This is a genomic window from Celeribacter persicus, from assembly GCF_003050785.1.
Taxonomy (GTDB): domain Bacteria; phylum Pseudomonadota; class Alphaproteobacteria; order Rhodobacterales; family Rhodobacteraceae; genus Celeribacter; species Celeribacter persicus.
On sequence record NZ_QAOH01000021.1, the window covers coordinates 1 to 50,283 of the forward strand.

Sequence of the window (50,283 nt, forward strand, 5' to 3'; positions counted from 1 at the left end):
GAAAAATGCTCGCCAACTTGCTTCATTTCTATGATCTATATCCGAATATTCTGCTCCATTTAAAAAGCATTGATCGGGCTTCACTCGCTCCCGATTTACTCGAATCCCTTGAATTTCATGGGCAGAGACAACGTGAGATATTCGATATTGCGCAGGTCTACCAGATTGATGAAAGCGCCGAGATGATGCTGGGCAACCTTTCGGCTCAAATGCAAAGGGACGGTCTCGACAGCATGTTCAGCTCCGTCCGCCTGCCGTTTCCTGCGATGTTGCTGACCGTGCCAGAACCGAAAGTGGGCGATTGGCCTGCCGCGCTGATCACCCAAGATGAGGATACGCTTTATACTCAAATTTATCATGTAAACAAAGATGGCTTGTTTCCAAACCTGCTGATCTTCAGATCACGAGGAGCGTCGGTAGATATCTTGCATTCGCCGACATTTGCTCTGGCTCAGGCGAATGGGGATGGCGTTACCGAAGAAGCTGCCATTAAACAGGAAAAGCGTCTCTGCTTCGGTTTCCTGGCAATGGCTGTTGGCATGTCAATCCTGTTCGAGCACAAGGCCATGCTGGAAAAAGAGGAAGTGCCAGCCTATCCGCGCGCAGAGAGGCGAAGGGCACAAAAGTCAGGTCGAGCACTACCCAATAAATCCATTATCAAGGTCAGTCTAGGCGAGCTTGGAAAACGTCAGCTTGAAGCGACTTACAGTGAGAGCAAAGCAAACGAAGGGGAACGCTCCAAACGCAGAGCACATTGGGTACAGGGACATTTTATGCGCAACCGGGCGGGTGGCATCAGTTGGCGAAACCCACATATCCGGGGCGTAGGCCCGCTTCTTGAGCAAGAACGGCATATTTCCGTTGAAGAGGAGTGATGCAGACAGGTCTGAATGTCTCCCTGTGGACGCGAGGCATTGAGGCGCTAACGATCCATAGCCAGCGCCTCATTGATATGTTTCTTAAGTATCTGAATCTTCCCCTGTCGAGGACAACGCGTCCTGCAAGCCCTGCTCCAAGAGCTGGAGAATGTGCAGCGGCATTTCATCAACGCTCCACGCTCTGCGCGGATCGGGCCAGAGTTGGTCGAAGATGTCTTCTGTCATGACGACATAGGCAATCCTGCCATGATGACGCAAAAACGTCGGCCCCTTGTCGGCCTGTCGCGCCAATTTCAACGCGTCGTATTGCAGTGTCTCAACGTCGAAACGACGGCCTTGGAGTGGCGGAAGTTTAGAACGATCCATAGATTTTCCTTTCATCGGCGCACGACACTGGTCACGGAGAAGTCCGTGTTGGCGTGCGAGCGAGATGGAAAATCTAAGTCATGTGTCTGCGTACCATGTGTGCCGGAATGTGTCATCCCTGTTTGACGCTGAGCGTCATGCCGGACATCGCCTCCCAACTTAGGCCCAATTGCCGAATGCAGATGTTCCCATTACGTTCCATTCATGCGAGTCGATATTCACACCATCTTCCCCCTGCGCCGCGCGCGGGTGCATGAGGTCTATGGTCCCAGTTCCATGAGCTTCGCCGCCATGGCTGCGGCAGGCGCGTGCCTCTGGATCAGAGAAAGCTGGCACTCTGACACGATCACGCCTCAGGGGCTTTTGCCGATCTTCGATCCAGCGCGCCTGTTGCTGGCCCGCCCCAAGGATCAAACCGATGCGCTCGCCGTCGCCGAAGAGGTGCTAAAAGACGGTGCGCTCCCCTTTGTCGTCATCGAAATCACCCGTCCGCTAAACCTACGCGAGGGGCGGCGGTTGCAACTCGCGGCCAAGGCAGGCGGCTCCACGGGGCTTTGCATCATTCCCGAAGGCATGGGGTCGAACGCCGCCGAGACCCGTTGGCATGCCGCGCCGATCTTTGACACACAAAGCGAGGACTCGACTCTGATGCGATGGGAAATTAAAAAGAACAAATCGGGAACATGTGGTGCCTGGAATGTTCGATGGGATCAAAAAACGCGTCGTGTGCATGTGGTTTCCCCGGTTGGCGAGCGACCGGGTTCTGCGCGCACGTCTGGTTGATGGCCCCTTCGCGATCACGCTCAAGTCGAACAACACCGAACGGATTTATTGTCTGAACGAGACCGCCGAAGGCTTGGGCCTGACGCGCGGCATGAGCTTTGCCGACGCCCGCGCCTTTTGTCCCGACCTGATCAGCCAACCCGCGCGCCCCGATCTCGATGCCCGGTTCCTCGCCATGCTGCGCCGTTGGGCGACGCGCTATTGCCCTTGGGTGGGGCGTGATGGCGAAGATGGCTTGGTGCTGGATGTCACCGGATCGACGCATCTTTGGGGCGGGGAAGCGGAGATGCTGGCGGATATTCAAGATCGCGCGATGCGGGCGGGACTGACGCTCCGTTTGGGATGCGCGGGGACCCGTGGCGCGGCTTGGGCCTTTGCGCACTTTGGAACGAGAGAGGAAGCCCTCACCGATCTTCCAGTAACCGCGCTGCGTCTTGATGAAACGATGGTGACTGCCTTGCAACGCCTCGGCCTGCGCAGCATTGGCGATCTGGCGGACGTCGCCCGTGCGCCGCTGACCCGTCGCTTCGGCCCTGACCTGCTACTGCGCCTCGATCAAGCCATGGGTCACATCCCCGAACCCGTCACGCCCGAAAGCGAACCGCCAAGCTTTGCGACCCGCATGAGTCTACCGGAGCCCGTCGGCCTGACCGAAGATGTGATGGGCCTCACCGCCCGGCTTCTCTCCCCGCTCTGTGACACGCTCAACCGCCATGAAATGGGCGCGCGTCGCCTCACTCTGACCCTGCGCCGAGTCGATCAGGGCAGTCAACAGGTCGAGCTGCGCCTTGCCGCGCCGATGCGCGATCCGCAGCGGATTTTGCCTTTGTTCGAGCGCGGGGTGAGCGAGGTGGATGCGGGCTTTGGCATCGATCAGATTCGGCTGGAAGCCACACAGGTCGAACCGCTCCCCGTGCAGCAGATCGGCAATGCACAAACCTCCCCCGATCAGCTCAACGACCTGATCACCCGGATCGGCACGCGCATCGGGCTGGAAAACATTCAACGTTTCCTCCCCGCCGACAGCCACATCCCGGAGCGCAGCTTTGCCATCGCGCCCGCCGCCTTCAGTACGCCCGACAGCGCATGGTCCTGCCTGCGCCCGCGTCCCCTGCGCCTGTTTTCGCCCGAACCGATTGCCGGTCATAGCGCCGAGCCTCCCGCGCGGTTTCGTTGGCGCCGCATGTCGCTTACCACCGGGCGCGCCACCGGCCCCGAACGCATCGCGCCGGAATGGTGGCTGCCGAATGACGCATGGCGCTCGGGGGTACGCGACTATTGGCGGATCGAAACTCGCGAGGGACGCCGCCTTTGGCTTTATCACACGCCGCAAAACCCCGGCTGGTTCGTACAAGGAGAATTCGCATGAGTTTCCTTTGTGCCGAAAATACTCCACCCCAGCCCACCTCCTACGCCGAGCTGTGCGTCACCTCGAACTTTACCTTCCTTACAGGCGCTTCGCATCCCGAGGAGCTGATGCTGCGTGCCGCAGAGCTGGGGTTAGAGGCCATCGCGATCACCGACCGCAACACGCTTGCGGGCGTTGTGCGGGCTTATTCGGCGCTCAAGACACTCCGCGAAGAGGTCGCCGCACAGCTTCGCGTGCGCTCCTCGCATCAGGTCGATCCTTGTTCGCGACAAGAGATTGGGGCGCCGCAAGACTTCCCTGTTCCGCTGACTCCAAAGCTGCCGAAGCTCATCGTCGGCAGCCGCCTCGTCCTGCGCGATTGCCCTGTCGAATGGCTCGCACTGCCTACCGACCGTGCGGCCTATCACCGGCTGTCGCGGCTTTTGACCTTGGGCAAGCGGCGGGCGGAAAAAGCCGAATGCCATCTTGATCTGAGCGATCTTGAGACAGACTGTCAGGGGATGATCCTCATTGCCTTGCCCCCGAAGGACCTAACGCGTGCTCAACCCGCCCTTCAGCGCTTACAACGCCGTTACCCCGGCTACGTCTTTCTCGGCGCCGCCCCGCGCTATGATGGCTCCGATCAGAGATGGTTCGACGCCTGTGCCGCACTGGCGCTGCGGTGCTCGACCCCGATGGTCGCGGTGGGCGATGTGCTCATGCATCACGGACGGCGGCGCAGGCTCGCGGACGTGCTGACCTGTCTGCGCGAGGGGCTGACCATCGACCGGATCGGCACCAAGGCCCTGCCCAATGCCGAACGCCGTCTGAAGGGCGCCGCCGACATGGCGCGGCTCTATCGCAACCACCCGGCGGCGCTCAAACGCACCTTGGAGATCGCCGCGCGCTGTGGCTTTGATCTCTCGGAACTCAGTTACGAATACCCCGATGAGATGTCGGAGGGCGAAGCGCCGCAGGACCGGTTGGACCGGCTGGCGCGCGAGGGGCTGCGCCGCCGTTATCCGGAGGGCGCGACCGAGCGCGTACATCAGTTGATGCACAAGGAGCTGTCCCTGATCGGCGAACTCAACTACGCGCCCTATTTCCTCACCGTGCATGACATCGTGCAAGAAGCGCGGTCGCGCGGCATTCTTTGCCAGGGGCGCGGTTCGGCGGCCAATTCCATCCTCTGCTACCTTCTCGGTATCACCGATGTGTCGCCCGACATGATCGGCATGGTGTTCGAACGCTTCATCTCCCGGCACCGCGGCGAGCCGCCCGACATCGACGTGGATTTCGAACACGAGCGCCGCGAGGAAGTGATCCAGTGGATCTATGAGAAATACGGTCGCCACCGCGCCGGGCTTTGTGCGACCGTGATCCATTTCCGCACCCGCGCCGCGATCCGCGAGGTGGGCAAGGTTATGGGATTGTCCCAAGACCTCACCGCGCGACTGTCGGGCGACATCTGGGGGCTGACCAATTCCGGCGCGGATATGGAGCGGGCGATAGAACTGGGCCTCAATCCCAAGGACCGGCGGCTGGCGCAGACCATAGACCTCATCGGCGAGATCATTGGATTTCCGCGCCACCTCTCACAACATGTCGGCGGCTTCATCATCACGCGCGGGCGTCTCGACGAGCTTTGCCCCATCGAGAATGCGGCGATGGAAAACCGCACGGTGATCGAATGGGACAAGGACGACATCGACGCTTTGGGCATTCTCAAGGTCGATATTCTGAGCCTCGGGATGCTGACCTGCCTGCGCAAAAGCTTCGATCTTTTGGATGCGCATGAGAAGACGCGCCTCACCCTCGACACCGTGCCGCAAGAGGACCGCACAACCTATGAGATGTTGCAACGCGCCGATGCGGTGGGGGTGTTTCAGGTCGAAAGCCGGGCGCAGATGAACTTTCTGCCGCGCATGAAACCCGCCACGTTTTACGATCTGGTGATCGAGGTCGCAATCGTCCGCCCCGGTCCCATTCAGGGCGGCATGGTCAAACCCTACATTCGACGGCGGCAGGGATTGGAGGCCCCCGAACCCTTTGGTCCTGCGCTCGAAGAGGTCACGCGCAAAACGCTTGGCGTGCCGCTATTTCAGGAACAAGCCATGCAGATCGCCGTCGTCGGCGCGGGCTATTCGGCGGAAGAGGCCGACAAGCTACGGCGCTCGCTGGCCTCCTTCCGGCGCATGGGCACCATCGGCGAGCACCGCGACCGGTTTGTGCGCGGCATGATGGGGAATGGCTACAGCCAAGAGATCGCGGAGGCCTGTTTCGGCCAGATCGAAGGCTTCGCGGATTACGGCTTTCCCGAAAGCCACGCGGCGGCCTTTGCCATGCTGACCTATGTGTCGTCCTGGCTCAAATGCCATCACCCAGCTGTGTTCGCCTGCGCTTTGCTGAATTCCCAGCCAATGGGGTTCTACGCCCCGGCGCAGATCGTGCGGGATGTCCGCGAACATGGCGTCGAGGTGCGCCCCGTCTGCGTGAACCATTCCGAGTGGGACAACCTGTTGGAGCGTCGGGCCGACGGGGCGCTGGCGCTGCGCCTCGGGTTTCGCCAAATCAAAGGCTTTCGCGAAGAGGACGCCGGTTGGATCACAGCAGCGCGTGGCAACGGCTACCAAGACCCGGAAAGTGTTTGGCTCCGCGCAGGCGTCGCACCGCATGTGCTCGAACGGCTGGCAGAAGCCGACGCCTTTATGGGCATGGGACTAACGCGCCGCGATGCCCTGTGGCAGGTCCGCGCGATCCGGGCCCCGAAGCCGCTGCCGTTGTTTTCTGATCCGCTCGATGGTGAGGGCATTCGTGAACCCGAAGTCATCCTGCCCAACATGCATCTGGGCGAGGAAGTCGTGGAGGATTACGTCGCCTTGCGCCTGACGCTTCGCGCCCATCCGATGGAGCTTTTGCGCCCCTCGCTCCCAAACCTGACGCCGCACGACCGCCTGCCAACAGCGCCCCTCATCCGCACCACCGTCTGCGGTCTCGTCATCACCCGGCAACGCCCCGGCACGGCGTCGGGCGTGATCTTCCTGACGCTCGAAGACGAAACCGGCGTCTCCAACGTGGTGGTCTGGCCCAAGGTCTACGAGCGTTTCCGCCGCATCGTCATGGGCGGGCGTCTCTTGCGTGTCACCGGTCGGCTGGAGCGCGAAGGCATCGTCGTCCACCTCATCGCCGATCACATCGAAGACCTGTCGCACAAGCTCTCAGAGCTGGGCCATCCGCTCGACGACGCCATCGGCATCACCCAGCCACAAGCCGACGACGCCCCCCGCCCCCCACGCTACCCATCCCGTGCGCGTCACCCCAGGGAGCAGGCCAAGCGGTTGTTTCCAAGCCGGGATTTCCATTGAGAGTGGATGGGGAAGCGGCCCAAACCTGACATCATCCAGCATCACTCGGTTGACCAAGGACCGCGCCACTGATTTCCTTACCGTTCGCCGTAAGTGCTCATTCTACGCCGCAGACATTAGAACTTCTGAAAGGGCGGAGAGCGGCCGTTCGCAGCACTCGCAAGCTATCGAACTGCCTCGAACGTTAGCTGACATCGGCGTCGCGCATACATCCGCACGCAAAGGCTTCTTGCGCCTTTGACATTTTCAACAGCTAACTAAGGAATAGGCTTCCGTCATTGACACGGCACTTGTAGCCTTCTGATTTTGATAAGTATGTTTTGCGAGAGAGGGCAATACGGTGATGTCGGACAGTGCAAGTATTGAGAAAAGCGACGATACTGTCCCTCAACGAATTCTGGCGTGGTCGAAGAGCCGCCCGCTATGGCAACGCGATGCGCTGCGCCGCATTGTCCTGAACGGCTATCCGGACGAAGAGGCGTTCGAGGAATTATTGGCACTTTGCAAGAAAGAGCATGGCGATCAGACCGTGACGCTGGCAGCCAAGCCACTCTCGAAGGACCATTTGCCGGTTGATCCTGGTGCCGGCGAGTCGATTTCCCTGTCCGGCATCGCAAATGTATCTGGTGTCAACCAGCTCGCAACCGGCCAGACCCTGAACTTCGAAGAGTCCGGACTGACCATAGTTTACGGGCAGAACGGCACCGGAAAATCTGGCTATACGCGGATTCTCAAAAAGGCTTGTCGCTCACGACATGCTGGCGAGATCATACCTGATGTTTACAGCGTTTCACCGACGCGCACAGCAAAGGCCGATCTGAAAATAACCCGTACCAGCGGCGCAGCGGAAACGGTCGCATGGGAAGATGAGGGCGAGGCCGCAGAGATGCTTTCCGCCATCACGGTCTTCGACCGGGATGCGGCTTCGGTACATGTTCAGAAGAAGAACGAGGTTTGGTTTCGCCCCTTCGGCCTTGATATTCCGGATGACCTCGCCGGTGTCTGTCAGGAAATTAAGGCACGCCTGACAACCGAGAAAGAAACACTAGAGCAAAAGCGTAACTCTGTTTTCGTCAATCCGATCTGGTCAAGCCGCTCTGCCCTCGGCAAAGCCCTGTCTTCGCTTCGTCATGATACCGACATCGCTGCCCTAACGCCCAAGACAGCCTTTTCGGATGCGGACGAAGCGCGCCTTATCAAGCTTCAGGCCGATCTCGCTCAAGACCCCGCCGTGGCGGCGCAAGCGCAGCGCGACTACGCGGCTCAGCTCGATCAACTGGAATCCTATTTGAAGCGGATCGAGCAGGCGTTGAATAGCGAGGCCATTCAGGCGCTTCATGCGACGAAAAAAGGTGCTGACGACATGCGCATGGCCGCCAACACGGCAGCGCATGATGCATTTTCCGGATTGGCGCTTGAGGGCGTTGGTGAAACCGTCTGGCGGACTCTCTGGGAATCCGCCAGAGCATATTCGCAAGTGGCGAAGAGCGCCGGTACAGCGTTTCCACCATCGTCAGGAGATATCTGCGTTCTGTGCCATCAGGAGATCGACGAGCCCACTGCCGCGCGGATGCTTGGCTTTGAGGACTTCATCAAGGAGGACACTGAAACCAAAGCGGCAGAGGCCGAGCGTGTCTTCAAGGAAGCAGAGCAAAAATTCCGCGCTGTGGTCGTTCACGTAAACAAAGTCTCTGCGGCCTATCGGAGTTTGAAAGCCGGCAACTTCGCGCTCGCAAGGCAAGTACTGCGCTTCATCGCGCTTACGCGGCGTGTGCAGGTGCAAACGCTTGCGCGGCTCTCCGGCGAAGATGTTCCGACTCCGTTGGCTTTGCCTGAATCCGTCGCGGAGCCCGTAAACACGGAAGCCGCGCATACCCGCGCCTATGCGGCTTCTCTCAATGACGCATCCGGGGGCGAAGCACGAGAAGCCGTACTCAACGAACAGGCCAATCTGCAGGATCGGAAACAAAGTCACGAGCTTCTGGATATCGCAAAAACAGAGATCGCGAGGCTCTCAGAGCTAAAGCGCATTGAAGACTGCTTGCGCGACACTGCCACCACGGCGATCACGCGGCTCGGGAACGAAATCGCCGACAACTTGATCACGCCGCGTATGCGCGATCGGTTCCAACAAGAGATCGTCGCGCTGGCTGGCAATCGCGTACGGGTTGAGGTCGTGCGCTCGGGAGGCAAATTCGGTTCACCGCAATACGAGGTAAAGCTCTATGCCAACCCCAAGGCCAAGGTCCATGATGTGCTCAGTGAGGGCGAGCAGACCTGTGTGGCGTTGGCCTCATACCTCACCGAACTAGCCAATGCATCGCATACATCGGCGCTTGTGTTCGATGATCCGGTCTCATCACTCGATCATCGCTGGCGCTCAAAAGTCGCCAAGCGCCTGGCAAAGGAAGCCGGCGTGCGGCAGGTTATCGTGTTCACGCATGACATGATATTCGTAAACGATCTGGCGCAATTGGCTTCGGAGCGAAATACGCCGACTGCGCTGGCGCATCTCTCGCGCGGACAGGATGTCGTTGGCATCGTGAACAAGGATTTGCCGTGGACGGCCTCTAGTATTCCAGATCGGATTGACAAAATTGAAAAAGAAGCCCGCGCTGCAAAGCGCTTGTTCGAGGAGAACAACGACGAGGGCTACAAAACGGCAGTATCTTCGCTCTACAGTCGATTGCGGGCGACTTGGGAACGGGCGCTAGAAGACATCGTATTTGCCAATGTCGTGGTGCGTCACCGAGATTACATAAACACCAAGGATTTGAAGCGTGTAACAGCCCTGGAAGAGGGAGATGTCCAAACTTTCCAAAATGGATTCAAAAAGTGCTGTGACTTCGTCGATGCGCATGATCCTTCCCGCGGCCATGATCCCGAGCCACCGGAGCCATCCGAAGTCATGGCCGACATCAAGTCGTTGAAGGACTGGTCTGAAGGTTTGCGCACCAAGATGAAGCGCGTTTCTTGACGAAATAGTAACTACGTCATGGCTCTTTCTGAATGCCGTTCGCTTTGCCTTTGATATCAATACATCTTACTAAACAATCAACTAGTACCAACGCACTTGAAGGAGAGTCGAGCTATGAAACAGGCGACAAGGCAGTATGGCCCCCTCCAGCCCCTCGCCGAACAACACTGCATCACGACCAAGCTCGATGCTCTGATGGCCCTATGCGATCAGCCGGAGGCCAACTTCACCGCCATTACCCGCAGCAAACTCCTCGACTCCGCGCTGCACGAGGCCATGGAGCTTGCTGTAAAAGCAGTCAACGCATGACCAAAATTTGCGCGGTTCATCGGTTCTTTCCAGTCGGGCAAGGCTTGTTTGTCACCGGTTCGGTAGAGTTCTGGCCTCCCGCACGACGACCCCGCCGAATTGTAGATACTGGCGGACCGCCCAGGCCGGCTCCAGTGGGGCCATATCGCTGGGTCTATGACTGTGGTTCCAGTTCGGGAAAGCGGCTGGTCACCAACGCGATCGACGATCTGAAACGTGATTGCCAAGGTGAGAAAATCGACCTTCTCAACCTATCGCATTTCCACAATGACCACATCAGCGGTGTCGTTGAACTGCTGAATAAGATCGGCGCCAAGACGGTAATGCTACCGTGGGCACCCCTGTGGCACCGGCTGCTGATCGGGTTTGAACAAGGGCTGAGGGCAGAAGACCCCGAGATGTTGTTCTATGTCGACCCCGTGCGATACTTCATCCAGGAAGCGGGTGAAGGGTTTGAACAGGTCCTGTTCGTTATGCCCTCTAACGAAGATGGGCCGCCATTCTCGACGGAACCGACAGCAGCCCCCGAACCGCCCGAAGACTTAGATGACCCCGACAAGCCGTCCGGGCCCGGCGAACCCGTTTCGTACGGAGATTTGGAAGGGGCATATGGTCACTTGGACCATCGCGTTCGGATGCTGCGATCTGGTAAAACAATTGTCATCCATGGGGTTTGGGAATTTCTGCCCTACAATGATCCCGCTACAGTACCTGATGACCCATTCGGGTTTGCGTTAAAAGTGGAATCGTATCGAGGATCGCTGCTGAACGGAAACGAAGACAAACGGCAAAGCGCTCTTGATGAACTGCGGACGCTCTATGAGGCGACCTTTGGTCGTGGGGCGGCCATGAACAATGTCAGTCTGATGCTTTATGGCGGTGCAGTTGGCCCTTGGGCGGGGCAGAGTATCTGTAATTGCGAATGTTTGTATCACCGACTTATCGGCGCTTGCGGCTGTTGGAAGGAACATGAAACGAGAGGTGCGATCCTGCTAACGGGCGATGGGAACCTGAATAGTGCCGCAAAGTGGGAAGATTTGGAGAGTTACCTTGATGCGCGCCGCGCAAGACGCGTTAGCGTATTTCAGGTTGCGCATCATGGTGCGAGGGTCAATTGGCACGACGGCCTTGCAGCACTTGTTGCGCCGAAGACAAGCGTATTCAGCTCTGAGCCACGCCGTAGTTACGGCCACCCGCATGCAGAAGTACTGCGAGATTTCTGGACGTTTGGACCGATCCAAGTGGATCAGCTGTCAGGGTATTCAGTTCGAATTCTTCTGGAGCGTTGATTTGGGTGTGTTGAGATAGACTGAGCATTAATGGGGGTGCAGCGACTATCCGAAACGGCCGCAGACCGTCGTTTGAGCTGGCAAAATGCTGCGCTCTGCATGAACGGCCGCAATGGCGGAGCGCAATGCAGCATTTTGACTTGATGGGCAAGGTCGGCTTTGGGCCGTCTGTTAAGACGGCCCTTTGCCTTCAGATTTCTACCGCCTCGGCGATGGTCAGCGCATCTTCGAGTTCAACACCGAGATAGCGCACCGTGCTATCCATTTTCGTATGGCCCAACAAAAGCTGAACCGCGCGTAGGTTGCCGGTCTTGCGGTATATCTGCGCGACCTTGGTGCGCCGCATAGAGTGGGTGCCATAGGCGCTCGGCTCTAGGCCGATTGAGCTCACCCATTCACGCACCAGGCGAGCGTATTGCCTCGTCGAAATATGCAGGCGCTCGTGGAAGCGGCCAGGCCACAAATGTTCCGATCCGATCATCAAGGGATCCTCGAGCCAAGCCGCGACAGCCTTTCGCGTTCCCTCGGTGATCTCGAAGCTGACCGGTTTACGCGTCTTGCTCTGGACGATTGAAGCGCGGTGCTTGACCTGTCCGGCAGCATAGACGTCAGCGACCTTGAGCTTTACTAGATCGCAGCCCCGCAACTTGCTGTCGATGGCGAGATTGAATAGCGCCAGCTCTCGGATTTTCTGCGCGATCTCAAGACGAACCCGGATCGCCCAGACGTGTTTCGGTGCAAGCGGTCGCTTCTGGCCGACGATCCGCCCCTTGTTCCAAGCTGGGCGACATGCACGAATTGCAGGCAGGTTTGTAGTTGGCATAGTGGTTGCTCCCATCCACCACGCCCACCACGTCCTCGGCAGCATGCCGACACCCGATCATACCACACTCGCCACGCTTAAAGGCGATCAAGTCGAACAAAGCATGCCGCGCCGCCGCAAGTCTGCTTCGAGCCCAAACTCGTCTCTCAATCACCTGCCTATCCACGCCAATCTCCACTACCGTCACCGGGCCATTCCAATGGCGCAACGTTGCCTTCCCTGTTCGTGTAGACGGGCAGCCCGTCCTTCTCGACGAGCGGGCTGAAGGCGCCTGGGTTGCGGGCGTACATACCCACCATCAAATCCACGGTCTTGTGGGGAGCTGACAACATACAATTCACCATATCAATCCCATCTTCTGTGCGTCGATAGGTGGAGTCGGTCCCGTTGGGCCAGTGTACTCTGAAGCCGCACATGAGGCCCTCACGGTCTGCAAGCACTTCCATCATTCCCTTGTAGTGGGCGTCATAGGGAATTGCCCTTCCTGCTTGGTCTCCCCATACACGTCGGGCGCTTTGTTCAATGCTGAAAAAAGCAGCAACGAATGCTTTTGCGGAAAGAAGGATCCGATCAAGTTCTTCGAACGAGATCTCGAAGCCTTTGTTTCCACTGATACCGCCGCGGCAACGGAAACCATTTTCGGTTAAAATGTAATCCGAGTGGCTGATAGCATTTCGCAGCTGGCTATTGTAAAATTCGTCGAAAATTGATCCCACCCCGAGACCAGCTTCTTCCGAAAGCGTTTTTATGATCTCGATTTTTCGGCCAGTCGGTACTCCGCGTTTTTTGAAGGCCTTTTGCTCCCGCTTCGACAGGTATTCGGAGTATGGGTTGGGGCTATACATGACCCTTCACTTCGGGTAGAGATCAGTACCGCAACCGCTTCCTGATCTTTGCCTCGTCGTCTTGCCAGTCGGCCTCGTGACGGTATCGATCAGCCATCTGGCGCAGCATGGCGGCGACCTTCGGATGCGTGTAGTCGGACGCCTTCGCCCAGGTCTCGTACCGTTCCGCCAGCTCGCGTTCCTGGGCGCCGCCCTCACCCCGAAAGTGCGCACCCCGTGCGTTGTATTTCCCAATAACCATTCCCTCTGCCATGCGCTTCGACATCACATGCTCCAGAACCGTTCTCACGGGTTCACATGGCCATGTACCATCCGCGTCGCTGGGAGCGTTGGAAAGTAGCTCTCCGATCTTGTAGTCGGCAATCTTCGAGCGTGACAGGTCGGCACAAATCTTCTGTGCCTTGGAAACCCATGCTTCGAGCAATTCAGCTTCAATCTCGCCCTCTTTGTTGCGTCCAGGAATCCCCTTGAGAAGATCAAGGAGGTGGTATGCGTTTTCGGCGAGGCGCTGGTCGTCAGGTGATACCTCTTGGCCTTTTGGAGCGTCATCGCTTTTGAATGCCAAGGCTATGGCCTCGCAGAAGATGGACGGATCACTGTTGACTTGCCGTTCAATGTTTTCCGCCCTTCCTTGGTCATATCGAAAGGCCCCAAGGTAACCGAACTCCAGCTGCGCGAGTTTTTCCGACCCAATCGTGCCCCGCGCGGTCAATATTTCAATTGCCTTGCGGATGGCGTAACCATCAAGTTTTTTTGCCAGGGTGGCCGCCTCGTTTGAGCGCGGCGCCTCTTCCAGCATTCTGTACAGCTGATCCGATCCTACGCGTTCTAGATCGAAGTGGACGAATTGGAAGGCCGTCAAAGGACGCCCGGCATCGAGGAGTTCCGAAAGGGCTCTGGCTAGATCGGCTTCTGTCTGTCGTTGCCATCTTGGAATGACAACCTTCCAATATTCGCGCGAAACCTCGTCGCCCCGTTCAGCCACTGCTTCCCAAATCTCGCGCGAAAAGGGAGCGAGACAAAGCAGTTGCACTTCCGTGCTCGGGTCCGAATTAACCGTCAGGGAATTGATCAGACTTCGACCGTCTCGCTCCGATGCGGCGAGGAAACCGGAAACAACTTCCCGACGCATCAATGAATCCGCTATGGAACCGTCGGCTAAAACGGCGCGTAGGAACACTTCCTGTTGGCTGACATCCGGCGTCTGTTGCGCGCAGAGGAACCCGATGACGTATGCGGCCTCTCCAGTGGCGGCAAGGCGCAGTATGCCACCGATACCGGCATGTGACGTGATCTCCTTCAACGCCTCAATCCGCTTCTTTTCGACCCAGGCCTCCCTTTCCTCAAAATCGGCGCCGTCATCGATGTCATCCCAGGATTCTTGCACCCAAGGCGACTTGAACAGCCAGGCATGTTTCCAAACGACGTCCTCTGGCTCTAGCGTTTCAAAGCACAGCCGCGCGGCGTCTATCTGTTCGCTTTCACCATTGTCAGGAGCATCGTCTTTTTTGTTTTTCACTCTTTTTTGAGTGCGACGAAACGAGACTCGAATTCTCTCACGGAACCATGCCTTGTCTTCATCGCTTGCGCCCGTTGCCCACTCATCGACCTTTGCCCAGATCGCCGCCCGTTGGTTCGGTGCGATGCCAAGTATGTTCGTTACAAGGTCGTTGAGCGTGTGTCGGTCGTGGGATTCCCAATTGATAGCAAGCTCAACACAATGCTCGGAGAAGTTCCAACTTTCACCATAGGTCACTGGCTCTCCATATCCAAATGCGTAGTCACGCCATCTCGGTTTATGATTGTAATCACCCGTTCGCGAACCTAGCGCAATCTGGTCGACAATCAGCGTCCAGGCCACGCGTGGGTGTGACTTTGCCAACCGGGACATGGCCGCTTTGCGTTGTTCGACATCGGCGCCGGTCTGAGGCATCCAGCTTCTAAAGATCGACTCAAGGGAGTGGATCGGCTTGTTCAGCCAATTGTCGTCGATCTCGACCTCACTGAGTTTGGCAAGTATGTCGATCACTCGTGCGAAGTAGGTCGGCGACCAGGCCAGGTTTTCGAGTGCCCACAAAAGCCCAGTGCGAGGATTCGAGCCAAACAAGCCCGCCTCGGCAGGACGGAGAATTCCGAGCGCTTTCGGTGAGGCTTCTGCGAGATCCTCCTCGACAATTTCCAAGAAGGTCTCGGGAGCAGCTTCGGCGTACAACGGAAGATCTGAGTTGTGCGATTCAAGCTTTTCATCGGAGAGTGGGTGAAGAAGGTTCTTCACCAGACGTGCAGCGACCGCATCCAACGAAATGCCAGTCCGCGCGGCTGAGAGGTTTGCGCCATGGATGGCCATGAGCACAAGGCTCTCGGCAATTCCATCACGAAGTGCCCCCGAGATTTCTCGTGTCTTACCATAGATGCCAGCCGCCCAGCGGTCCTTTTCGGGCAAGTCCAAGGACGGATCGCGCTCGGAAAGAACAAGCTCGGTCGCTTCCTCGAAACGCTTCAAACTGTCGGCGGTAACCCAGCGGGTTACCCCGTAGAGTGCGTCGATCTTCGAGATCACACCGCGAAAGCTGCCGACAGCCCACACCGGTGCCTCGTCCAATTGAAGTAGCGCCGAAAAAGCGTGCTCCAGTTCTGCGTATTCGGACTTGCCGGCAAGGTGACAAAGGATGAACTGGTCGGCAGGGTTTGACGCATTCCACGCGCCGGCTAACATCAACGGAAACAGCGTGGTCGCTAGATTCTGATCTTCGCTCCAGTCAGGCGTCTTCAGGGCAGAACTCTGAGACAGTCTTCGCCGCAGGACCGTCAATGAGTGCCCAGATTCATGGCCGAGTCGTTCTATCGCGTCCCTGCCCAATCCCATGTCGGACAACGCTTTGTCGAACGCGCTCCAGCTTAACGGGTCGATTGTTGCATCAGCATCCAATTGAACCATGTTGCGTGGGGAAATGATGATCCCACCTAGTCGAGTCCCTGTTTGGGAGAGTTCTTTTTCTAGATCCGACCGGCAAATCACAGGTAGGAATGTCGGCGCGTTCGTGGCGAGGGCTGAGATTGTTCCGGGTTCGGTGAAGACGACAGAGCGATCCCGAAGCGCAGCGGTCTTCTCGTCTGTTGCCTGCAAAAGGCAATGCACAAACGCCAGACCTTCCTGTTGAGAATCTGCCGCGATACGGATTGGCTTCGTTGGGTGTTTGGTCAAACGGTCGACGATCTTGCCTCTTTGGGTTGAGAGCACTTCGTCGAAGATCGACGCGGTGAACGAAGGATCGCAATCCGCGTTCCATTCACGCCAACATGTGTCGAGCGATTTGGTCCCGCGCGTGCTTCTCCCTAACTCGGAATCGAGCCAGGCCTGGGCGGCGATAGAGTTCTCCAGCCATTGCTCCAGATCACTAGAATCATACGCCCGGACGTCCTTCCAGAGACCTTCGTCCTGTTTGTCCCTGCACCAATTCGTTTTCTCAGACCACCGGCGAGGCGTGACAAACACGAAGGTTGTGTTCTTTCGTATCTCTTCCGGAGCGGCAGCGACGCTTTTCGCATAGTCCTTGTTGGCCTTTGGTGTGACTTTGGCGTTCGTTCCAAACTCCCACCCGGAAGTCCCGACAGGCACCCAAGGGTTCCCACTGTCGGAGCGTACCTCGCCGTCCCAGCCGGGACGTTCGGAATCGTCATTCCCTGGAAAATCAACAAATTCGGCATCGCCGAGGGTCGAATGAACAAGGGTTCGCAGAAAGACTGCGAGCCTAGCTCTCGAATTGTGTTGTGACGCCCATTGCTCTATTTCATTGGCCCGGAATTTCAGGAACGGCGGAACATAGGTGCGAGCCGATACCAACTCGTTGCTCGCCGCCGAGTTTTCATAATCGAAAGCACTTTGCATGGCCAACAGTTCGACGGCATTGGCGTTAAATGCGCGTTCAAGCCGAGCCGCCATGTCCGGGGACAATGCCGAGTGTCCATTCAGAAGGTTTGAAAGTGCCGGACGACCAACGTTGAGTGTCTTTGCTGCTTCCGAAACAGAGACTGCCTTTGGAATCACCTTTTCCCGAATGTAAGGCCCCGGGTGCCCGTTTTGTTGCTTGCTCATTGGCCACCTCCGATCTTGATGTAATGTGTAGCGCAATACGATACACATTGCAAGTGTGGGACCGTTTTCGCGAGTCTGGCTGTCCGAACGTGATCTCGTGAACCGAGCAGGAAGCCTGTCTCAGCCATTCGGCTCAGTGCCCTCACAGAAGAGCGTTGAGGCGGCCCACACATATGTAGTCCATAGGCCGCCACATTCCCTCCGCGTGTGCCCTGGCACACTTGGAGCCCTATCCAAAAGCTTGCATCAAACCCCGCGACGCCTCCGGCTGTGGATCAACCATCTTCCGCCGTAAAGCGGTCTCTCGAGAAACGAGTTGGCCCAGCTCCGAACCCTTGCTCCTCAACGTCGAGGGTTATGGCTGCTCTTCGCTTTGATAATGTTGACGTTTGCGCACGCAGCGAATGACGGCTTTCCGCCCTCCGCGTCTGATCATTTCCTCTCAGCCAACCATGTTTTCTGCCAGAGGTAATAGGCTGACTGACTGATCGGCGGGCCTTCAAGAACCGCGAGGGTTTTCCATATCTTTGTCCCTTTGTACCCTGCCTCGATCATTTGAATGGCGACGGCTTTTCGCAGATCTGTCATGCTCGGCTTACGTCCCAGACGTTGGCCTCGGGCTTTGGCTTCTTGCAGTGCGATCTTGGTGCGGTCGGAGAAACCTTTGCGGTCCAGACGGTTGAGGCCGGTCAGCAGAGTACCGATTTGGGATTGCCAATCGTTTCGGCTGTCGAATGCATCATCAAGGCAGCGGATATGAATGCTCAACTCCCGCGCTGCCTCGACCGTGGCGGCGATGCCTTGTGTTGAAAGGTTGAGGTCGCTCAGAGACGGGGCGATGAGTTCCGCGTCTGCACTCAGATCGTTAAGCCAGACGGGCGGTGCATTTGGCTCTTCTGGGTCGGCCCTAAGAATCCGGTCCGTCGGAATACCTTCAGATGCAAGCCGTGCAATCGCGAGCTGCCGATCTTTAGCACTTCGCACTCCAGAGATCACGCCATAGCGACTTTCGGACATCGGAGACCTTTCGGAGAGAGCTGAAAACGGAGCGCGTTTGTTTTGGACCTGCGAAACATCTACTATATCTTGTGTCTCAGAATTTTCTTGACACTGAGATGCACGTTTATGCTCCAAATATGCACTCTTATGGTCCAATGACAACAACAATTGGGAATTTTGGTGGAGTTGATCGGGATCGAACCGACGACCTCGTCATTGCGAACGACGCGCTCTCCCAACTGAGCTACAACCCCACACTGGCCGTTGATTTGGACTTTTTGTGCCGAGATGTCAAGCACTCCGGCACGGGAAATCCTCCCCTGTCAGGCCGGCAGTTTGCCGTTCTGTTTGACGAAGGCAACGATGTCACGGGCCGGGCGAGCGCCGGCGATGCGGGCCACTTCCTTGCCGCCCTGATAGAGGATCAGCGCGGGGATGCCACGGATGCCGTTCTTCATCGACACGGTCGGGTAGTCCTCCGTGTTGATCTTGGCAAAGCGGGCCTTGCCTTTGAGCGCCTCGGCGGCTTTGGCGAATTCCGGCGCCATCATACGGCACGGCCCACACCACGGCGCCCAGAAATCGACGATCACCGGAAGATCGTCCTTTTTCGACAGGGCGTTCAGCGTTTTGGGGTCCAGTTCAGAGACTTTGCCGGACATCAGAGGCTCGCCACAAGTGCCACATTTCGGCCCGGCGGTAAGTTTCGCCACAGGCACACGGTTGACCTGAGCGCAGGTCGGGCAAGCGAGTTTCACATCGGTCTTCTCAAGGGTTGCGGCCATGGCCTGCCTCCTCTTCATATTCATGTTAAAGAATATATGTACCCTGACGGAACCCGGTTCAAGAGGCCAAAATGACACCCTTCCGAGAGTTGACCCCCGTGGAGCAAGCCCGCTTGCGCGAAGCCTACGCCGATGAGATGGCGCGGCAAACCAACACCTGTTCGATGGACGAAAAGATTTCCCGCTTCAACGCATGGCTGGAGCCGCAGGGCATCTCGTTCACCGAGGATGACCTGCGGCTCCAAAAGCGCTGATCACTCCGCCGCTTCGATATAGCTTTCGGGCGGCGGGCAGAGGCAGATCAGGTTGCGGTCGCCATAGGCGTTATCGACACGCCCGACCGGCGGCCAGTATTTGTCCACCCGGAACGCGCCTGGCGGGAAACAGCCCTGTTCGCGCGGATAGGGACGATCCCATTCGGCGACCAGATCGTTGACCGTATGCGGCGCGTGTTTGAGCGGGTTGTTGTCCTGTGGCAGCTCGCCGTTTTCGATCTGTTCAATCTCGTGACGGATCGACAGCATCGCCTCGCAGAACCGGTCCAGTTCCGCCTTGGTCTCGCTCTCTGTCGGCTCGATCATCAGCGTGCCGGGCACCGGGAAGGACATGGTCGGCGCATGAAAACCGCTGTCGATCAGGCGTTTGGCAATGTCATCGACGGTCACGCCCGTGGATTTCTCGAAACCGCGCGGATCGACGATGCACTCATGCGCGACGCGCCCCTGTTTGCCCTTGTAGAGCACCGGGAAGGCTTCGTTCAGGCGCGCGGCGATATAGTTGGCGTTGAGGATCGCGACTTTCGTTGCCTGCGTGATCCCCTGCCCGCCCATGAGCATACAGTACGCCCAGGAAATCGGCAGGATGGAGGCCGAGCCGAAATTCGCCCCTGACACCGGCCCCATCTCACCGGAGCCGTCCGGCGCGCCGGGCAGGAAACGGGCGAGATGCGCCTTGACCCCGATCGGCCCCATGCCGGGACCGCCGCCGCCATGCGGGATGCAGAAGGTCTTGTGCAGGTTGAGGTGGCTCACGTCAGAGCCGATCTCACCGGGTTTCGCGAGCCCCACCAAAGCGTTGAGGTTCGCGCCATCGAGATAAACCTGACCACCATGATCATGGGTGATCTTGCAGACCTCTTTCACGGTTTCCTCGAACACGCCGTGCGTCGAGGGATAAGTGATCATGCAGGCGGCGAGCTTATCTCCCGCCGCTTCGGCCTTTGCGCGAAAATCATCTAGGTCGATATCACCATTCGAGGCGGTTTTCACCACGACGACCTTGAGACCGACCATCTGCGCGGAGGCCGGGTTGGTGCCGTGCGCGGACATCGGAATGAGGCAGATGTTGCGCCCGCCCTGCCCGTTCGCACGATGATACGCCTGAATGGTCAGAAGCCCGGCATATTCGCCCTGCGCACCTGAATTGGGCTGCATCGACATGGCGTCATAGCCGGTGATCTCGCAAAGCTTGGCCGACAGATCGTCGATCATGTAGCGATAGCCCTCGGACTGATCCTCCGGCGCGTAGGGGTGGATCGCGTTGAACTCAGGCCAGGTGATCGGCATCATTTCGACGGCGGCGTTCAGCTTCATCGTACAGGACCCGAGCGGGATCATCGCGCGGTCCAACGCCAGATCGCGGTCGGCGAGGCGGCGCATATAGCGCATCATTTCGCCCTCCGCCCGGTTCATGCCGAAAATCGGATGTTCGAGATAGGCGGTTTTGCGGACGAGAGCCTCCGGGAAACCAAGCCCCGAAAAGCCTTTCGGCACCTCCGCCTCATGACCGAAGGCGCGCCAGACCTTGGCGATCACCTCGTCATCGGCCATTTCGTCCATGGCGATGGCGATGCGATCCTTGCCCACTTTGCGCAGGTTCAGCCCCTCGGCCACGGCAGAGCGCAAGATCACGCCCTGCATCGCACCGACCTCGACCGTGATCGTGTCGTAAAAGGCATCCGGCGAGACTTTGAAGCCCTCGGCCTTGAGCCCTTCGGCGAGTTTCACCGCCTTCGCATGAATCTGTTCGCCAATGGCGCGCAACCCGGCGGGACCGTGGAACACGGCGTAGAAAGAGGCCATGACAGCGAGCAAAGCTTGCGCGGTGCAGACGTTCGAGGTCGCTTTTTCGCGGCGGATATGTTGTTCGCGGGTCTGGAGCGACAGACGATAGGCGCGGTTGCCGGCGGCGTCGACGGAAACCCCGACAATCCGCCCTGGCATGGCGCGTTTCATCTCGTCCTTGCAGGACATGAAGGCGGCATGCGGGCCGCCAAAGCCCATCGGTACACCAAAGCGCTGCGCAGAGCCGACGGCAATATCCGCATCCATCGCGCCCGGCTCTTTGAGCATGGTCAGTGCCATGAGATCGGTCGCCATGATCGCGACGGCCTTCGCCTCATGCAGCGCGGCAATCTGGTCGGTGAAGTCCGCGACCTCGCCGTAAGTGCCCGGATATTGGAAGATCGCGCCAAAGACTTTTCCGGCCTTCATATCTTCCGGCTTGCCCTTGATGATCTCGATCCCCAAGGGGGCTGCACGGGTTTCCATGACGGCGATATTTTGCGGATGACAGTTTTCATCTACAAAAAATGCACCCATTTTTGATTTCGCCACACGCTGCGCCATGGTCATCGCCTCAGCGCAGGCGGTCGCTTCATCAAGGAGGGAGGCATTGGCAACCGGAAGCCCCGTGAGGTCCGACACCATCGTCTGGAAATTCAGCAAAGCCTCCAGACGCCCTTGCGCGATCTCCGGCTGGTAGGGCGTATAGGCCGTGTACCAGGCCGGGTTCTCAAGGATATTGCGCTGGATCGCGGGCGGCGTGGCCGTCCCGTAAAACCCCTGCCCGATCAGCGAGGTCATCACGAGGTTCTTCCTGGCCACCTTGCGGATATGGCCCAGAACCTCATGCTCGGTCATCGGCGCCCAGTCGAGCGGGGCCATCTGGCGGATCGCCATCGGCACGGTTTCGTCGATCAAGGCATCGAGAGACCGCGCGCCGATCACCTTCAGCATCTCCTCCATCTCCGCAGGAGACGGGCCGATGTGACGGCGGTTGGCGAAATCATAGGGGTTATAACTCGACGGGGTATAGGCCACGCTCAAAATCCTCAGCCGATATAGTCTTTGTATTCCGCTTCCGACATGAAATCGTTCAGCGCGGACATATCCTCGATCTTCATTTTGAAGAACCACGCATCGCCCATCGGGTCTTCACCCACCTTGCCCGGATCGTCAGAGAGCGGCGAGTTGACTTCAACGATCTCACCATCCAGCGGCGCCAAAATGTCGGAGGCGGCTTTGACGCTTTCGATCACCACGACCTCGTCGTCTTTCGACACGGTGGTGCCTTCCTCCGGCAGTTCGACGAACACCACATCGCCCAGTTGCTCGGCGGCGTGCTCGGTGATGCCGACAACGATCAGATCGTCCTCGACGCGGAGCCATTCGTGTTCTTCGGTGAATTTGATATCAGCGGCCATGTGTTTACGGTCCCTTAAGTGTTCAACGTTTGTAAGTAGAGGTGCGGAACGGCATCGGCGCAACCGTCACGGGCAGACGCTTGCCGCGCAGTTCGGCGAAAACTTCCGTACCGTCCACGGAATAGGCAGAGGGCAGATAGCCCATGGCGACCGGCCTCTCGACCGAAGGACCGAACCCGCCGGAGGTGATCACGCCGATCTGATCCGCGCTCTCAGCAGAAGCAAAAAGGGGCGTGCCCTCGCGCATCGGCGCGCGACCCTGCGGCAACAGCCCCACGCGCTTGTTCGATACGCCGTTTTCAAGCTCGCTCAGGATGCGACCCGCACCGGGAAAACCACCCGCACGCGCACCACCCCAGCGACGTACCTTCTGGATCGCCCAGGCGATATTGCCTTCGACCGGCGAGGTCGTCGTGTCGATATCGTGACCATAGAGGCACAGCCCCGCCTCCAACCGCAAACTGTCACGCGCGCCAAGCCCGATGGGCTCGACCTCATCCATGGCCACGAGTTTCTCGGCCACGGTGACGGCCATATCCGCAGGGATCGAAATCTCGAACCCGTCCTCGCCGGTATAGCCAGAGCGCGAAATCCACCACTCGACGGCATCGACGGTGATCCGCACCGAATCCATGAATTTCAGCTCCCCCACCTGCGGCACCAGACGCGCCAAAACCGCCTCCGCCGCCGGGCCTTGCAGCGCCAAAAGCGCGCGGTCGGTCACTTCCGTCACCGTCACATGATCCGGCAAGGTCGCGTTCAGATGCGCGATGTCTTCCGCCTTGCAGGCCGCATTGACCACAAGGAAAAGCCCGTCGCCGGTGTTCGAAATCATCAGATCGTCGAGAATGCCGCCGGTCTCATTGGTGAAAATTCCATAGCGTTGCCGCGCCGGTTTCAGCCCCAAAACATCGACAGGAACAATGCTTTCCAGCGCCAGTGCCAGCGCCTCGATCCCCTCGGACGAGGTGAGCATCACCTGCCCCATATGCGACACATCGAACAGCCCGGCGGCCGCGCGGGTGTGCAGGTGTTCCTTCATCACGCCCAGCGGATATTGCACCGGCATCTCGTAGCCCGCAAAGGGCACCATTCTGGCCTCCTGCGCGACGTGAAAATCGTAGAGCGGCGTGCGGTTCAGAGCACTGGTTTGATCGGCCATAACATCCCCTTTGCATCCTGCCGACGCACCACGCCCGGCATCACTCTGGCAGGTTACCCTGCATGATGCCCCCTCTGTCTTGGTGCCTGAGATCGTTATCCCTTCGGCGGAGGCAAAACACCCCTCTCTCCAGAGTTTTGATCGCGCGAAGGTCCGTTTACCTGAGAGTTTCCCGGGGCGGTTGCTCCTTCGGTAGGGGTTCACCCCTTCTCCCGACGCACGATATTGTGGCGACGTTATGCGAGCCATGGATTCGGGGCAAGCCGGAAATGTTTCCGATAGGAAACTTACGACAAAAAGGCAGTAGAAAGCCGCCATGCGGAGATTTCCGTGGCGGCTTTTTGTGTGAAAGTGAACAGAAGAGCTTAAAGCGTCGGCTTTTTCTGCAAAAGCGGCATGACATTGGACATATCCGGGCCTCGCTCCATGCCGGTCACGGCTTTGCGCAGCGGCATGAACAGGCTCTTGCCCTTGCGGCCCGTCGCCTCTTTTACCGCCGTCGTCCACTCTTTCCAGCTCTCGGCCGTATAGGGCGGCTCGGGCAACATTTCGAAAGCCTGCCCGATGAACTCCTTATCCTCATCGGCGATCAGCGGCGTTGCCCCATCGCGGAACAACTCCCACCAACCGGCCATATCGGCTTTGACGGTGATGTTCTCCCGCACGACATTCCAAAACGGCTCCGCGATCTCGGCAGGCACGCCAAGCGCGGCCACATCATCCGCCACATCCGAGAAGGGACGGGCATGGTTGATCTGGGAGGTCAGCGCGAAGAGGTCTTGGCTGTCGAACTTGGTCGGGGCCGCCCCGAATTGCGACAGATCGAACCCTTCGATCAGCTCTTCCATGGAGGTCCTAAGCTCGACCGGTTGCGACGATCCGAGACGCGCCATCAACGACAAAAGCGCCATCGGCTCGACCCCTTGCGCCCGCAGGTCGCGCAGGGACAGTGTGCCGAGACGTTTCGACAAAGCCTCGCCATGCGGGCCGGTCAAAAGCGAGTGGTGCGCGAAAGACGGCACTTTGCCGCCCAGCGCCTCGATGATCTGAACCTGTGTCGCGGTGTTGGTGACGTGATCCGCACCGCGCACAATATTGGTCACACCAAAGTCGATATCGTCACAAACGGAGGCGAGCGTATAGAGGAACTGACCGTCGGCACGGATCAGCACCGGGTCGGAGACGGAGGCGGCGTCGATGGAAATCGGGCCGAGAATGCCGTCTTCCCACTCGATACGGGTCTGATCGAGTTTGAAGCGCCACACGCCATTACCACGCTCGGCACGCAGCTTGTCTTTCTCCTCATCCGAGAGCGCCAGAGCGGCGCGGTCATAGACCGGCGGCTTGCCCATGTTCAGGAGTTTCTTGCGCTTCAGATCCAGCTCGGTCGGCGTCTCAAAAGCCTCGTAAAACCGCCCCTTGTCACGCAATTCCTGGGCGGCTTCCTCGTACCGCCCAAGACGCTCCGACTGTTTCTCGAACCGGTCCCAGGTAAAGCCGAGCCATTCAAGATCTTCGAGCACACCATCGGCATATTCCTGTGTCGAGCGCACCTGATCGGTGTCGTCGAGACGCAGGATGAACTGGCCTCCTGCTTTCCGTGTCAGCAGGTAGTTGAACAGCGCAGAGCGCAGGTTGCCGATATGGATAAAGCCCGTGGGAGAGGGCGCGAAACGTGTGACGATCATTTTCTGTCTCCTGTTGCGCCCCCTCTTTCATATCACGCCTCAAGAGTCCATATCGGGTGCAGTTTCACAACGGATTTCATAGGGACAATCGCCATGACATCACCGCTTCTTGAGGCATCCGCGCCCGATCTCGACCTGATCGAGGATATCGCGCGGGCGACCATGGCCGAACTGCCCCCGGCATTCAAAGTTCTCGCCTCGAACGTGGCGCTCACCGTGATGGATTTCGCACCGGAGGAACTGCTCGCCGAGATCGGTATCGAAGACCCGTTCGAGCTGACCGGGCTTTATACCGGCATCCCGATGACCGAGAAATCCACGATGGATCAACCGATGTCGCCGGACACGATCTGGCTCTTCCGCCGCCCGATCCTCGACGAATGGTGCGCGCGAGGGAATGTGACACTGACGCAAATGGTGGCGCATGTCACCGTACATGAGTTGGCGCATCACTTCGGCTGGTCGGACGAGGATATCGCCACCATAGACAAATGGTGGGAATACGACTGATCCCTTCACCAGGGCCGCGCGCCTCCTGACGCAAATGTCATTCGCGCGGGCGTTGCCTGTGCTATTCTTCCCGGAAATGGTTTCAAAACATTCCGGGAGGACGCACACATGAAGACTTCTCACCTGACCACCCCTTTCCTGTCCCGTCGCCATCTCCTGCTCGGCGCGGCCAGCCTGCCCGTGGCCGCCAGCCTGCCCTTCGCCGCCCGTGCCGAAGCCCCGATGATGGGGGCTGCACTCGCCCCCTATCGTCGGTTCAAACTCGGCGCTTTCGAGGTCACAACCCTGCTCGCGGGCACCCGCACCGTGCCCGATCCGCATACGATCTTCGGCCTGAATGCGACGGATGAGGAGTTCACCGCCGCCTCGGAGGCGAATTTCATCCCTTCTGACGCCGCGCAATTCTTTTTCACCCCCACACTTGTGAACACCGGCTCCGAGTTGATCCTGTTCGACACCGGACTGGCCCCGGAGGGCATCGTCAGCGCGCTCTCTGCCGCAGGCTACGCCCCCGATCAGGTGGACCGCGTGGTGATCACCCATATGCATGGCGACCATATCGGCGGGATTTATGCCGACGCGCCCACCTTCGCCAATGCCGCCTATGCGACCGGCAGCGTCGAAATGGATCACTGGGATATGTCCGGAAATGACGGGTTCGAGGCCAAAATCCGCCCGCTTCAGGACCGCTTCGACCTACTCAAAGAAGGTTCTGAGGTCGCTTCCGGCATCACAGCTATGGAGGCCTTCGGACACACGCCGGGCCACATGGCCTTCCATCTCGAAAGCGAGGGCGAACGCCTGATCCTCGGCGCGGATTTTGCCAACCACTACATCTATTCGCTCGCCCATCCCGACTGGGAAGTGCTTTATGACGCGGACAAGGCCACCGCCGCCAAGACCCGGCGCAAAATGCTCGACATGATGGCCACGGACCGCGTGCCCTTCATCGGCTATCACATGCCCTTCCCGGCTCTGGGATACGTTCGCGCGACAGACAGCAGTTTCGAATATGTCCCCGCCAGTTATCAGACCATGATCGAGAGCTGATCAAAGCCTGAGCGTTCGGGTTCTGTGTTGCGCAAAAACCAGACGCGGAACCCGATATTGCTGACATGCATCAGGGCTGTTAACGCTATCCGGGGTAGGCTAGGGTCGGGAGGCATGTGAATCATGCCCCTGACACGCGCTTCGGGCAGATACGAAACGGTTGGCAAAAAATGGTCCAGATTCTGACAATTACCCTGAACCCGACGGTGGACCTGTCCACCACGACCGCCACCGTCAGCGCAGGTCCCAAGCTGCGGTGCACACACCCTGAGGCCGATCCGGGCGGAGGTGGCATCAACGTGTCCCGCGCGATCAAATTCCTCGGTGGCGAAAGCACGGCCTTCACCGCCGTGGGCGGCGAAACCGGCGCGCATCTGTTGCGGCTTCTGGCCGAGGAACATGTGCGGTTTACCGCCTTTTCCGTCACCGGCGGCGCCACCCGCCAATCCATCGCCGTGACCGAACAACAAACCGGCAAGCAATATCGTTTCGTCATGCCCGGGCCTTACTGGCATCACGAGATGGTCGATGAATCGCTCAACGCTATCGTGCAGGCCGCGCCGCTCGGCGGGGTCGTCGTGCTGTCCGGCTCGCAACCGCCGGGAGTGCCGATGGATTACCCCGCGCGCCTCTCGCGTCATCTGGCGGCAAAGGGCGTGCAATTGTTCGTGGACACCTCCGGCAAGCCACTGCACGAGCTGACGAAAAACCCGGCCAATCCCTATGTGCTGCGCATGGACGATGTCGAGGCAGAGGATCTCGCCGGGCGCAAACTTCCCACCCGCAAGGACACCGCCGATTTCGCCAGTGAACTGGTGGCACGCGGCGTGGCGGAAAATGTCATCGTCGCCCGCGGAGCCGACGGCTCGACGCTGGTCAACAAGGAGGGACGCTGGCACGCCTCCCGCGCCATCCCCGCCGAAGACGTGGTCTCTGCCGTGGGGGCGGGAGACAGTTTCGTCGGCGCATTTTCTCTCGCCCTCACCCGAGGCGACACGATGCAGCAGGCGCTGTGCTTTGGCACCTCGGCGGCCTCGTCCGCCGTCATGTCCCCCGGAACCCAGCTTTGCAACCGTGAACAGGTCGAGCAGCTTTTACCAGGCTGCGAACTGGTCGAGGTCTGAGCGCGTCACGCGCCCTCAGCCGAAGCCAGCGCCAGACCGTCGACCACCGCCGTGAACGCCTCACCGCGCAAGGGCCGCGCTGCGGGAAGCACGGCTTCACAGGCCTTCTCGACCACATGCATCAGGGACGAACCGCCGACATAGACGACCGCCCCAACCGCTTCCGGTGCCAGATCCGCCCGGAGCAGTGTTTCTAAAATCGCCTCTTCAAGCTCCACGCGATAAGGCGCAAGGTCCTCGGCTAATGCCGCCGGCGTCAGCGCCGCAGACAGCCCCTTTTCCACCAGCGACAGGTCGATCTCTGCGGCGTCCCCGCCATTGGCGACGATCTTCGCCGCCTCAACCGCGAATGCCACGTCATGACCAAGCTCGGCTTCGATCACCTCGACCAGACGCGCGAGCTTGTCCGGCTCAACCGCGTGGGCATAGAGATCGCGCACCTTCATCAGCGTCTCCCGCGTGTAAAGAAACGGAATTTTCTGCCAACTCGCCAGGTCGTTGAAAATCTGCGTCGGCATCGGCAAAAGCCCCTCACCCAGTGTGCGCCGGAGCTCGGTCCCCGCCCCGAAAAGCGGCATGGCATGGGCAAGGCTCAGCGTCCGGTCGAAATGCGTCCCCCCAAGGCGAATGCCGTGGGATGACAGGATGTCGACCTGCCCCTTGTCCTTGCGAAACAGGGTGAAATCCGAGGTGCCGCCGCCGATGTCGACGACGAGGCCGATTTCTCCCGGCCTCAGATCCTGCGACGCAAGCGCCGCCGCTTCCGGTTCGGCGAGGAACCGAATGCGCTTGAACCCGGCCATTTCATAGGCCTCGCGCAGATCGCGTTCGGCCTGCGCATCGCGTTCGGGGTCCTTTGAGTGAAAATGTACCGGACGACCGGAAACGACGCCCGTCACGGGTTGGCGAAGCTGATCTTCGGTGCGTTGTTTCAGCGTTGCGAGGAATTGCGCGATCACATCCAGAAGGCTCTGACGCTTGCCGCCAATGGGGCGCGTCTCGCGCAGGAGCGACGTGCCCAGAACGGATTTCAGCGCCCGCATATAACGGCCTTCCTCACCGTCAATCAGCGCCTTGTTCGCCGCCGATCCGAGCCGCATGTTTCCTCTGGGATCGAAAAACACCGCCGTGGGCAGGGTCTTTTCTCCCGGCTCCAGTTCGACAAGCCAGGGTGCGCCATTAACCGCAAGGCCAAGCGCAGAATTCGATGTGCCGAAGTCGATACCGACAGTAAGCTCCATGGCGTGCCTCCAGATGGAAAGCGCGCTGTCTAACGCTCTGCGACGCACAGAGCAAGAGAGATCGCCCCCTGAATCCCCCGCATTCCTTTCTCCGCGTTAAGGTTAATCAGATTAAGGTTAACGCGGGAAAAGAGAGATGCTCAGTGAGACGTCTTGAACCGACGACTTAGCTCGGATCGCGCCAGTGGCTTGCGATCGGATAGCGCCGGTCGAGCCAGAAGGCGCGCGGCGTCAGACGTGTGCCGGGTGCGGACTGGAAGCGTTTGTATTCAGAGATGTAGAGAAGATGTTCGACCTTTTTGACCGTCGCCCGGTCGAACCCGGCTTCGACCAGATCGGATACGCTTTCCTCGCGATCCACCAGCCCTGCGAGGATCGCATCGAGCACCTCGTAGGGCGGCAGGCTGTCCTCGTCTTTCTGATCGGGGCGCAACTCGGCCGAGGGCGGTTTGTCGATGATCGACACGGGGATGACCTCCCCTTCCGGCCCTTTCATCCAGTCGCGGTGATTGGCATTGCGCCAACGGCATTGCTCGAACACCCGCGTCTTGTAGAGATCCTTGATCGGATTATAGCCGCCGTTCATATCGCCATAGATCGTGCAATAGCCCACGGCCATTTCCGATTTGTTGCCGGTTGTCAGCAACATGGACCCGAACTTGTTCGACAGCGCCATGAGCAGCAGCCCACGCAGACGCGACTGGATGTTTTCCTCGGTCGTGTCGAAAGGCAGATCGCCGAAGATCGGCGCGAGCGTTTCTGTGATCGCATTGCGGCCCTGGCTGATCGGCACAAAATCATAACGGCATCCCAGACGGGTCGCGATGTCCTTGGCGTCGTCCAGCGAACTCTGCGAGGTGTATTCCGACGGCAGCATCACACAATGCACGTTCTCCGCGCCGATGGCATCGGTGGCAATCGTGGCGACAATCGCCGAGTCGATCCCTCCCGAAAGGCCAAGCACCACCTTTTTGAACCCGGTCTTCCCGAGATAATCGCGCAGGCTCTGGACCATAGCGCGATAGTCCTGCTCCCACTCGTCGGGCTGATGGGTGATCTCGCCTTCCGAGGCGACCCATTTGCCGCCCTCTTTCACGAAATCCACATGGCGCAGACAGGTCTCGAAAGCCGGAAGGATATGCGCGGGCTTGCCGTGACGATTGATCACGAAAGAGCCGCCATCGAACACCTGATCGTCCTGCCCTCCGACCATGTTGAGATAAACAAGAGGTACGTCATTCTCGATCACCCGCGACACCATGTGGGTGAGCCGGGTGTTGAATTTGTTGCGATAATAGGGCGAGCCATTGGGCACCAAAAGGATTTCCGCGCCGCTCTCCACCTGCGCCTCGGCAACGTCCTCGTACCACGCGTCTTCGCAGATCGGCGAGCCGATGCGCAGCGGGCCGATGGCATAGGGTCCTTCGAATGGGCCGGACGCAAAAAGACGTTTCTCGTCGAACACCTTGTAATTCGGCAGGTGATGTTTGCGCAGCACCTGTTTGACGCGCCCTCCGGCCAAAATCCAATAGCCGTTGTAAAGCGCATCGCCATAGAAATAGGGCGCGCCTACACCGATGGCCGGACCGTCCAAGGTCAACGCAGCCAGTTCTTCGGCCTTCGCCATGGCCGTATTGACCAGCGCGGGCTTCATCACAAGATCCTGCGGTTGATAGCCGATGAGGAACAATTCCGGGAAGACGATCATATCCGCCCCCGCCGCCTTCGCCGTGGCATGGGCCTCACGCACCTGCTGCGCATTGGCGTCGATCGCCCCCACGGTTGGATTGAGCTGGGCGAGGGTAAGGCGAAAATTTTCGGTCATGGCACTCGTGCGTCCTGATATCTTGTGGCAAGGTTTAGCAGAATGACGCCCAAGGGAAAGCCGGTCACGGGAAAAACATTTGAAGCCCGGAGACCAAGCCCCTAGTCTGGCGCACGACCGAAGCCGCCCACCCAAGCGCACAGCGCCCAAGGCAGGCACCGGACCGAACTATCTGGGATGGGACAGATTACAGTGACACGGATGCGCATTACGCTGACCGCGGCGACCCTGATCGGGCTGTCGCACCTGACCGCAACACCGCTCATGGCTCAGGACGACCGACCGGTGGAAACCCACCAGTTCGAAGAAGGTGGCATTTACGAAGGCACCTTCAAGGACGGGTTGCAGGACGGGGTCGGCACTTACCGGCTGCCCAACGGGTTCGAATACACCGGCGAATGGGTGATGGGCGAGATCAAGGGTCAGGGCATCGCACGGTTCACCGACGGATCGGTCTATGAAGGTGCCTTTGCCAAGGGCAAACCGGACGGATTCGGCAAGATCACCTATGCCGATGGCGGCACCTATGAGGGCGACTGGGTTGATGGCGAGGCCATCGGCTCCGGCGTCGCGGTCTATGCCAACGGCGTGAAATACGAGGGCGGCTTTCTCGCCGCCAAACACCATGGCCAAGGCCGGATGGAAAGCCCGACGGGCTATGTCTACGAAGGCGGTTGGGTCAATGGCGTCAAGGAAGGCAAGGGCAAGATCACCTATCCCGAGGGCGCGACCTATGACGGCGAAATGGCCCGCGACATGCGTCACGGTCAGGGCATCCTGACCACGGACGAGGGCATGGTGCTCGACTGCAACTGGGTGGACAACCAATGCAACGGCACAGGCAAGATCACCCAGCCCAATGGCGATGTCTACGAGGGCGAGCTTGTGGCCGGCAAACGTCAGGGCATGGGCAAAGTGACCTATGCCAACGGCGATATCTATGAAGGCCAGTTCGACGATGACAAGCGCCACGGGCAAGGCACGTTCACCGGTGCGGACGGCTATCTCTATACCGGTCAGTGGGTCGACGGGCGGATCGAAGGCGAGGGACAGGTCACCTACCCCGACGGCTCGGTCTATGTCGGTCAGTTCAAGGACGACCTTTCTCACGGCAAGGGCAAGATCACCTATCCGAACGGCACCACCTATGAGGGCGACTGGCTCTACGGTGTGCCGGAGGGCGAGGGGATCGTGCAATATACCGGCGGTCTGACCTACGAAGGCGGGTTCAAGAACGCGCAAAGCCATGGATTCGGCAAGATGACCTATGCCGATGGCTTCGTCTACGAGGGCGACTGGGTCGAGGGGCAGCGTCAGGGCAAGGGCAAGGGCACCTATCCCGACGGCACGGTCTATGAGGGCGATTACGTCGCGGGCAAGCGCGAGGGGATCGGCACCATCGTGATGCCTTCGGGCTTCACCTATACCGGCGAGTGGAAAGACGGTGAAATTCAGGGGCGCGGCAAGGCCACCTATGCCAATGGCGACAGCTATGAGGGGCTGTTCGTGGCGGGCAAGGCCAACGGGCGCGGCACGATCACCTACAAGGACGGACGCGTTGTCTCAGGCGACTGGGTCGATGGCGCGCTGGTGTCCGAGGATGCGGCTCCGGCAGAACCCGCCCCCGAAGACGCGCCCGCGGCCTCTGAGTAATCCGCACCGAAACACACAGCCTAAAGCGCCCCGCCTTTAACCTGAGCTATCAGATAAAGGTGGGGCCCGTACAACGCTCATATCTTGCACTGCGTTTCGCCAAAAGCTGTGTCTCAGTTTTTGTGGCAGAACGCTTTATCTCAAAAAGGCGGCTCATCCCGGCCGCCTTTTCCTTTGACCAAAACCCTCCCGACGACGTGCGCCGGGAGGGGGCCGATCCATGTGCGGATGGATCAGGACTTCAGCTTGTTGACCTTCATGATCTTCATGATCATGCGTTCGTAGAACGGCTCGGACACACCGCGTTTCACCTTGCGCATGAAATACCACTCGAAACCGAGCTTCGCCCAATGCACCCATTTGCCGTGGCCCGCCCAGTTGACGTTGCGCGGCGGATTCTGCGGCATGGCAAGAAAAGCTGCGCCCCCGTCACCGAAGTCGGCGAGGCAAAGCGCGTTCCAGGTGGCAAGATTCTTCGGCTCCTCGCCCTTCATGATCAGCGGAATGTTATGCGCCGTCGCGGTCACCATGCTTTCGATCATGAACCCGGTTTTCGGCACACCGGTCGGGATCACGGTCGGCTCTTTCGGCGCAATCGCGATACAAACGCCAATGCCGAAAATGTTCGGATAGGTCGGGTTGCGCTGGAACTCGTCGACGATGACGAAGCCGCGCGGGTTCACCAGCCCCTCGATGCCCATCAACGCCGGAATGCCGCGGAAAGCCGGAAGCAGCATGGAATAAGCAAACGGGATCTCATGTTCCTTCACCGGATTGCCATACTGGTCATGCTCGGTGACGAAGACCTTGCCGTCTTCGAACTTGTTGGTCTTGGCGTTGGTGATCCAGCGGATCGACCGGTCGCGCATGATGCTCTCCAGCATCCCCTTGGTGTCCCCCACTCCGCCAAGGCCGAGATGGCCGATATACGGCTCCGGGGTTACAAAGGTCATCGGCACCTTGTCGCGGATTTTCCGGCGGCGCAGATCGGTGTCGATGGTCATGGCATATTCATAGGCCGGGCCGAAACAGGACGCGCCCTGCACTGCTCCCACTACGATCGGCCCCGGATTGGCGCAGAAATCTTCCCATTTATCGCCCGACTCGGCGGCATGTTCGACATGGCAAACGGAATGGGTATAGCCTGCGGGGCCAAAGCCCTCGATCTCGTCAAAGGCCAGATCCGGTCCGGTCGCCAGCACGAGATAATCGTAGGTAACCTCACGCCCGGAGGCCAGAGTGATCTTGTTCTCTTTCGGATCGAGCGCCACCGCCCCGTCACAAATAAAGTCGATGCCCCGCCGTTTCATGATCGGTTCAAGCTCGATGGTCAGATCATCCTTTTTGCGCCAACCGACACCCGCCCAGGGGTTCGATGGCGTGAACTGGAAATAGCTCTTGTTGGAAATGACCGTAATCCTGTCATCCTTGCCCACGGTTTCCTTCAACTCATAGGCCTGAATGGTGCCGCCAAGACCTGCCCCGAGCACGACGATATGTGCCATTATAGTCTCCCTTCCTGAAAAGCCTCCGCCTGTCCGGGTCAGCATTCCCTGCGGAGTGAGATGCATTGATCATAACACAGCTTTTAAGAGTACCGGTTTGATTTCGGTCGCATTCGAGTCGGTATACAATCGTATTCAAGATTATGAATAAGTTAATGTTGGCATTTTGCAACGTGACGACATGCCGCAGAGGCAGCAGATCGGAAATAAGGGGTTTTCAACCGCCCCCCGCAGGGTATATTCCAGCCTCATGACGATGATGGCTCATATCCCTTCCCAAGCCCTGCGCCCCTGCGCAGCGCTGCGTCATGGCCTTCTTCTTAGCTGCCTCTGAGCGTGCCTTCGGCGCGAGGCTCAGAGGTGACCGTATGCGCCGACCCTGCACAGCACAAAAGCTAAGAACAACGAGAGAGATTTCAAAATGACCACGACTTCCAAACAGGATCGCGTCCTGATTTTCGACACGACTTTGCGCGACGGCGAACAGTCCCCCGGCGCCACCATGAGCCATAACGAGAAACTCGAAATCGCCGCCATGCTCGACGAAATGGGCGTCGACATCATCGAAGCCGGTTTCCCCATCGCCTCCGAGGGCGATTTCGAGGCGGTCTCCGACATCGCGAAAGCGTCGAAAAACTCCGTGATCTGCGGTTTGGCGCGCGCCAATTTCAAGGATATCGACCGCTGCTGGGAGGCCGTGAAACACGCAGCCCGTCCCCGCATCCACACCTTCATCGGCACCTCGCCGCTGCACCGCGACATCACCGCGCTCACGATGGATGCGATGGCGGATCAGATCCACGAGACCGTCAGCCACGCCCGCAACCTGACGGACAACGTGCAATGGTCGCCGATGGATGCGATCCGCACCGAACACGATTATCTCTGCCGCGTCGTCGAGATCGCAATCAAGGCCGGTGCGACCACGATCAACATCCCCGACACGGTGGGCTATACCATCCCGCGCGAAAGTGCCGACATCATCCACATGCTCTTGGAACGCGTGCCGGGCGCTGACGAGGTGGTTTTCGCGACTCACTGTCACAACGATCTTGGCATGGCGACCGCCAACAGCCTCGCCGCTGTCGAAGCGGGTGCGCGTCAGATCGAATGTACGATCAACGGCCTGGGCGAGCGCGCTGGCAACACGGCTCTGGAAGAAGTGGTGATGGCGCTGAAAGTCCGTCACGACGTCATGCCCTATGACACCGGCATCGACACCACCAAGATCATGGGTATTTCGCGCCGCGTGTCGCAGGTCTCCGGTTTCCCGGTGCAGTTCAACAAGGCAATCGTCGGCAAAAACGCCTTCGCGCACGAATCCGGCATCCACCAGGACGGCATGCTGAAGAACAAGGAAACCTTCGAGATTATGCGGCCGCAGGATGTGGGCCTGTCGGGCACGTCCCTGCCCTTGGGCAAACACTCGGGCCGCGCCGCTCTGCGCGCCAAGCTCGACGAACTGGGTTATCCGATGGCCGACAACCAACTCAAGGACGTGTTCGTCCGCTTCAAGGATCTGGCCGATCGCAAGAAGGAAGTCTTCGACGACGACCTGATCGCTTTGTTGCGTGATGCGGGTGCCGCCGAGCAGAACGAGCGCATCAAGGTCAAGTTTCTGCGCGTGATCTGTGGCACGGAAGCACCGCAGTCCGCCGATCTGATCCTCGAAGTCGATGGCGTCGAAAAACAGGTCACCTGTCAGGGCGACGGTCCCGTGGACGCGACCTTCAAGGCGATCAAGTCGATCTTCCCGACCACCGCACGCCTGCAACTTTATCAGGTGCATGCCGTGACCGAAGGTACCGACGCGCAGGCCACCGTTTCGGTGCGTCTCGAAGAGGATGGCAAGATCGTCACCGGTCAAAGTTCCGACACCGATACGGTCGTGGCCTCCGCCAAGGCCTATGTGAACGCGATGAACCGCCTTCTGGTGCGCCGCGAGAAATCGGCCCCGGATTCGGATGTGAAGACAGTTAAATACACCGACGCCGTCTGATCGTGACCCGTCAAAGCCGAAAAGGCGCTCTCAGGGGCGCCTTTTTGCTACGCAACACCCGTTTGTGAGCGGGTCTTTGCCATACACGCCACGCACGGCCCCTTTCCCATAGCCCCCGCGCCCCCTATAAGTCTGCCGATACGGGGGGATTCTCCCCATGGGCACAGTGCAGACATCGGGAATATTATGGCGGGACTTTCGGGTATCTTCTCCTCGGATATGGCAATCGACCTTGGGACAGCGAACACGCTGGTCTATGTCAAGGGGAAGGGGATCATTCTCAACGAACCCTCCGTGGTCGCCTACCACGTCAAGGACGGGCGCAAACAGGTGCTCGCCGTCGGTGAGGACGCCAAGCACATGCTCGGCAAGACCCCCGGCTCGATCGAAGCCATCCGCCCGATGCGTGAAGGCGTAATCGCCGACTTCGACACCGCAGAAGAGATGATCAAGCACTTCATCCGCAAAGTTCACAAACGCACGACCTTCTCCAAACCGAAGATCATCGTCTGCGTGCCGCAGGGCGCGACGCCCGTCGAAAAACGCGCCATCCGTCAATCCGTCCTTTCCGCCGGTGCCCGCAAGGCCGGTCTGATCGCCGAACCCATCGCCGCCGCCATCGGCGCGGGCATGCCGATCACCGACCCGACAGGCAACATGGTCGTCGACATCGGCGGCGGCACCACCGAGGTGGCCGTTTTATCTCTGGGCGACATCGTTTACGCGCGTTCCGTGCGTGTCGGTGGCGACCGCATGGACGAGGCGATCATCTCCTACCTGCGCCGCCAGCAGAACCTTCTGATCGGCGAAGGCACCGCCGAACGCATCAAGACCACCATCGGCACCGCGCGGATGCCCGACGACGGGCGCGGTGCCGTGCTCTCGATCCGGGGGCGTGACCTTTTGAACGGCGTGCCGAAAGAGATTGAGATCAATCAGGCGCAGGTCGCCGAAGCGCTCGCCGAACCCGTGCAGCAGATCTGCGAAGCGGTGATGCAAGCGCTGGAAACCACCCCGCCCGATCTCGCCGCCGACATCGTCGACCGGGGCGTCATGCTCACCGGCGGCGGCGCGTTGCTCGGCGAGTTGGATCTGGCACTGCGCGAACAGACGGGGCTTGCGATCTCGGTTGCCGACGAGTCACTCAATTGTGTGGCTCTGGGCACCGGCAAGGCGCTGGAATATGAAAAGCAACTCCGGCACGTTATTGATTACGACACCTGAGATACTGCGCCATTCAGGGCGCGGGTTGGTTGCCTGAGAGGACATCTTGGCCAGAGACAGGGGCACAGCGGATGAATACGTCCGCCCGATCCGGCGTTTGCTGATCGGGATCCTGCTGCTGTGTCTCACCGGCCTATTCATCCTCTGGCGGATCGACAGCCCGCGGGTCGAACGACTTCGCGCGGGGCTTGTCGACAAATTCGTTCCCTCAATGGAATGGGCACTTGTGCCGGTGACGAAAACTCTCGGCATGGTCGAGAATTTCCAAAGTTATCAACGGCTTTACGAACAAAATCAGGAGCTTCGCAACGAGTTGCGGCAAATGCAGGCCTGGAAAGAAGCCGCCCTTCAGCTCGAACAGAAGAACGCCAAACTCCTCGATCTCAACAATGTCCGCCTCGACCCGCGCTATACCTATGTCACCGGCGTGGTGATGGCCGACAGCGGCTCGCCGTTTCGCCAATCCGTACTTCTGAACGTCGGCGCGCGCGACGGGATCGTCGACGGCTGGGCAACGATGGACGGCATCGGTCTTGTTGGACGCATTTCCGGGGTGGGCCAGAACACCGCGCGGGTGATTCTCCTGACCGACAGCAATTCGCGCCTCCCGGTGACGATCCAACCCTCCGGCCAGCGCGCGATCCTCTCGGGCGACAATTCCATCCGCCCTTCGCTCGATTTCATCGAGACGCCTGAGCTTGTGCGCCCCGGCGACCGGGTGATTTCCTCAGGCGATGGGGGCGTTTTCCCGCCGGGCATTCTGATCGGTCAGGTCGCGAAAGGCCCGGATCGCCGCTTGCGCGTGATCCTTGCCGCCGATTACGAACGGCTCGACTATCTGCGCGTACTTCGCACCCATGAAAGCGAGCGGATCACCGACCCCGGTGGACTGATTGTCCCCGAAGACGCGACTCACCCGATGGGAGCAGAGCAGGCAGGGACAGGAACCGGGGCGCCGGAGGCCAGCGATGGTTGATCCCCGCACGGTCCGAACCCTGTCCTTTCGCGTGGGCTATCTGCTCATCGCCTTCACCGCCGCGTTCTTCTACCTTCTGCCAATCCAGGTTGGCGCAGGGCATTGGCCAGGTCCCGATCTGATCCTGTCGGTGGCCTTTGCCTGGGTGCTGCGCCGCCCGGATTACGTGCCGGTGTTTCTCTTCGCCCCCGTCATGCTGATCGCCGATTTCATCTTTCTGCGCCCACCGGGGCTTTGGACCCTGCTCAGCGTTCTGGGCCTCGAATTTCTGCGCGGGCGCGAGACCACCTCCCGCGATATGTCCTTTGCCATGGAATGGATGATGGTCGGGGGGGTGATGCTGGCCATGGGGTTGCTCTATCGTCTTGTGCTGGCGGTCTTCATGGTCGACCAGACATCCCTCGGCCTTGCACTCATGGCGCAGCTCTCGACCCTCCTGAGCTATCCTCTCGTCGTGCTGGTCTCGCGCTATCTGCTCGGCATGACCAAGATCAGCCCCTCCGAGGCCGATGAAATGAGATATGCGCGATGAAACGGACCCCCACGGAAACCGCAGCCTCGACCCGCAAGATCAGCCGTCGCGCATTGTTTCTGGGCGGCTCACAAGTTGCCTTCATGGGCGTTCTGGGCCTGCGCATGCGCTATATGCAGGTCGAACAGGCCGATGAATTCCGTCTTCTGGCCGAAGAAAACCGCATCCGCGATTTCCTTCTCCCGCCCGCACGCGGGCTGATCTACGATCGCAACGGCGCGCTTCTGGCCGAGAACGAACAGACCTTCCGCGTGGTGATCCGCAAGGAGGACGCCGCCGAACTGGACGCCGTTCTGATGAAGCTCGAAGAGCTGATCGGCATCACGCCGGAGGATCAGGCGCGCGTGCGCAAGGAGCTCAAGGACGCCGGCCCTTCCGCCCCGGTGATCATCGCGGATCGGTTGAGTTGGGAAGATTTCTCTCTGGTTTCCGCCAACGGCCCTGCTCTTCCGGGGGTGACGCCGGAGGTCGGACTGTCGCGCTATTATCCGCTGCACGAGGATTTCGCTCATCTCGTCGGCTATGTCGGCCCGGTGTCGAGCTATGACATTTCGAAGATGGAAACCGTCGATCCGATCTACACCATTCCGAAGTTCCAGCTCGGCAAATTCGGCGTCGAGGCCAAGCTCGAAGACGTGCTCAAAGGCAAGGCGGGGCTGCGCCGTGTCGAACAGAACGCCTATAGCCGGATCATTCGCGAATTGGACCGCAAGGAGGGCGAGTCGGGCGCGAATATCCAGCTCACCGTCGACCACAAGGTCCAGAATTTCATCCACGCGCGTTTGGGCGGGGAAAGTGCTGCCGCCGTGGTGATCGACGTGGAGACCGGCGACATCATCGCCGCCGCGTCCACCCCCGCCTTTGATCCGAATCTCTTCGTGCGCGGGATTTCCTCGGCCGCCTACTCGGCTTTGCTGGAAAACGACCATCGCCCCCTGCCCGCGAAATCGGTTCAAGGGTCCTATCCGCCCGGCTCCACCTTCAAGATGGTGACGGCGCTGGCCGCGCTGAACAGTGGCGCTGTAACACCGGAGGAAACCGTGCGCTGCCCCGGCTATGTCGAAGTCGGCGGGCGACGGTTCCACTGTTGGAAACGGGCGGGGCATGGCAATCTCAACCTCGTAGGCTCGCTACGCCATTCCTGCGACGTCTATTATTACGAGATGGCCCAGCGCACGGGCATCGACAAGATCGCCGAAATGGGCCGCAAACTCGGGCTCGGACAGGAATACGACCTGCCGCTTTCGGGGATCAATTCCGGGCTGATGCCGGACAAGCAATGGAAACTCGCGAAACGCGGGGCGGAATGGGTGGTGGGCGACAGTCTCAACGCCGCCATCGGGCAAGGTTTCGTGCTGGCGACCCCCTTACAACTTGCCGTGATGACTGCACGGATCGCGACCAACCGTGAGATCGTGCCCCGCATCGTGAAATCCATCGACGGTGTCGAACAACCGGTTCAGGGCGGCGCGCCTCTCGAACTCAATGAAAACATGCTGCGCGCGGTGCGTCAGGGCATGTATGAAGTGTTGAACTCCAACCGCGGCACGGCCTTTGCCTCACGGATTGCCGACGAAACCATGCGCATGGCGGGCAAGACCGGCACCTCGCAGGTGCGCTCTACCGTGGTGAACAACAAGGAAGTGCCCTGGGAGCAGCGCGACCACGCGCTGTTCGTCGCCTTCGCGCCCTATGACAAGCCACGCTATGCGGTCTCCGTCGTGGTTGAACATGGTGGCGGCGGTTCCTCCGTCGCAGCCCCGATCGCACGTGATGTCATGCTGTTCTCGCTCTATGGTGCGGTGCCGCCGCTGTCGGCCTACCCGTCCTCGCAACAGAACACGATCCGGGAACGCTTCCGCACTTTGCCGCTGATCGGCACCGAGGCAGAGCAGGTCGAGAGGAGCCAAGCGTGAGCTACCTCGAAAGCAATCTCAAGACCATCCCGACCGGCATTTCGAAAGTGCTCTATCTCAACTGGGCGTTGGTGCTTCTGCTCTCGGCGGTGGCCTCGGTCGGCTTTCTTATGCTCTATTCCAATGCCGGCGGTTCGTTTCAACCCTGGGCGGAACCGCAGATGAAACGCTTTGCCCTCGGCATGGTCGCCATGTTCATGATCGCCATGGTGCCGATCTGGTTCTGGCGCAACATCGCAGGTGTGGCCTATATCGCCTCGTTCATCCTCTTGATTTTCGTGGAATTTTTTGGACACGTCGGAATGGGTGCTCAACGCTGGATCGACCTCGGTTTTATGAAGCTTCAGCCCTCGGAACTGATGAAGATCGCCCTTGTGATGCTGCTTGCGGCCTATTACGACTGGCTCCCTCTGGAGAAAGTCTCCCGTCCGCTCTGGGTCGCCATCCCCGTCATCCTGATCCTCGTGCCGACCTTTCTTGTGCTCAAGCAGCCCGATCTCGGCACCTCGATCCTCCTGATTGCGGGCGGAGCCATCGTGATGTTCGCTGCCGGTGTAAGCTGGTGGTATTTCGGCGCTGTGGTGGCGATCTTCGCCGGGCTGATCAGTGCCGTCTTCATGTCCCGCGGCACCTCCTGGCAGCTTCTCAAGGATTATCAGTTCCGCCGCATCGACACGTTTCTCGACCCTTCGACAGACCCCTTGGGCGCGGGCTATCATATTACGCAGGCCAAGATCGCCCTGGGCTCCGGCGGCTGGACCGGGCGGGGCTTCATGCAAGGCACGCAGTCGCGTCTCAACTTCCTGCCGGAGAAACACACCGACTTCATTTTCACCACTCTGGCGGAGGAATTCGGTTTTATCGGCGGCTTCTCCCTTCTGGCGCTTTACGCCGGGATCATCGTTTTCTGCCTGATCTCCGCGATGAACAACAAGGACCGCTTCGGCGCGCTCGTCACCATCGGCATCGCCGCGACGTTCTTTTTCTTCTTCGCGGTGAACATGTCGATGGTCATGGGACTGATGCCTGTCGTCGGCGTGCCCCTTCCGCTCGTGTCCTATGGCGGCTCGGCGATGCTAGTTCTGCTCGCCGCTTTCGGCATCGTGCAATCCGCTCATATTCACCGTCCCAGAGGGAAGCGATGAGCCTGACCATCCTGTTTTCCGCCCCGGACCGGCTCTGGCCCGCCTACGCGACCGCCCTGCCCGAAGCCCTGCGCAAGGCCGGGATCAACGCACGACTGACGCGGGAGGCCGATCCCGCCGTCGTCGATTACATCGTTTACGCCCCAAATGAGATCCTGAGCGATTTCACGCCCTTCACCCGCGCCAAAGCGGTCCTGAGCCTTTGGGCCGGGGTCGAAAAGATCGCCCCCAACACCACCCTGACCCAGCCCTTGTGCCGTATGGTGGATGCGGGTCTGGCGCTCGGGATGCGCGACTACGTGGTGGGGCATGTGATGCGATATCATCTCGGCATGGATCGCCATATCCATGGCCTCAAAGGTGTCTGGGATCAGACCACCCCGCCGCTCGCCCGCGACCGCAAGGTGACGGTTCTGGGTCTCGGCGAACTGGGGCGCACCTGCGCCATAGCGCTATCCACCCTCGGCTTCGATGTCACCGGCTGGTCACGCCGCCCCAAAGAGGTCCCCGGCATCACCTGCCTCTCCGGGCCGCAAGGATTGAAAACAGCGCTGAGCACTGCCGAGATTCTCGTCCTGCTGTTGCCCGACACAGCTCAGACACAAGACATACTGAATACCGACAGCCTGAAACGCCTCCCCAAAGGCGCCATGCTCATTAATCCGGGGCGCGGTACGCTGATCGACGACGACGCGCTGCTCGCCGCCCTCGACAGCAGCCAGATCGGCCACGCAACCCTCGACGTGTTCCGCACCGAACCTCTGCCCGGGGACCATCCTTACTGGTTGCATCCCAAAGTCACCGTCACGCCCCACATCGCCGCCGAGACCCGCCCCGCGACCGCCTCGGAGGTGATCGCGGAAAACATCCGACGCGGCGAGACGGGCGAAGCTTTCCTGCATCTCGTGGATCGCGGCGCGGGATACTGACCCCATTCTGTCTTCATTGCAGGAAAAATATTCAGATCACCGCAGGATGGGCGGCGCGTTCGGGTCCATGCCGGGCGCGGACGGTCCGTTGGTTTCCAGCGGTTCCGGCTCCGGCAGATCGAAGCGCAACCCGAAGCGCGCCAGCGACGCACAGACCGGATCGGAGGATTTAAAGAAGGCAACATCAAGCGCGCCCGCCTCGATCCCGGAAAAGATCAGCGCTTCGGAGACGAGACGAGCCAGAGACGTTTCCGAACCGGGGATCTGATCCACGAAAGCCAGAAGGTGCGAACGTACCCCATCCTCGTATTTCACCCCGGCGAGATAGCAAAACTTCGCCAGACCACCCGCAATCGCAAGCTTGGCATCCAGCGCCGTGATCAACAGTTCCGGCAGGTCGGCGGGCGGGAAAACCTCTTCCGCCTTGCCATGAGTTTCGGTTGGCGCGTTGCCGAGCGTGGCGTGCAGCCAGTCGACCGCCGCGCCGGGAAGCAGCATCTCGGAAGGCGCGACAGTGAGATTCAGCCCAAGCCCGTATCCAGAACCGGCCAGCATTTCCGCCAGAACCCGCCCCGACATCGCCACATAGGGCGCATGCCCCGCGAATTCCGCCAAACGCTGTTCGCGGTCAAAGGCCAGAACGAAACTGTTTTCCTCCACCGGAAACACCCGCGGCGAGATCGGCCCCTCACCGTCATGCTCCTCTTCGAGCAGCAGGAACCATTCGCCGTCGGCCACCCGCTCGAAAAACCGCAGACGCGCGGTGTCGTCTTCGGGTGCGGCTTGCATCAAAGCATGGGCAAGGTCGATGGGCGTCTGTTCGGTCATGGCATGTCTCACAACAGGTCTCGGATACGGGCGCGCAACTCCGGCAAAAGCTCGGCCTCGAACCACGGGTTTTTCCTGAGCCAAGCCGTATTGCGCCAGGACGGATGAGGCAAGGGGTAGAGACGCGGCGCATGGGCGCGCCAGTTTTGCACCGCCTCGGTCAGAGCCCCCTTGTGACCCGTGTGGTAGCGGATCGCATGCAGCCCCACGGGCAGGATCAGTTCGAGTTCCCCGAGTTCTTCCATCACCCGGTCATGCCAAGTGTCGCGGCAAAGCGCAGGCGGCGGGATGTCCGATCCCTTCGCGTCATAACCCGGAAAACAGAACCCCATCGGCACGATGGCGATCCGGTCGCGGTCATAGAAGACCGCCTCATCCAACCCGAGCCACGCGCGCAACCGATCTCCCGAGGGATCGGTAAAAGGCCGCCCGCTCTCATGCACCCGCGCACCGGGGGCCTGCCCCGCGATCAGGATGCGTGCGGAAGGGCGAAACCACACCACCGGGCGCGGTGCGTGATGCGTCGCGGTGGCAGCAAACCGCTCGGCACAAAGGCGGCAGGATGTGATGTCCTCGATCAGGCTCATGGGATGGTTTTAGCGCGCGGAAACAGGAAAGGCCACTTGACTCATTTCTACATTTTTAGAAATATCGAATTAATGACAGGAGTCTCTCATGCGTATCCTTCCTCTTGACGACATTTCTCTGGCCGAGGCGGCCAGCACCTTTGCCGCCCTCGGCTCGGAACAACGCCTTCTGGTGCTGCGTGCGCTGGTCCGCGCGGGGCCAAAGGGGCTCACCATCGGCGAGTTGGGCGCGCGCACCGGCATCACGGGCGCAACGCTCACCCATCACATGAAAACCTTGGCCGCAACACGGCTCGCCAAGCAGGAAAAGCACGGGCGTTCGGTGATCTGCATCGCCGCCGATTACCGCGAGTTGGATACGCTGGTCTCAGCCCTCCTCTCCGAATGCTGTGCCGATTGCAAAGACGAGACCTGCACCCCGGACAGCCATTGCCACGGGGAAAATCATGGAGAACACCATGACTGACCTGACCCAGACCCCGCCCCGCCGCCTGCCCGTTCTCTGGAAGAAGATCGACAAGGCGCTTCTGCTCACCGCGTTCGTCTTGCTTGCGGTGGCTCTGTTCGATCCGGCGAACCTGTGGCCTACCCTGCGCTTTACCGCTGAGGCGCTCTGGAATGCCGCGCCGTTCCTTTTGTTCGCCATTATCGCCACCGCCTACGTACAGGCCTCCGGCGCGGAAACGCTTCTGTCGCGTGCTTTCGAAGGGCGTGAGATGCAGATGATCATGGTCGCGGCCCTCGTCGGCGGCATCTCTCCCTTCTGCTCCTGTCAGGTCATTCCCTTCATCGCCGCCTCACTGGCCGTCGGCGTGCCGCTTTCGGCGGTCATGGCTTTCTGGCTGGCCTCGCCCCTGATGGACCCGGCGATGTTCTTTGTCACTGCGGGCGAGCTGGGCATGGATTTCGCCGTAGCCAAGACAATCGCCGCCATCGGCATTGGCCTTCTGGGCGGCTTCGGGGTGAAACTTCTCGGTGGCACGGCGCTTTTCGCCGATCCGCTCAAGGCCTTTACCAAACCCTCCTGCTGCGCCACCTCCGGCCTGCGCGGCACACCTCTCTGGGCATTCTGGCGCGAGAGCTCGCGGATCGACACGTTCAAATCGAGCTTTCTCAAGAACCTGATGTTCCTCGGCAAATGGATGCTGGTGGCTTACGTGCTCGAAAGCGTGATGCTCTCCTACCTGCCCGCCGACATGATCGCCTCCGTCATGGGCGGCGATGGGATGCGCCCGATCCTGATCGGCGCGCTGATCGGCGCCCCTGCCTATCTCAACGGGTTCGCCGCCGTGCCATTGATGTCCGGACTGATCTCTCAGGGCATGGCCGAAGGGGCCGCGATGTCCTTCATGATCGCGGGTGGGATTTCCTGTATCCCTGCGGCGGTGGCGGTCTGGGCACTGGTGAAACCGCGTGTCTTTGTCGCCTATATCGGCTTCGCCCTTCTGGGCGCGGTTCTCGCGGGAACGATCTGGTCGATTTTCTGAGCAAACCTTTGTGAAAAGCCATCGGGAGCGTGTCCGGTGCCCCCGGTCACGCTTGCCCTGTTGCCGCAGTTGCACTATTCCCGACCCGAACAGGGCAAAGGGACCGGAGCGCACGGGCATGTACAGGGTCTGGAATTTCATCACCAACTATTCGCTGCTTTTGATCTTCGGGGCCATCACGGCACTGATCTGGGCGAATGTGGATGCGCATTCCTACCATACCTTCGTCGATTTCCCGATTGCCGAGAATTTTTTCATCGGCCATCCGCATATGGATGACGCGGGCCATGTCCACCGCACGCTGACGCTGCATTATCTGTTCAATGACGTACTCATGGCCTTCTTCTTCGCCATTGCCGCGAAGGAGGTCTGGGAGGCCGTGATCCTCAAGAACGGCTCTCTGCGCGGAAAAAAAGCCGCGACCCCGTTGATTGCAACCGCGGGCGGGATGCTCGGACCGATCGCCGTCTATCTCGGACTGGCGCTCCTGTTCGGCTCCGACACGTTCGATGCAGTGAAAAACGGCTGGGCGGTCCCGACCGCCACCGACATCGCCTTTTCCTATCTCGTCGGGCGTCTGGTGTTCGGCGCCGGTCACCCGGCGGTGCGCTTCCTTCTGCTTCTGGCGATTGCCGACGATGCGGCGGGGCTTGTGATCCTCGCAATCTTCTACCCGACCGGAGAACTGGCTGTTGAATGGCTCCTGCTTTCCGCCGCCGCCGCCGTGATCGTGTTTCTTGTCGCCAACTGGCTACCGCGCGTGCTCGACAAGCACAATCAGGTGCGCCCGAATTCGACCTGGGTGCGCAAGAACCTTAGCTTCTGGCCCTATCTGATCGCGGGCTGCATCTCCTGGTACGCTTTCATGCGCGCAGGCATTCACCCGGCGCTGGGTCTCTTGCCCATCGTGCCGACCATCCCGCATGCCGACCGCGCCTTCGGGATTTTCGCCGATGCCGAACAACACCTGCACGACCTGCTCAACGATATCGAACACAAGCTGAAAACCCCGGTCGAGGTCATCCTGTTCTTCTTCGGCCTGCTCAACGCAGGCGTCGAGTTCAACGCCATCGGCGAACCGACCTGGCTGGTGCTCGGGGGGCTTCTGATCGGCAAGCCGGTGGGCATCCTGATAATGGGCTCTCTGGCCGCGCATGTACTGCGGCTCGGGCTTCCTGCGGGGATGCGAACCATCGACCTTCTGGTGATCGGATGTGTCGCGGCGATCGGCTTCACAGTCTCGCTTTTCATCGCCTCCGTGGCTTTCGATGCACACACTCTGCTGGATGGCGCATCGGTTCAGGATGCCGCGAAGATGGGGGCGTTGTTCTCCTTTGCCGCCGCGATCATTTCCATCGTGGCCGGGAAACTGTGCAAAGTGAAGAAACAATACGTCTGAGCCACACTCTCCCAGACGGTACTGTTTCTCTCCTGAGGCCGAAATCCTGCATTTTGGCCTCATTCTTGCCACATTTGCGCGATCTGAGATGGATTTCCCGGGGTAAGACGACATAATATAGCCGAAATGGCTTGGTAGAACACTCTGCCAGAAAGCCCCGTGTAAACAGGGATGAGTTAAGCTAGTATCGTGGCGGGTGCCCATGCTCGAATTCGACAATGTCAGCAAGTCCTTCTGGACCGGAAAACAGCGCAAGGTGATCCTTGACCGCGCGTCTTTTCGTGTCGAGCTTGGCAATTCGCTTGGCATTCTTGCACCCAACGGCACCGGAAAGACCACCATCATCAACATGATGTCCGGGCTGGAAAAACCCGATGAAGGGGAGATCCGTCGCGGTTGTCGCGTGTCCTTTCCGCTCGGGTTCATGGGCGGGCTGATCGGCAAACATACGGCGCGCGAGAACGTGCGGTTCATCGCGCAGATTTACGATCTCGACCCCGATTACGTCGAGGCCTTTTGCCGCTGGCTTTGTGATCTGGACGAATACTTCGACATGCCGGTTTCGAAATATTCCTCCGGGATGCGTTCTCGCCTGTCCTTTGCGTTGTTGCTCGCGCTCGATTTCGACATGTACCTGATCGACGAGGGCATGCCCTCCACTGCGGATGTGAATTTCAACCGCAAGGCCGGGGGCATCCTGCGCGAACGCCTTGAGCGCACCACCATCATCGTGGTCTCTCACCAGGCCGCGACACTCGAAAAATTCTGTCGCTCCGCCGCCGTTCTGAGGAACGGTCGGCTGTATATGTTCGACACGCTGGAAGAGGCCAAGGCACTTTATGACTACCAAGGTTAAAGCCCAGAAATTCCGCGTACGCCGGACACCCCGCGCAGCCCAAAGTGCGGTCGCGCAACCGGATGCGGAGGTACTCTCCCCAGAAGAGGCGATTCAAGCCGACATCCGGGCCGAAGACGACAAGTTGTTCGACAATGGTGCGGCTGATGACGGGTTCGGCGACATGCCCTACCCCGGCTCTGCGGCAGCGGAAAGTAGTGTGACCCATCTTTCGCAAAACCCGACGGGGCGCAAACGCGTTCAGGGCGGCGTCGCGCGTACTCTGGCCTCCGGCACGAAAGACGAGGAGGGTGTCAGCGGCGAGGTCACGCCCGCGGACGAGGCCTCCATCGACGCCGAGATCGACGCCATCCGCCGCGAGGGCCTGAGCGGTCGGCAATTGCGCATGGCTCGCCGCGTGGCGCAAAAACACGGCATCGCCGCAACCTCCGATTTCGACGCGGTACGGTTGTTGCGCAAACAGGGGATCGACCCGTTCCAGCGCAGCACCATGCTCGAACTGGTGACCACAGACAAGGATGCCTCGCACGCACTGACCACGACCGAGGGGGCGAAACTGCCCAAGACCGTGGACAACACCCCCCAATTGCCCTCGCAGAACATGATGGACCGGCTGGGCCGCGAGGACGAGATTTCCCGCATTCAGCAAGACATCGCGAAACGCCGCCGACGCAAGATGTTGCTTCTGGCGGCACGGCTTCTGGTGTTTGTGGGCATCCCGACGCTTCTTGCGGGATTCTATTTCTACAAGATCGCGACCCCGATGTACGCGACCAAATCCGCCTTCGTCATCCAGCAGGCCGAGGCCGCATCCGCGGCGGGCAGCGGGTTGAGCAGCATGCTCAAAGGTACGTCTTTCGGCTCGTCGCAGGATTCCATTGCGGTGCAGGATTACCTGACCTCGCGCGATGCGATGTTGCGGCTTGATTCCGATGCTGGCTTCAAGGCCCATTTCGCCTCGAAGGCGATCGACCCGATCCAGCGCCTGCCGGAAAACCCGTCGAACGAGGCAGCCTACAAGGTCTATCTCGACCGTGTGAGCATCGGCTATGACCCAACCGAGGGCCTGCTCAGGATGGAGGTGGTCGCCGCCGATCCGCAAACTTCGCAGGAGTTTTCCGATCTTCTGGTGAAATATGCCGAGGAACAGGTGGATCACCTGACCCAGCGTCTGCGCGAAGACCAGATGAAAGGCGCGCGCGAAAGTCTCGCCGATGCCGAGAACAAGATGCAGGCAGCCCAGGAAAAGGTCGTTCTCTTGCAGGAGCAGCTCGGGATCATTTCGCCGGATGCAGAGACCGCCGCGATCATGTCGCAAATCTCTGGGTTCGACACCCAGTTGCAGCAAAAGAAACTGTCGCTGCAGCAATTGCTCGACAACCCGAGCCCGAACCAGGCCCGCGTCGATGGTACCCGTGGCGACATTCGGCGTCTCGAAGAGATCATCGCCGACCTGCGCAAACAGTTGACCGAGGCCTCGAACGGCGCGGGTTCTCTGGCCCGGATCACCGCCGAACAACGGATGGCGGAGGTCGATCTGGCAACACGTCAGGCGATGGTCGCACAGGCCATTCAGGCGCTCGAAGCCTCCCGGATCGAAGCAAACCGCCAGGTACGCTATCTCTCCCTGTCCTCGCGCCCCGTGGCCCCGGACGAACCGACCTACCCGCGCAAATTCGAAAACACGCTTCTGGCGCTTCTGGTCTTTTCCGGCATCTATCTGATGGCCTCTCTGACCGCTGCCGTGCTGCGCGAACAGGTTTCTGCCTGATCCGGTACGTCCTTGGCGGTTTACAGGGTGCGACATTCTGTTCAGACGGAATGCCGCCTCTGTCGCGTTCGATCTGGTATCGACACGCGGAACTGGAAAGGATCTGACGATGAGACGTTTTGCGCTTTTTCTCAGTCTGATGGCCGCTCTGCCCTTTGCCGCGACGGCGTGGTGACACTCGCCGATTTCGGCAATTGAGCTGCGATTCATACAAACGGATCGGTCTGACAAAGACACCCTGGAGCGTTTTCCGGGGTGTCTCCCATAGAAGCCGTTCCCGGATCGAAGCCGTAGAAAAATCTTTCCCCGGATGACACGAAATTGCCGAAAAAGGGGTTGCACCCGACGCGGGGACAGACTAATTAGCCCCCCACGTTGGGGTGTAGCCAAGTGGTAAGGCACCGGTTTTTGGTACCGCGCACCGTAGGTTCGAATCCTACCACCCCAGCCATATTCCTCTACATCAATGAAGCAAGGCCCGACGGACCAACTCCGCCGGAAAATGCCCCTGTTTTATGCCCCGGTTAGG

39 protein-coding genes, 2 tRNA genes and 1 riboswitch are annotated in these 50,283 nt (G+C 59.6%); of the genes, 25 read left to right on the top strand and 16 right to left on the bottom strand.

All coding sequences use genetic code 11. The features are described from left to right. Nucleotides 1-875: hypothetical protein (locus tag C8N42_RS21700; RefSeq protein WP_170109358.1), on the top strand; the 875-nt coding region annotated here is incomplete at its 5' end. Nucleotides 876-959: 84 nt separating this feature from the next. On the opposite strand, the gene C8N42_RS17895 is transcribed toward C8N42_RS21700, so the two are convergent. After that, a complete protein-coding gene (locus C8N42_RS17895) occupies nt 960-1,244 on the bottom strand; it encodes a hypothetical protein (RefSeq protein ID WP_107817861.1) in 285 nt (94 codons plus the stop codon). A 204-nt stretch (nt 1,245-1,448) separates the two neighbouring features. Between C8N42_RS17895 and C8N42_RS17900 the strand changes: the two genes are divergently transcribed. The 6 genes from C8N42_RS17900 (at nt 1,449) to C8N42_RS17920 (ending at nt 11,315) form a co-directional block, all read left to right on the top strand. Then, nucleotides 1,449-2,027: an ImuA family protein gene (locus tag C8N42_RS17900; RefSeq protein WP_107817862.1), complete on the top strand. Its 579-nt coding sequence runs from the start codon at nt 1,449-1,451 to the stop codon at nt 2,025-2,027. Beyond that, nucleotides 1,942-3,396 (top strand): Y-family DNA polymerase, encoded by a 1,455-nt coding sequence (locus C8N42_RS17905; protein ID WP_170109359.1) that lies wholly within the window; start codon nt 1,942-1,944, stop codon nt 3,394-3,396. The genes C8N42_RS17900 and C8N42_RS17905 overlap by 86 nt, the downstream gene beginning before the upstream one ends. Beyond that, nucleotides 3,393-6,740, top strand: coding sequence for an error-prone DNA polymerase (locus C8N42_RS17910; protein ID WP_107817864.1), 3,348 nt, complete (start codon nt 3,393-3,395; stop codon nt 6,738-6,740). Before C8N42_RS17905 ends, C8N42_RS17910 begins: the two co-directional genes overlap by 4 nt. 343 nt (nt 6,741-7,083) lie before the next feature. After that, the gene (locus C8N42_RS17915; RefSeq protein WP_107817865.1) at nt 7,084-9,717 is read left to right on the top strand and encodes an AAA family ATPase; all 2,634 of its coding nucleotides are present in this window, start codon (nt 7,084-7,086) and stop codon (nt 9,715-9,717) included. Between the two features lie 114 nt (nt 9,718-9,831). After that, the gene (locus C8N42_RS21705; protein WP_170109360.1) at nt 9,832-10,026 is read left to right on the top strand and encodes a restriction endonuclease subunit S domain-containing protein; all 195 of its coding nucleotides are present in this window, start codon (nt 9,832-9,834) and stop codon (nt 10,024-10,026) included. Continuing rightward, nucleotides 10,023-11,315, top strand: coding sequence for an MBL fold metallo-hydrolase (locus C8N42_RS17920; protein WP_170109361.1), 1,293 nt, complete (start codon nt 10,023-10,025; stop codon nt 11,313-11,315). Before C8N42_RS21705 ends, C8N42_RS17920 begins: the two co-directional genes overlap by 4 nt. Nucleotides 11,316-11,505: 190 nt before the next feature. Here the strand turns inward: C8N42_RS17920 and C8N42_RS17925 are convergent, their stop codons facing one another. The 6 genes from C8N42_RS17925 to trxC all read right to left on the bottom strand — a co-directional run bounded on the left by C8N42_RS17925 (nt 11,506) and on the right by trxC (nt 18,863). Next, nucleotides 11,506-12,138 carry a tyrosine-type recombinase/integrase gene (locus C8N42_RS17925; protein ID WP_107817867.1) on the bottom strand — a complete coding sequence of 211 codons (633 nt, stop codon included), beginning with the start codon at nt 12,136-12,138 and terminating at the stop codon, nt 11,506-11,508. 158 nt (nt 12,139-12,296) lie between these two features. Further along, nucleotides 12,297-12,983, bottom strand: coding sequence for a hypothetical protein (locus tag C8N42_RS17930; protein ID WP_107817868.1), 687 nt, complete (start codon nt 12,981-12,983; stop codon nt 12,297-12,299). A gap of 22 nt (nt 12,984-13,005) precedes the next feature. Then, nucleotides 13,006-17,079 carry a HigA family addiction module antitoxin gene (locus tag C8N42_RS17935; RefSeq protein ID WP_170109362.1) on the bottom strand — a complete coding sequence of 1,358 codons (4,074 nt, stop codon included), beginning with the start codon at nt 17,077-17,079 and terminating at the stop codon, nt 13,006-13,008. A gap of 432 nt (nt 17,080-17,511) precedes the next feature. Further along, nucleotides 17,512-18,096: a recombinase family protein gene (locus C8N42_RS17940; protein ID WP_107817870.1), complete on the bottom strand. Its 585-nt coding sequence runs from the start codon at nt 18,094-18,096 to the stop codon at nt 17,512-17,514. A 160-nt stretch (nt 18,097-18,256) separates the two neighbouring features. Then, nucleotides 18,257-18,332 (bottom strand) — tRNA-Ala (locus C8N42_RS17945). Between the two features lie 69 nt (nt 18,333-18,401). Continuing rightward, on the bottom strand, nt 18,402-18,863 hold the full coding sequence (trxC, locus tag C8N42_RS17950) for a thioredoxin TrxC (protein ID WP_107817871.1): 462 nt from the start codon (nt 18,861-18,863) through the stop codon (nt 18,402-18,404). Nucleotides 18,864-18,934: 71 nt separating this feature from the next. Between trxC and C8N42_RS17955 the strand changes: the two genes are divergently transcribed. After that, complete coding sequence (locus tag C8N42_RS17955; protein ID WP_107817872.1) at nt 18,935-19,117, top strand: hypothetical protein; 183 nt, start codon at nt 18,935-18,937, stop codon at nt 19,115-19,117. On the opposite strand, the gene gcvP is transcribed toward C8N42_RS17955, so the two are convergent. The 4 genes from gcvP to gltX all read right to left on the bottom strand — a co-directional run bounded on the left by gcvP (nt 19,118) and on the right by gltX (nt 25,197). Beyond that, nucleotides 19,118-21,964 carry an aminomethyl-transferring glycine dehydrogenase gene (gene gcvP, locus C8N42_RS17960; protein WP_107817873.1) on the bottom strand — a complete coding sequence of 949 codons (2,847 nt, stop codon included), beginning with the start codon at nt 21,962-21,964 and terminating at the stop codon, nt 19,118-19,120. An 11-nt stretch (nt 21,965-21,975) separates the two neighbouring features. Continuing rightward, the gene (gcvH, locus tag C8N42_RS17965) at nt 21,976-22,335 is read right to left on the bottom strand and encodes a glycine cleavage system protein GcvH (protein WP_107817896.1); all 360 of its coding nucleotides are present in this window, start codon (nt 22,333-22,335) and stop codon (nt 21,976-21,978) included. Between the two features lie 34 nt (nt 22,336-22,369). Beyond that, nucleotides 22,370-23,509, bottom strand: coding sequence for a glycine cleavage system aminomethyltransferase GcvT (gene gcvT / locus C8N42_RS17970; RefSeq protein WP_107817874.1), 1,140 nt, complete (start codon nt 23,507-23,509; stop codon nt 22,370-22,372). A gap of 139 nt (nt 23,510-23,648) precedes the next feature. Then, nucleotides 23,649-23,734: riboswitch (glycine riboswitch) on the bottom strand. Between the two features lie 140 nt (nt 23,735-23,874). Next, nucleotides 23,875-25,197, bottom strand: coding sequence for a glutamate--tRNA ligase (gene gltX / locus C8N42_RS17975; protein ID WP_107817875.1), 1,323 nt, complete (start codon nt 25,195-25,197; stop codon nt 23,875-23,877). Between the two features lie 93 nt (nt 25,198-25,290). Between gltX and C8N42_RS17980 the strand changes: the two genes are divergently transcribed. The 3 genes from C8N42_RS17980 to C8N42_RS17990 all read left to right on the top strand — a co-directional run bounded on the left by C8N42_RS17980 (nt 25,291) and on the right by C8N42_RS17990 (nt 27,881). After that, complete coding sequence (locus tag C8N42_RS17980) at nt 25,291-25,707, top strand: metallopeptidase family protein (protein ID WP_107817876.1); 417 nt, start codon at nt 25,291-25,293, stop codon at nt 25,705-25,707. A 108-nt stretch (nt 25,708-25,815) separates the two neighbouring features. Next, entirely contained in the window at nt 25,816-26,757 is a 942-nt protein-coding gene (locus C8N42_RS17985; RefSeq protein ID WP_107817877.1) for an MBL fold metallo-hydrolase, read from the top strand. A 170-nt stretch (nt 26,758-26,927) separates the two neighbouring features. Next, a complete protein-coding gene (locus tag C8N42_RS17990; protein ID WP_107817878.1) occupies nt 26,928-27,881 on the top strand; it encodes a 1-phosphofructokinase family hexose kinase in 954 nt (317 codons plus the stop codon). A gap of 5 nt (nt 27,882-27,886) precedes the next feature. Here C8N42_RS17990 and C8N42_RS17995 read toward each other — a convergent pair whose 3' ends face one another. Together C8N42_RS17995 and C8N42_RS18000 are read right to left on the bottom strand one after the other, a co-directional pair. After that, a complete protein-coding gene (locus C8N42_RS17995) occupies nt 27,887-29,122 on the bottom strand; it encodes an Hsp70 family protein (protein ID WP_107817879.1) in 1,236 nt (411 codons plus the stop codon). Nucleotides 29,123-29,288: 166 nt separating this feature from the next. Continuing rightward, a complete protein-coding gene (locus C8N42_RS18000; RefSeq protein WP_107817880.1) occupies nt 29,289-30,947 on the bottom strand; it encodes an NAD+ synthase in 1,659 nt (552 codons plus the stop codon). Between the two features lie 177 nt (nt 30,948-31,124). Between C8N42_RS18000 and C8N42_RS18005 the strand changes: the two genes are divergently transcribed. Further along, complete coding sequence (locus C8N42_RS18005; RefSeq protein WP_425430536.1) at nt 31,125-32,600, top strand: MORN repeat-containing protein; 1,476 nt, start codon at nt 31,125-31,127, stop codon at nt 32,598-32,600. Between the two features lie 233 nt (nt 32,601-32,833). Here C8N42_RS18005 and C8N42_RS18010 read toward each other — a convergent pair whose 3' ends face one another. Continuing rightward, on the bottom strand, nt 32,834-34,105 hold the full coding sequence (locus C8N42_RS18010) for an NAD(P)/FAD-dependent oxidoreductase (protein ID WP_107817882.1): 1,272 nt from the start codon (nt 34,103-34,105) through the stop codon (nt 32,834-32,836). Nucleotides 34,106-34,526: 421 nt separating this feature from the next. Between C8N42_RS18010 and C8N42_RS18015 the strand changes: the two genes are divergently transcribed. The 7 genes from C8N42_RS18015 (at nt 34,527) to C8N42_RS18045 (ending at nt 42,826) form a co-directional block, all read left to right on the top strand. Then, nucleotides 34,527-36,104, top strand: a complete 1,578-nt coding sequence (locus tag C8N42_RS18015) for a 2-isopropylmalate synthase (RefSeq protein ID WP_107817883.1) — start codon at nt 34,527-34,529, stop codon at nt 36,102-36,104. A gap of 186 nt (nt 36,105-36,290) precedes the next feature. Continuing rightward, on the top strand, nt 36,291-37,328 hold the full coding sequence (locus tag C8N42_RS18020; protein WP_107817884.1) for a rod shape-determining protein: 1,038 nt from the start codon (nt 36,291-36,293) through the stop codon (nt 37,326-37,328). 46 nt (nt 37,329-37,374) lie between these two features. Beyond that, nucleotides 37,375-38,304 carry a rod shape-determining protein MreC gene (gene mreC / locus C8N42_RS18025; RefSeq protein WP_107817885.1) on the top strand — a complete coding sequence of 310 codons (930 nt, stop codon included), beginning with the start codon at nt 37,375-37,377 and terminating at the stop codon, nt 38,302-38,304. Further along, nucleotides 38,297-38,836: a rod shape-determining protein MreD gene (locus C8N42_RS18030; protein WP_107817886.1), complete on the top strand. Its 540-nt coding sequence runs from the start codon at nt 38,297-38,299 to the stop codon at nt 38,834-38,836. Before mreC ends, C8N42_RS18030 begins: the two co-directional genes overlap by 8 nt. Continuing rightward, nucleotides 38,833-40,752 (top strand): penicillin-binding protein 2, encoded by a 1,920-nt coding sequence (gene mrdA, locus C8N42_RS18035; RefSeq protein ID WP_107817887.1) that lies wholly within the window; start codon nt 38,833-38,835, stop codon nt 40,750-40,752. Before C8N42_RS18030 ends, mrdA begins: the two co-directional genes overlap by 4 nt. After that, on the top strand, nt 40,749-41,897 hold the full coding sequence (gene rodA, locus C8N42_RS18040; protein ID WP_107817888.1) for a rod shape-determining protein RodA: 1,149 nt from the start codon (nt 40,749-40,751) through the stop codon (nt 41,895-41,897). Before mrdA ends, rodA begins: the two co-directional genes overlap by 4 nt. Then, the gene (locus C8N42_RS18045) at nt 41,894-42,826 is read left to right on the top strand and encodes a 2-hydroxyacid dehydrogenase (RefSeq protein ID WP_107817889.1); all 933 of its coding nucleotides are present in this window, start codon (nt 41,894-41,896) and stop codon (nt 42,824-42,826) included. The genes rodA and C8N42_RS18045 overlap by 4 nt, the downstream gene beginning before the upstream one ends. Before the next feature lie 36 nt (nt 42,827-42,862). Here the strand turns inward: C8N42_RS18045 and C8N42_RS18050 are convergent, their stop codons facing one another. Together C8N42_RS18050 and C8N42_RS18055 are read right to left on the bottom strand one after the other, a co-directional pair. Then, complete coding sequence (locus tag C8N42_RS18050) at nt 42,863-43,654, bottom strand: SseB family protein (protein WP_107817890.1); 792 nt, start codon at nt 43,652-43,654, stop codon at nt 42,863-42,865. An 8-nt stretch (nt 43,655-43,662) separates the two neighbouring features. Then, nucleotides 43,663-44,241 (bottom strand): uracil-DNA glycosylase family protein, encoded by a 579-nt coding sequence (locus tag C8N42_RS18055; RefSeq protein ID WP_107817891.1) that lies wholly within the window; start codon nt 44,239-44,241, stop codon nt 43,663-43,665. A gap of 88 nt (nt 44,242-44,329) precedes the next feature. On the opposite strand from C8N42_RS18055, the gene C8N42_RS18060 reads away from it, so the two are divergent. The 6 genes from C8N42_RS18060 to C8N42_RS18085 all read left to right on the top strand — a co-directional run bounded on the left by C8N42_RS18060 (nt 44,330) and on the right by C8N42_RS18085 (nt 50,205). After that, nucleotides 44,330-44,707, top strand: a complete 378-nt coding sequence (locus C8N42_RS18060; RefSeq protein WP_107817892.1) for an ArsR/SmtB family transcription factor — start codon at nt 44,330-44,332, stop codon at nt 44,705-44,707. Further along, nucleotides 44,700-45,728 carry a permease gene (locus C8N42_RS18065; protein ID WP_107817897.1) on the top strand — a complete coding sequence of 343 codons (1,029 nt, stop codon included), beginning with the start codon at nt 44,700-44,702 and terminating at the stop codon, nt 45,726-45,728. The genes C8N42_RS18060 and C8N42_RS18065 overlap by 8 nt, the downstream gene beginning before the upstream one ends. Before the next feature lie 118 nt (nt 45,729-45,846). Beyond that, nucleotides 45,847-47,127, top strand: coding sequence for a Na+/H+ antiporter NhaA (locus tag C8N42_RS18070; RefSeq protein WP_107817893.1), 1,281 nt, complete (start codon nt 45,847-45,849; stop codon nt 47,125-47,127). 202 nt (nt 47,128-47,329) lie between these two features. Further along, nucleotides 47,330-47,983: an ABC transporter ATP-binding protein gene (locus C8N42_RS18075; RefSeq protein WP_107817894.1), complete on the top strand. Its 654-nt coding sequence runs from the start codon at nt 47,330-47,332 to the stop codon at nt 47,981-47,983. Beyond that, a complete protein-coding gene (locus C8N42_RS18080; RefSeq protein ID WP_107817895.1) occupies nt 47,967-49,754 on the top strand; it encodes a KpsE/RkpR family capsule polysaccharide export protein in 1,788 nt (595 codons plus the stop codon). Before C8N42_RS18075 ends, C8N42_RS18080 begins: the two co-directional genes overlap by 17 nt. Before the next feature lie 376 nt (nt 49,755-50,130). Beyond that, nucleotides 50,131-50,205 (top strand) — tRNA-Gln (locus C8N42_RS18085). Nucleotides 50,206-50,283 lie beyond the last annotated feature (78 nt).

Coding starts and splice junctions, on each gene's coding strand:
- C8N42_RS17895 (WP_107817861.1), bottom strand. CDS start 1,244: ATGGATCGTTCTAAACTTCCGCCACTCCAAGGCCGTCGTTTCGACGTT.
- C8N42_RS17900 (WP_107817862.1), top strand. CDS start 1,449: ATGCGAGTCGATATTCACACCATCTTCCCCCTGCGCCGCGCGCGGGTG.
- C8N42_RS17905 (WP_170109359.1), top strand. CDS start 1,942: ATGTTCGATGGGATCAAAAAACGCGTCGTGTGCATGTGGTTTCCCCGG.
- C8N42_RS17910 (WP_107817864.1), top strand. CDS start 3,393: ATGAGTTTCCTTTGTGCCGAAAATACTCCACCCCAGCCCACCTCCTAC.
- C8N42_RS17915 (WP_107817865.1), top strand. CDS start 7,084: ATGTCGGACAGTGCAAGTATTGAGAAAAGCGACGATACTGTCCCTCAA.
- C8N42_RS21705 (WP_170109360.1), top strand. CDS start 9,832: ATGAAACAGGCGACAAGGCAGTATGGCCCCCTCCAGCCCCTCGCCGAA.
- C8N42_RS17920 (WP_170109361.1), top strand. CDS start 10,023: ATGACCAAAATTTGCGCGGTTCATCGGTTCTTTCCAGTCGGGCAAGGC.
- C8N42_RS17925 (WP_107817867.1), bottom strand. CDS start 12,138: ATGCCAACTACAAACCTGCCTGCAATTCGTGCATGTCGCCCAGCTTGG.
- C8N42_RS17930 (WP_107817868.1), bottom strand. CDS start 12,983: ATGTATAGCCCCAACCCATACTCCGAATACCTGTCGAAGCGGGAGCAA.
- C8N42_RS17935 (WP_170109362.1), bottom strand. CDS start 17,079: ATGAGCAAGCAACAAAACGGGCACCCGGGGCCTTACATTCGGGAAAAG.
- C8N42_RS17940 (WP_107817870.1), bottom strand. CDS start 18,096: ATGTCCGAAAGTCGCTATGGCGTGATCTCTGGAGTGCGAAGTGCTAAA.
- trxC (WP_107817871.1), bottom strand. CDS start 18,863: ATGGCCGCAACCCTTGAGAAGACCGATGTGAAACTCGCTTGCCCGACC.
- C8N42_RS17955 (WP_107817872.1), top strand. CDS start 18,935: ATGACACCCTTCCGAGAGTTGACCCCCGTGGAGCAAGCCCGCTTGCGC.
- gcvT (WP_107817874.1), bottom strand. CDS start 23,509: ATGGCCGATCAAACCAGTGCTCTGAACCGCACGCCGCTCTACGATTTT.
- gltX (WP_107817875.1), bottom strand. CDS start 25,197: ATGATCGTCACACGTTTCGCGCCCTCTCCCACGGGCTTTATCCATATC.
- C8N42_RS17980 (WP_107817876.1), top strand. CDS start 25,291: ATGACATCACCGCTTCTTGAGGCATCCGCGCCCGATCTCGACCTGATC.
- C8N42_RS17985 (WP_107817877.1), top strand. CDS start 25,816: ATGAAGACTTCTCACCTGACCACCCCTTTCCTGTCCCGTCGCCATCTC.
- C8N42_RS17990 (WP_107817878.1), top strand. CDS start 26,928: ATGGTCCAGATTCTGACAATTACCCTGAACCCGACGGTGGACCTGTCC.
- C8N42_RS17995 (WP_107817879.1), bottom strand. CDS start 29,122: ATGGAGCTTACTGTCGGTATCGACTTCGGCACATCGAATTCTGCGCTT.
- C8N42_RS18000 (WP_107817880.1), bottom strand. CDS start 30,947: ATGACCGAAAATTTTCGCCTTACCCTCGCCCAGCTCAATCCAACCGTG.
- C8N42_RS18005 (WP_425430536.1), top strand. CDS start 31,125: ATGGGACAGATTACAGTGACACGGATGCGCATTACGCTGACCGCGGCG.
- C8N42_RS18010 (WP_107817882.1), bottom strand. CDS start 34,105: ATGGCACATATCGTCGTGCTCGGGGCAGGTCTTGGCGGCACCATTCAG.
- C8N42_RS18015 (WP_107817883.1), top strand. CDS start 34,527: ATGACCACGACTTCCAAACAGGATCGCGTCCTGATTTTCGACACGACT.
- C8N42_RS18020 (WP_107817884.1), top strand. CDS start 36,291: ATGGCGGGACTTTCGGGTATCTTCTCCTCGGATATGGCAATCGACCTT.
- C8N42_RS18030 (WP_107817886.1), top strand. CDS start 38,297: ATGGTTGATCCCCGCACGGTCCGAACCCTGTCCTTTCGCGTGGGCTAT.
- mrdA (WP_107817887.1), top strand. CDS start 38,833: ATGAAACGGACCCCCACGGAAACCGCAGCCTCGACCCGCAAGATCAGC.
- C8N42_RS18045 (WP_107817889.1), top strand. CDS start 41,894: ATGAGCCTGACCATCCTGTTTTCCGCCCCGGACCGGCTCTGGCCCGCC.
- C8N42_RS18050 (WP_107817890.1), bottom strand. CDS start 43,654: ATGACCGAACAGACGCCCATCGACCTTGCCCATGCTTTGATGCAAGCC.
- C8N42_RS18055 (WP_107817891.1), bottom strand. CDS start 44,241: ATGAGCCTGATCGAGGACATCACATCCTGCCGCCTTTGTGCCGAGCGG.
- C8N42_RS18060 (WP_107817892.1), top strand. CDS start 44,330: ATGCGTATCCTTCCTCTTGACGACATTTCTCTGGCCGAGGCGGCCAGC.
- C8N42_RS18065 (WP_107817897.1), top strand. CDS start 44,700: ATGACTGACCTGACCCAGACCCCGCCCCGCCGCCTGCCCGTTCTCTGG.
- C8N42_RS18070 (WP_107817893.1), top strand. CDS start 45,847: ATGTACAGGGTCTGGAATTTCATCACCAACTATTCGCTGCTTTTGATC.
- C8N42_RS18075 (WP_107817894.1), top strand. CDS start 47,330: ATGCTCGAATTCGACAATGTCAGCAAGTCCTTCTGGACCGGAAAACAG.
- C8N42_RS18080 (WP_107817895.1), top strand. CDS start 47,967: ATGACTACCAAGGTTAAAGCCCAGAAATTCCGCGTACGCCGGACACCC.